This is a genomic window from Kocuria sp. CPCC 205231 (assembly GCF_040980965.1).
Lineage (GTDB): Bacteria > Actinomycetota > Actinomycetes > Actinomycetales > Micrococcaceae > Kocuria > Kocuria rosea.
In genome coordinates this window covers 55,714-101,786 of the sequence record NZ_JAVKPP010000015.1, presented here as the reverse complement: position 1 = coordinate 101,786, position 46,073 = coordinate 55,714, and the positions used below count along the sequence as shown (strand labels likewise).

At 74.9% G+C, this 46,073-nt stretch carries 48 protein-coding genes, 1 pseudogene and 1 riboswitch (1 of these 50 running past the window's edge); of the genes and pseudogenes, 18 read left to right on the top strand and 31 right to left on the bottom strand.

The window, feature by feature from the left end:
* On the top strand, nt 1-361 hold a 361-nt coding region (locus RF640_RS15340; protein ID WP_368828348.1), incomplete at its 5' end, for a hypothetical protein.
* A 205-nt stretch (nt 362-566) separates the two neighbouring features.
* Nucleotides 567-905, top strand: coding sequence for a hypothetical protein (locus tag RF640_RS15335; RefSeq protein WP_109221281.1), 339 nt, complete (start codon nt 567-569; stop codon nt 903-905).
* Between the two features lie 75 nt (nt 906-980).
* Here the strand turns inward: RF640_RS15335 and RF640_RS15330 are convergent, their stop codons facing one another.
* Together RF640_RS15330 and RF640_RS15325 are read right to left on the bottom strand one after the other, a co-directional pair.
* Nucleotides 981-2,219 carry an acyl-CoA dehydrogenase family protein gene (locus RF640_RS15330; protein ID WP_109221282.1) on the bottom strand — a complete coding sequence of 413 codons (1,239 nt, stop codon included), beginning with the start codon at nt 2,217-2,219 and terminating at the stop codon, nt 981-983.
* A gap of 46 nt (nt 2,220-2,265) precedes the next feature.
* Complete coding sequence (locus RF640_RS15325) at nt 2,266-4,392, bottom strand: 3-hydroxyacyl-CoA dehydrogenase NAD-binding domain-containing protein (RefSeq protein ID WP_109221283.1); 2,127 nt, start codon at nt 4,390-4,392, stop codon at nt 2,266-2,268.
* Between the two features lie 131 nt (nt 4,393-4,523).
* Between RF640_RS15325 and RF640_RS15320 the strand changes: the two genes are divergently transcribed.
* Nucleotides 4,524-5,069 carry a GNAT family N-acetyltransferase gene (locus tag RF640_RS15320; RefSeq protein WP_095651855.1) on the top strand — a complete coding sequence of 182 codons (546 nt, stop codon included), beginning with the start codon at nt 4,524-4,526 and terminating at the stop codon, nt 5,067-5,069.
* Between the two features lies 1 nt (nt 5,070).
* On the opposite strand, the gene RF640_RS15315 is transcribed toward RF640_RS15320, so the two are convergent.
* The 7 genes and pseudogenes from RF640_RS15315 to RF640_RS15285 form a co-directional block, all read right to left on the bottom strand.
* On the bottom strand, nt 5,071-5,775 hold the full coding sequence (locus RF640_RS15315; protein ID WP_017834867.1) for a TetR/AcrR family transcriptional regulator: 705 nt from the start codon (nt 5,773-5,775) through the stop codon (nt 5,071-5,073).
* A gap of 60 nt (nt 5,776-5,835) precedes the next feature.
* Nucleotides 5,836-6,009 carry a hypothetical protein gene (locus RF640_RS15310; RefSeq protein ID WP_017834866.1) on the bottom strand — a complete coding sequence of 58 codons (174 nt, stop codon included), beginning with the start codon at nt 6,007-6,009 and terminating at the stop codon, nt 5,836-5,838.
* 5 nt (nt 6,010-6,014) lie between these two features.
* A complete protein-coding gene (locus RF640_RS15305) occupies nt 6,015-6,884 on the bottom strand; it encodes an SMP-30/gluconolactonase/LRE family protein (RefSeq protein ID WP_109221285.1) in 870 nt (289 codons plus the stop codon).
* A gap of 70 nt (nt 6,885-6,954) precedes the next feature.
* A pseudogene (locus RF640_RS15300) lies at nt 6,955-7,131 on the bottom strand (acyl-CoA thioesterase); the annotation flags it as partial.
* Between the two features lie 37 nt (nt 7,132-7,168).
* Nucleotides 7,169-8,002, bottom strand: coding sequence for a PhzF family phenazine biosynthesis protein (locus RF640_RS15295; protein WP_109221286.1), 834 nt, complete (start codon nt 8,000-8,002; stop codon nt 7,169-7,171).
* A gap of 4 nt (nt 8,003-8,006) precedes the next feature.
* Nucleotides 8,007-8,216: a hypothetical protein gene (locus RF640_RS15290; protein WP_017834862.1), complete on the bottom strand. Its 210-nt coding sequence runs from the start codon at nt 8,214-8,216 to the stop codon at nt 8,007-8,009.
* A gap of 58 nt (nt 8,217-8,274) precedes the next feature.
* Nucleotides 8,275-8,913, bottom strand: a complete 639-nt coding sequence (locus RF640_RS15285) for a DNA-3-methyladenine glycosylase I (RefSeq protein ID WP_109221287.1) — start codon at nt 8,911-8,913, stop codon at nt 8,275-8,277.
* Between the two features lie 56 nt (nt 8,914-8,969).
* On the opposite strand from RF640_RS15285, the gene RF640_RS15280 reads away from it, so the two are divergent.
* Nucleotides 8,970-10,256, top strand: a complete 1,287-nt coding sequence (locus tag RF640_RS15280) for an MFS transporter (RefSeq protein WP_109221288.1) — start codon at nt 8,970-8,972, stop codon at nt 10,254-10,256.
* Here the strand turns inward: RF640_RS15280 and RF640_RS15275 are convergent.
* Complete coding sequence (locus tag RF640_RS15275; RefSeq protein ID WP_109221289.1) at nt 10,185-11,402, bottom strand: sensor histidine kinase; 1,218 nt, start codon at nt 11,400-11,402, stop codon at nt 10,185-10,187. The genes RF640_RS15280 and RF640_RS15275 overlap by 72 nt on opposite strands.
* Before the next feature lie 86 nt (nt 11,403-11,488).
* Entirely contained in the window at nt 11,489-11,674 is a 186-nt protein-coding gene (locus RF640_RS15270; RefSeq protein ID WP_035923179.1) for a hypothetical protein, read from the bottom strand.
* Between the two features lie 181 nt (nt 11,675-11,855).
* Between RF640_RS15270 and RF640_RS15265 the strand changes: the two genes are divergently transcribed.
* Nucleotides 11,856-12,551 (top strand): response regulator transcription factor, encoded by a 696-nt coding sequence (locus RF640_RS15265; protein ID WP_035923181.1) that lies wholly within the window; start codon nt 11,856-11,858, stop codon nt 12,549-12,551.
* Here the strand turns inward: RF640_RS15265 and RF640_RS15260 are convergent.
* From RF640_RS15260 to RF640_RS15230, 7 genes are all read right to left on the bottom strand, one after another.
* Complete coding sequence (locus RF640_RS15260) at nt 12,515-13,198, bottom strand: ATP-binding cassette domain-containing protein (RefSeq protein ID WP_052132645.1); 684 nt, start codon at nt 13,196-13,198, stop codon at nt 12,515-12,517. The two genes, RF640_RS15265 and RF640_RS15260, sit on opposite strands and share 37 nt — an antisense overlap.
* Complete coding sequence (locus RF640_RS15255; RefSeq protein WP_146202059.1) at nt 13,168-14,727, bottom strand: hypothetical protein; 1,560 nt, start codon at nt 14,725-14,727, stop codon at nt 13,168-13,170. The genes RF640_RS15260 and RF640_RS15255 overlap by 31 nt, the downstream gene beginning before the upstream one ends.
* On the bottom strand, nt 14,724-15,128 hold the full coding sequence (locus tag RF640_RS15250) for a hypothetical protein (protein ID WP_035923187.1): 405 nt from the start codon (nt 15,126-15,128) through the stop codon (nt 14,724-14,726). Before RF640_RS15250 ends, RF640_RS15255 begins: the two co-directional genes overlap by 4 nt.
* 74 nt (nt 15,129-15,202) lie before the next feature.
* Complete coding sequence (locus RF640_RS15245; RefSeq protein WP_109221291.1) at nt 15,203-15,775, bottom strand: hypothetical protein; 573 nt, start codon at nt 15,773-15,775, stop codon at nt 15,203-15,205.
* A gap of 34 nt (nt 15,776-15,809) precedes the next feature.
* Nucleotides 15,810-16,382 carry a hypothetical protein gene (locus RF640_RS15240; protein WP_017834853.1) on the bottom strand — a complete coding sequence of 191 codons (573 nt, stop codon included), beginning with the start codon at nt 16,380-16,382 and terminating at the stop codon, nt 15,810-15,812.
* 38 nt (nt 16,383-16,420) lie between these two features.
* Entirely contained in the window at nt 16,421-16,705 is a 285-nt protein-coding gene (locus RF640_RS15235) for a hypothetical protein (RefSeq protein WP_017834852.1), read from the bottom strand.
* Nucleotides 16,706-16,866: 161 nt separating this feature from the next.
* Nucleotides 16,867-17,265 (bottom strand): DUF4870 domain-containing protein, encoded by a 399-nt coding sequence (locus tag RF640_RS15230; protein WP_017834851.1) that lies wholly within the window; start codon nt 17,263-17,265, stop codon nt 16,867-16,869.
* A 248-nt stretch (nt 17,266-17,513) separates the two neighbouring features.
* On the opposite strand from RF640_RS15230, the gene RF640_RS15225 reads away from it, so the two are divergent.
* The gene (locus tag RF640_RS15225) at nt 17,514-18,329 is read left to right on the top strand and encodes a 1-acyl-sn-glycerol-3-phosphate acyltransferase (protein ID WP_035923195.1); all 816 of its coding nucleotides are present in this window, start codon (nt 17,514-17,516) and stop codon (nt 18,327-18,329) included.
* Between the two features lie 19 nt (nt 18,330-18,348).
* On the opposite strand, the gene RF640_RS15220 is transcribed toward RF640_RS15225, so the two are convergent.
* Complete coding sequence (locus RF640_RS15220; RefSeq protein WP_309221576.1) at nt 18,349-19,557, bottom strand: CdaR family transcriptional regulator; 1,209 nt, start codon at nt 19,555-19,557, stop codon at nt 18,349-18,351.
* A 103-nt stretch (nt 19,558-19,660) separates the two neighbouring features.
* Here RF640_RS15220 and RF640_RS15215 point away from each other — a divergent pair, with 103 nt between their 5' ends.
* From RF640_RS15215 to RF640_RS15205, 3 genes are all read left to right on the top strand, one after another.
* Complete coding sequence (locus RF640_RS15215) at nt 19,661-20,713, top strand: ferredoxin reductase (RefSeq protein WP_035923198.1); 1,053 nt, start codon at nt 19,661-19,663, stop codon at nt 20,711-20,713.
* Between the two features lie 52 nt (nt 20,714-20,765).
* A complete protein-coding gene (locus RF640_RS15210; RefSeq protein WP_017834847.1) occupies nt 20,766-21,881 on the top strand; it encodes an acyl-CoA desaturase in 1,116 nt (371 codons plus the stop codon).
* A gap of 131 nt (nt 21,882-22,012) precedes the next feature.
* Nucleotides 22,013-23,584, top strand: coding sequence for an SDR family oxidoreductase (locus tag RF640_RS15205; RefSeq protein ID WP_109221293.1), 1,572 nt, complete (start codon nt 22,013-22,015; stop codon nt 23,582-23,584).
* Here the strand turns inward: RF640_RS15205 and RF640_RS15200 are convergent.
* Complete coding sequence (locus tag RF640_RS15200; RefSeq protein WP_368828346.1) at nt 23,550-24,449, bottom strand: sulfurtransferase; 900 nt, start codon at nt 24,447-24,449, stop codon at nt 23,550-23,552. The two genes, RF640_RS15205 and RF640_RS15200, sit on opposite strands and share 35 nt — an antisense overlap.
* 87 nt (nt 24,450-24,536) lie before the next feature.
* On the opposite strand from RF640_RS15200, the gene RF640_RS15195 reads away from it, so the two are divergent.
* Entirely contained in the window at nt 24,537-25,664 is a 1,128-nt protein-coding gene (locus RF640_RS15195) for a tellurite resistance/C4-dicarboxylate transporter family protein (protein WP_237740476.1), read from the top strand.
* Between the two features lie 71 nt (nt 25,665-25,735).
* Here the strand turns inward: RF640_RS15195 and RF640_RS15190 are convergent, their stop codons facing one another.
* The 3 genes from RF640_RS15190 to RF640_RS15180 form a co-directional block, all read right to left on the bottom strand.
* Nucleotides 25,736-26,923: a cystathionine gamma-synthase gene (locus tag RF640_RS15190; RefSeq protein ID WP_109221295.1), complete on the bottom strand. Its 1,188-nt coding sequence runs from the start codon at nt 26,921-26,923 to the stop codon at nt 25,736-25,738.
* Between the two features lie 8 nt (nt 26,924-26,931).
* Entirely contained in the window at nt 26,932-28,260 is a 1,329-nt protein-coding gene (locus tag RF640_RS15185; protein ID WP_109221296.1) for an O-acetylhomoserine aminocarboxypropyltransferase/cysteine synthase family protein, read from the bottom strand.
* A gap of 37 nt (nt 28,261-28,297) precedes the next feature.
* A riboswitch (SAM riboswitch) is annotated at nt 28,298-28,419 on the bottom strand.
* Between the two features lie 113 nt (nt 28,420-28,532).
* Entirely contained in the window at nt 28,533-28,985 is a 453-nt protein-coding gene (locus RF640_RS15180) for an Lrp/AsnC family transcriptional regulator (protein ID WP_109221297.1), read from the bottom strand.
* A gap of 241 nt (nt 28,986-29,226) precedes the next feature.
* Between RF640_RS15180 and RF640_RS15175 the strand changes: the two genes are divergently transcribed.
* The 3 genes from RF640_RS15175 to RF640_RS15165 are packed head-to-tail and all read left to right on the top strand — an operon-like array spanning nt 29,227 to nt 32,968.
* The gene (locus tag RF640_RS15175) at nt 29,227-30,402 is read left to right on the top strand and encodes a thiamine pyrophosphate-dependent enzyme (protein ID WP_109221298.1); all 1,176 of its coding nucleotides are present in this window, start codon (nt 29,227-29,229) and stop codon (nt 30,400-30,402) included.
* Between the two features lie 5 nt (nt 30,403-30,407).
* Nucleotides 30,408-31,448 carry an alpha-ketoacid dehydrogenase subunit beta gene (locus RF640_RS15170; protein WP_217905355.1) on the top strand — a complete coding sequence of 347 codons (1,041 nt, stop codon included), beginning with the start codon at nt 30,408-30,410 and terminating at the stop codon, nt 31,446-31,448.
* A gap of 2 nt (nt 31,449-31,450) precedes the next feature.
* Nucleotides 31,451-32,968 carry a dihydrolipoamide acetyltransferase family protein gene (locus RF640_RS15165; protein WP_109221299.1) on the top strand — a complete coding sequence of 506 codons (1,518 nt, stop codon included), beginning with the start codon at nt 31,451-31,453 and terminating at the stop codon, nt 32,966-32,968.
* A 159-nt stretch (nt 32,969-33,127) separates the two neighbouring features.
* Here the strand turns inward: RF640_RS15165 and RF640_RS15160 are convergent, their stop codons facing one another.
* From RF640_RS15160 to RF640_RS15150, 3 genes are all read right to left on the bottom strand, one after another.
* On the bottom strand, nt 33,128-34,381 hold the full coding sequence (locus RF640_RS15160) for an alpha-hydroxy acid oxidase (RefSeq protein ID WP_109221300.1): 1,254 nt from the start codon (nt 34,379-34,381) through the stop codon (nt 33,128-33,130).
* Nucleotides 34,382-34,459: 78 nt separating this feature from the next.
* Nucleotides 34,460-34,690 (bottom strand): hypothetical protein, encoded by a 231-nt coding sequence (locus tag RF640_RS15155; RefSeq protein ID WP_368828344.1) that lies wholly within the window; start codon nt 34,688-34,690, stop codon nt 34,460-34,462.
* Between the two features lie 117 nt (nt 34,691-34,807).
* The gene (locus RF640_RS15150; protein ID WP_109221301.1) at nt 34,808-36,001 is read right to left on the bottom strand and encodes a glycosyltransferase; all 1,194 of its coding nucleotides are present in this window, start codon (nt 35,999-36,001) and stop codon (nt 34,808-34,810) included.
* 161 nt (nt 36,002-36,162) lie between these two features.
* Here RF640_RS15150 and RF640_RS15145 point away from each other — a divergent pair, with 161 nt between their 5' ends.
* Both RF640_RS15145 and RF640_RS15140 read left to right on the top strand, forming a co-directional pair.
* Nucleotides 36,163-37,029 carry a UbiA family prenyltransferase gene (locus tag RF640_RS15145; protein WP_017834834.1) on the top strand — a complete coding sequence of 289 codons (867 nt, stop codon included), beginning with the start codon at nt 36,163-36,165 and terminating at the stop codon, nt 37,027-37,029.
* Nucleotides 37,026-38,459: an NAD(P)/FAD-dependent oxidoreductase gene (locus RF640_RS15140; RefSeq protein ID WP_109221302.1), complete on the top strand. Its 1,434-nt coding sequence runs from the start codon at nt 37,026-37,028 to the stop codon at nt 38,457-38,459. Before RF640_RS15145 ends, RF640_RS15140 begins: the two co-directional genes overlap by 4 nt.
* Nucleotides 38,460-38,503: 44 nt before the next feature.
* Here RF640_RS15140 and RF640_RS15135 read toward each other — a convergent pair whose 3' ends face one another.
* From RF640_RS15135 to RF640_RS15115, 5 genes are all read right to left on the bottom strand, one after another.
* A complete protein-coding gene (locus tag RF640_RS15135; protein ID WP_109221303.1) occupies nt 38,504-39,685 on the bottom strand; it encodes a prenyltransferase in 1,182 nt (393 codons plus the stop codon).
* Complete coding sequence (locus RF640_RS15130) at nt 39,682-40,038, bottom strand: lycopene cyclase domain-containing protein (RefSeq protein ID WP_017834831.1); 357 nt, start codon at nt 40,036-40,038, stop codon at nt 39,682-39,684. Before RF640_RS15130 ends, RF640_RS15135 begins: the two co-directional genes overlap by 4 nt.
* Nucleotides 40,035-42,521: a phytoene desaturase family protein gene (crtI, locus tag RF640_RS15125; RefSeq protein ID WP_109221304.1), complete on the bottom strand. Its 2,487-nt coding sequence runs from the start codon at nt 42,519-42,521 to the stop codon at nt 40,035-40,037. The genes RF640_RS15130 and crtI overlap by 4 nt, the downstream gene beginning before the upstream one ends.
* On the bottom strand, nt 42,518-43,540 hold the full coding sequence (locus RF640_RS15120) for a polyprenyl synthetase family protein (protein WP_249033699.1): 1,023 nt from the start codon (nt 43,538-43,540) through the stop codon (nt 42,518-42,520). Before RF640_RS15120 ends, crtI begins: the two co-directional genes overlap by 4 nt.
* 143 nt (nt 43,541-43,683) lie before the next feature.
* On the bottom strand, nt 43,684-44,289 hold the full coding sequence (locus tag RF640_RS15115) for a MarR family winged helix-turn-helix transcriptional regulator (RefSeq protein ID WP_109221306.1): 606 nt from the start codon (nt 44,287-44,289) through the stop codon (nt 43,684-43,686).
* A gap of 38 nt (nt 44,290-44,327) precedes the next feature.
* On the opposite strand from RF640_RS15115, the gene RF640_RS15110 reads away from it, so the two are divergent.
* The 3 genes in view from RF640_RS15110 to RF640_RS15100 are tightly spaced (at most 3 nt apart) and all read left to right on the top strand, a layout consistent with a single transcriptional unit that may run on beyond the window.
* On the top strand, nt 44,328-45,131 hold the full coding sequence (locus RF640_RS15110) for a glycosyltransferase family A protein (RefSeq protein ID WP_109221307.1): 804 nt from the start codon (nt 44,328-44,330) through the stop codon (nt 45,129-45,131).
* The gene (locus RF640_RS15105; protein WP_109221308.1) at nt 45,128-45,769 is read left to right on the top strand and encodes a hypothetical protein; all 642 of its coding nucleotides are present in this window, start codon (nt 45,128-45,130) and stop codon (nt 45,767-45,769) included. The genes RF640_RS15110 and RF640_RS15105 overlap by 4 nt, the downstream gene beginning before the upstream one ends.
* 3 nt (nt 45,770-45,772) lie before the next feature.
* Nucleotides 45,773-46,073, top strand: the 5' portion of a protein-coding gene (locus RF640_RS15100; RefSeq protein WP_109221309.1) for a TspO/MBR family protein. 248 nt of this gene lie beyond the right edge of the window; the window shows 301 of its 549 coding nt (coding positions 1-301); its start codon is at nt 45,773-45,775; the stop codon falls past the right edge of the window.

Sequence of the window (46,073 nt, the reverse complement as noted above, 5' to 3'; positions counted from 1 at the left end):
AACCAATCAACCGAATAAAACATCCGGTATCAACAAACATGGCACACTATTGAGTTCTCAAACAACAGACCAGCAACCAGGCACCACACCCGGAAACCGTGTTGGAATTCTTTTTCGCTCGGTTCTCGCGATCTCTCGCTCTCCCCGCGGCGACCTCCTCAGCTTATCCCGATCTTCTCCGCATTCCCAAATCGCTTTTCCGTCGCTCAGCGGCGTAAAAGTCCTTCGGGAGGAGAATTCCTGGATCTGCCGGATTCGACGCCGTGGGCCGCAACGATTTCTCGCTGCTGCCCGAAACAGCTCCACCAGCGTACCCGACCCGGTCCCGGCCCACAAGCTGTCGGCCACCGCGCAGCGGTGATCGGCTTGATGGTTCGAGGGGGTTCGGTCCGCCGGATTCGGCGTTGCCGTCCGGGGCGATCTCTCGCGTCCCTTGCGGCGACTCGGAATACATTACACACGCCCCGCAGGACCGTCAAAACCCCGGAGGACCGGGGGCCGGAGCGGCGGGGACGGCAGTGCGTAGGCTGATGGCACATCGATGCCACGACCCGAAAGGACAGCAGATGAGCACCTCACCGGAAGAGCTGCCGGAGACCCCCGACACCTACGAGGGCGCCGCCGAGGTCGACCCCGAGCACTGGCGCGAGGATCCGCTGATCGAGGGCGCCGAGGCCGGCGCGCAGGACGAGCGCGTGGACCCCGAGCACCCGGAGGTCCCCTCGGAGCAGGAGCTCCGGGACGAGACGGCGGAGGCCCGCTACGAGGCGGGCGAGGAGCAGGTCCCGCCCGAGGAGCCCCGCATGGGCGAGGCGATCGCGGACCTCGACGTCCCCGAGGACCCCGCGTTCGAGGACGAGATCGACCCGAGCAACGACTCGTTCCACGGCGGCGCCGACCTCTGAGCCCGGCCGGACCGAGCACGACGGCGCCCCGGCCTGCATGGCCGGGGCGCCGTCGTCATGTGGACCCGGACGAGCTCAGGCGAACGCGGAGATGCCGGTGATCCCGCGTCCGATGATCAGGGCCTGCACGGTCTCGGTGCCCTCGTAGGTGTGCAGCGCCTCGATGTCCGCGAAGTGGCGGGCCACGCGGTTCTCGATGAGGATGCCGTTGCCGCCCAGGAGGTCCCGGGCGTTGGCCGCGATCGAGCGGGCCGTGCGCGTGGAGGTGTACTTCGCTAGCGACGCCTGCTCGGCGGTGAGCCGGCCGGCCTCCTCCCGCTCGGTCATCCGTGCCACGAGGAGCTGGATCTGGGTGAGCTCGCTCAGCATCCGGGCCAGCCGCTCCTGCACGATCTGCGATGCGGCCAGCGGGCGGCCGAACTGCACGCGCTGGGCCGCGTACTGCACGGCGGTCTCGTAGCAGGCCTGGGCGTGCCCCACCGCGCCCCACGCCACGCTGATGCGGGTGGCGAACAGGACATCGGCGGTGTTCCTGAAGGACCGTGCCGCCGGCAGCGCGTTCTCCTCGGGCACGAAGACGTTCTCGAACCGGAGGTGCGCCTGGTGGATGGCCCGGAGGGCGAGCTTTCCACGGATGGTCGTGCCGGTGTAGCCCTCGCTCTCCTGCGGGACCACGAAACCCCTGACCTGGCAGTCCTCGTCGGCGCGGGCCCACACCACGGTGATCCCGCCCATCGAGCCGTTGCCGATCCACTTCTTCTCCCCGTTGAGCACCCAGCCGCCGTCCACCGGGGTGGCACGGGTCTCGAGGCTGACGGAGTCGGAGCCGTGGGTGGGCTCCGTGAGGGCGAACGCGCCGAGGAGCTCGCCCGTGGCCATCCGCGGCAGCCAGCGCTGCCGCTGCTCCTCGGAGCCGCACATGGCGATCGAGCGCATCGCGAGCCCGCCCTGGACGCCGGAGACGGTCGCGATGGACCCGTCGCCGCGGGAGAGCTCCATGCTGATCAGGCCCGCGGCGGTCTTGGACATCTGCTCGTAGCCGTCGACGGCCACGCCGTCGCGCAGCAGGTCGAGCTCCCCGAGCCGGCGGACGAGGTCGAGGGAGTACTCCGAGCGGTCCCAGTGCTCGCCGATGACGGGCAGCAGGTCCTCCTGGACGAACCGGCGGGCGCGCATCCAGTGCCCCCGGTCGGTGTCGGAGACCGCGTCGAACGCGCCGGCGGCGTCGGTGTCGAGGGCCTTGTCGAGGACGTAGTCGGGCTCCACGGTGCCGGCGGGGAACAGGGTCGCGCCGGTCTCGGGGGTGGCGGTCATGGCTGGGTCCTTCGTTCTGTGGGCTGGTGGGAGGTCGGGGACAAGGTCAGTCCTGGTGGAAGCGGCGGCCGAGGACGCGCTCGGAGGCGCCCGTGCGGTCGAGGTACGGGGTGATCCCGCCCAGGTGGAAGGGGTAGTTGGCGCCGAGGACCATGCACAGGTCCACGTCCTCGGGCCCGGCGACGACGCCCTCGGCCAGCATCGCGCCGATCTCCTCGGCCAGGGCGTCCTGCACCCGCACGAGCAGCTCCTCCGCCGGGACGGGAGCGTCGGCGGGGTGCTCCGCCCGGGTCCGCTCGAGCAGCCGGGCGGCGTCGGCGGCGAGGTAGCCGTCCGCGCCCGTCCCCGGGGCCTGCTCGGTGGGCAGCACGTGGGTGAGGCCCGCCCCGACCACCGCGTCCATCCATGGGGACCGCGCGAAGCGCTCGGGGTAGGCCCGGTGCATGGTCTCGTCCACGTGGTGCAGCACGGCCGGGCCCACGAAGTCGAGCAGCCGCAGCGGGGTCATGGGCAGGCCCATCGGATCGGGGGCGTGGTCGGCGGCCGCCACGTCCGTGCCCGCATCGATCGCCTGGACGATCACGTCGAACAGCCGGGTCAGCACCCGGTTGACCACGAAGCCGGGGGCGTCCTGGACGCGCACCGCCGTGCGGCGCAGCGCCGCGGCGAGCTCGAAGGCGGTCGCGAGGGCCGCGTCGCCGGTCCGCCGCCCGGCGACGATCTCGAGGAGCGGGGTGACCTCCACGGGGTTGAAGACGTGGAAGCCGACCACCCGTTCGGGGTGCCGGAGGCCCTCCGCCATGGCGGTGACGGACAGGGAGCTCGTGTTGGTCGCGAGGATCGCGTCCGGGCGCACGACCTCCTCCCACTGGGCGAACACCTTCTTCTTCACGTCGAGGTCCTCGAAGACGGCCTCGATCACGAAGTCCGCGTCGGCGAGGTCCTCCGGCCCGCTCGCCCCCGTGACGAGGGCGCCGAGCTGCTCGGCCTGCTCCGCGCTGATCCGGCCCCTGGCCGCCTGCGCGGCGAAGCGCTCCCGGGTCCGGGCCACGCCGGCGGCGAGCCGCTCGTCGTCGAGGTCGGTCATGACCACGGGGATCCGGGCGCCGCTCGCGATGAGGGAGGCGAGCTGGCCGGCCATCAGGCCGGCGCCGATCACGGCGGCCTTGCGCAGGGGCACGGGCTCGGCGGCGGGCACGTCCGCGGCCTGCCGGGAGCGGGCCGAGACGAGCTCGAACGCGTAGAGGGAGGCCTTGGCCACGTCCCCGCGGACCAGCTCGGCGAAGGCGGCCACGGCCTTCGTCCCGTTCTCGGTGCGGGACTCCGTCCGGGCGTCGGCCACGAGGTCGATCGCCACGAGCGGTGCCGGCGCGGCGCCGTGCCAGGTGCGCTCGGCGCGGTCCCGGGCCTGGTCCACGGCGTCCTGCCACTCCTGCTCCCCGGTGCCGCCGGGCGTGCCCGCGCGGCGGCGGGTCTCCCCCGCGTCGAGCGCGTCGAGCGTGCCGGCCACCCACCGCTGCCAGGCGGTGTCCCACTCCCCGGTCCCCGGGGCGGCGTCGAGCACCACGTCCACGAGGCCGAGCTCGAGGGCCTCCGCCGCCTTTGTGTTCCGGCCCCGCAGGGAGTCGAACACGATGACGCGCAGCGCCGCGGCCGGGCCGATCAGGTGCGGGAGCAGGTGCACGCCGCCCCAGCCGGGGAAGAAGCCGAGCCTGCACTCCGGCAGTCCGAGCGGGCCGGTGCGCGGGTGGGCCGCACGGTAGTCCGTGTGCAGGGCGAGCTCGAGCCCGCCGCCCAGGGCCTGACCCGTGAGCAGGGAGAAGGTGGGCACGCTCGCGTCGGCCAGGACGCCGAAGGCCTCGTGGCCGAGCCCCACGTACCGGTCGGAGACGCCGCTGAGCTGGGCGTGGCGGATCTCCTTGAGGTTGGCCCCCGCGCCGAAGGACCGGGCGTTGCCGGTGACCACGATGGCCTCGACCGCCGACTGGTCGATCGAGCCCAGGACGTCCCGGAGCTGCTCCAGGGCCGCGGAGCCCCAGATGATCAGCCCGCCCGGCGGGGTGGAGTCCAGCCGCACCAGGGCGACGGGCGCGGAGCGTCCGGGCAGGACCAGCTGCTCGACGTCCACCGCGACGGTGGAGGGGAAGGACGGGGCGGGCGCGGCGGGTGCCATGGGCGGACTCCTGACGAGTGGTGTGATCGTCACCACTCTGACTGATACCGAGTCTCAGGTCAAGGGATTGAGTCTCAGTGTGGTGGTGCGGCGTGCGGTTCCGGGGCGTTCAGGCCGTATTCTGGCTGGTGATGATCGACGTGCTGCCCCCAGAGACCGAGCGCCTCGCGTTCCGCCGCTTCGACGGCGCGGACCTCGAGCCCATGCACTCCTACCAGAGCCGCGAGGACTACGCGCAGTACGCGTGGCGGGGCCCGCGCACGCGCGAGGAGTGCGAGCGCACCCTGGCCGAGAACAGCGGCCTGCGGCCGTGGGGCCGGGACGGCGACTCCGTCCGCTTCGCCGTCTCCCCCCGGGGCTCGCGGGAGCTCGTGGGCGAGATCGTGCTGACCCTCACGGACGCGGCGGCCGCGCAGGTCGAGATCGGCTGGGTGGTCCACCCCGACCACGCGGGCCGGGGCATCGCCTCCGAGGCGGCCCGCGCCGCGATCGAGTTCGCGTTCGCCGAGCTGGGCGCCCACCGGGTCTGCGCGAGCCTGGACGCCCTCAACGTGAGCTCCGCCAAGGTCTGCGAGCGCATCGGCATGCGCCTGGAGGCGACCCTGCGCGAGAGCCACCGCCAGCTGGGCGAGTGGCGCGACGAGCTGATCTACGCGATCCTCGCCGACGAGGCCTGAGTCATCGGCGCAGGGCGTCCCGCACGGACGCCAGGATCTCCTCCGTGTCCGCGCCGGGGTCCAGGACGGTGACGACGACGGCGGGGCGGGCCCCGGGCGCGGCGGCCGGCCGCGCCGCGCCGTCCTCGTAGCCGGAGACGAGCGTGTGCGCGAGGCGCTCGAGCTGCCCGGCCAGCTCGGCCGAGGGGTCGGTGTCGGGTGCGCGCAGCCAGGCCCGCAGGGCGGCGTTGTGCACCGCCACCGCGGCGGCGGACAGCGCCGTGGCCAGCGTGCTCCGCCCCGGTGAGTCGGGCAGCGCGGAGCGCAGGTAGCGCCGCAGGACCCGCTCGTAGCGGTGGGACGTGATGAGCTCCCGGTCCCGCAGCTGCGGGACCTGCCGGAGCAGGGCGTTGCGGGCCAGCGCCCGCTCGCGGTGGTCGAGGTGGTGGCGGAAGACCAGCAGCACGCCGTCCCGCAGGGCGACGGCCGGATCGGTGCCCGGCTCCTCCCCCGCCCGGGCCAGCTGCTGCTCGAGGCGCTCGAGGTTCGCGGCGTGGTCCGCGAAGACGATGTCCTCCTTGGACCCGTACTTGCGGAAGAACGTGGCCCGGCTGATGCCAGCGGCGAGCGCGAGCCGGTCCACGGTCGTGGCGTCCCAGCCCTGCTCCGCGAGCAGGCGGATCGAGCCGGTGACGACGTCCGGGGCCGCCCGGGGGGTCTCGGTCATGGGTGCCTCCTCGCTGACGATGGTAGACCCGGGCCTCCCGCCGTGTGCGGGTCGAGCCCGTCAGCGGCGGGCCCGGGCGCCGAAGAACACCGCCCCGGCGGCGCACAGCACCCCGAGCACGGCGAAGGAGAGCGCCGAGGAGGTGCCCCCGCTGAGCAGGGAGCCCACGAGGGCGACGGCCCACACGAGCACGAGCAGCCACAGCAGTCCGGCGGTGCGCCTGGGGTTCCGCACCGCGCTCAGCCCGCGAAGGGCAGGACGGGCAGGCCGGGAACGTCGACCCGGACCGCGAACAGGGAGCCCGCGACGGGGTCCTCGTCCGGGGCGAGGTTCTCCCGGGACGTGGTGACGTAGAGGGTGCGCAGGTCCTCCCCGCCCAGGCAGCACGCGGTCGTCTGGCGCGCGCCGACCTCCACGACGGTGTCCAGGGCGCCGTCGGCCGTGTAGCGGTGCACCTGCCCGGCGCCGTGCAGCGCCACCCAGACTGCGCCCTCGGCGTCGACGGTCAGCCCGTCGGGATGGACGTCCCCCTCCTCGAGCTCGGGCACCACGAAGGTGCGGCGCCCGTGCAGACCCCCGTCCGGGGACCAGTCGAGGACGTCGACCTTCCCGGTGGGCGTGTCGTTGTAGTAGGCCAGCGCGCCGTCCGGGGACCAGGCGATGCCGTTGGAGACGGTGACGCCCTCCAGGACCGGCTCCCCGCGCAGGTCCGGGTGCACGCGCCAGAGCGTGGCCGCGCCCTCCGTCTGGTCCCAGGCCATGGAGCCGACGTAGAAGGAGCCGTCCGGGCCGGCCCCGCCCTCGTTCATCCGGACCGCCCCGGGCTCCCAGAGCTGCTCGGCCGGATGGACGGTGCCGTCCGGGTCCTCGAGGGCCACGCCGGCCTCCAGGGCCAGCACCGCTCCCCCGGTCGCGCGCGGGCGCACGCAGGCCACGACGTCCCCGACGTGCTTGCGGAGCACCTCGCCGTCCGCGCCGAGGGACAGCACGTCCCCGGCGAGCATGTCGACCCACCGCAGCCCGCCCCAGGACTCCGACCAGCACGGCCCCTCGCCGTGGTAGGTGACGGAGTCGGTGATCCGCTCGGCGCGCAGCCGCCGTGCCGCCATCTCAGAGTCCCTTCTCGTGCACCGCGGGCAGCGCCGTGGTGGGGATCCGGTCCCGGTCGGGGTTCAGGAGGATCTCCGACATGTACTTCGTCACCGCGCGCTGGTTGCCGAGCTGGACGATGGCGTAGATCGCCGCCTCCTCGTCGATCCAGCGGAGCAGGCTGCCGCCGAACAGGGTGCCGTTGGCGTTGAGGTCCTCCGGCTCGACCCACTTGCGGGTGCGGAAGGTGATGTCCTGGGTGGTCATGCCCCCACGATACCGAGGGCGCCCTCCGCACCGTCGGCTACAGCTCCACGGTCCCGCGGACCACCGGGCTGACCTGGCCGCCGACCCAGACGGTGTCCGCGTCCCGCTCCAGCAGCACGCGCCCGGTGCGCCCGAGCACGGTGCCCTGGGCGGCGACGTAGCGCTCCGGGGCCCACCCGTTGTCCGTCAGCCACCGGGCCAGGCCCGCGTTGAGGCTGCCAGTGACCGGGTCCTCCACGACCCAGTCCCCCACGAACGCCCGCACCTCGACCGCGCACTCGGCGCCCTCGGGGTGGGGGCCCACCACGCCGAGCTTGAGCCCGGCCATGGCGGACCAGTCCGCACGCACGCCCAGCACGGTCCCGGCGTCGGCCACGCGCACCCCGATCCAGCCGGGGCCGTTGTCCAGCCAGGACACGTCGAGCAGCGCGGACGGGTCCAGCCGCAGGGACCGCGCCACCCGGTCCAGCAGCGCGGGCTCCGCCACGGGCTCGTAGCGCGTCAGGGGCGGGGCGGCGAACGAGAGCCTGCCCTCGCGGCGCCGGACGGTCACCAGCCCGACCCCGCACTCCTGGACGACGTCCGCTCCCGCGGGCTCCCCGCCGAGGGCGAGCCAGGCGGACGCCGTCCCGAGCGTGGGGTGACCCGCGAAGGGCAGCTCCCCGCCGGGGGTGAAGATCTGCACCCGGTAGTCGGCGCCGGGGACCGTGGGCTCGAGCAGGAACGTGGTCTCGGAGAGGTTGGTCCAGCGGGCGAAGCGCGCCATCGTGTCCTCGTCGAGGGCGTCGGCCCCGTGCACGACGGCGAGCGGGTTGCCGCCCAGCGGCGCCGGCGAGAAGACGTCCACCCAGCTGATCGCGTGGCTCGTCATGGTCTCAGAGCACCGGCCCGCGCGTGTTCCTCCGGGCGGGCCGGGCCCGTCCCTTTCGCCGGGCGTCCCGGCCGGCGGGCCCGGCGGCGGTCCCGCCACGGGCCGCCGCCCGGTCCTCCCGCAGCCTCCGGACCACCAGGCCGACCAGGACGGAGCCCACGGTGCTCAGCACCAGGGGCAGCACCGCGCTGCGCTGCTCGCTGTTGTCGTACATGGCCGGGCCTCCTGCCGGAAGGCGACGCGGGGCGTCGTCGGGTTCGGTGCCAGGAATCCTACGCACCCTCCGGTGCCTCCGGCCACACCCCGGAGCTGCCCCGGCGGTGGCTGCCGAGCAGGTGGGTGTCGACGATCCCGACCGCCTCCATGAGCGCGTGCATCGTGGTCGGCCCCACGAAGCGGAAGCCGTGCGCCCGCAGGGCCCGGGACAGGGCCTCGGACTCCGGCGAGCGGGTCGGGACCTCCTCCGCCGTGCGCGGACGCGGGGTCCGCGCCGGGCGGAACGACCACACGAGCTCGGTCAGCCCGCCCTCGGCGCGCAGGGCCACGGTGGCGCGGGCGTTGCCGACGGCGGCCTCGATCTTGCCCCGGTGGCGCACGATCCCGGCGTCGCCCAGCAGGCGGTCGACGTCGGCCGGGCCGAAGCCGGCGACCGCGTCCGGGTCGAAGTCCGCGAAGGCCGCCCGGAAGGCGGGCCGCTTGCGCAGGATCGTGGCCCAGGACAGCCCGGACTGGAAGCCCTCGAGGCAGATCCGCTCGTAGAGCCCCCGCTCGTCCCGCACGGGGAAGCCCCACTCGGTGTCGTAGTACTCGCGCAGGAGCGGGTCCGTGGCGGCCCAGACGGGGCGGGCGAGCCCGTCCTCGCCGAGGACGAGTCCGGTCGCGGGATCGGGCAGGGAGCTCATGCCGAGCATCGAACCACACCGAGAGGCTCCGACACACCCGGAGCGAGTACCCCCAGGGGTATAGGATGGCGGTCATGCACCCGACGAACCCCGCCGTGGAGCGGCGCGCCCTGCAGCGGAGGGTCGTCCGCGTCCTCGCCCTCGGCCAGATCCTCGGTGGGCTGGGCGTCGGCGCCACCCTGGCCCTCGGCGCCCTCCTCGTCACCGAGGTCTCCGGCTCCTCCGCCTGGTCCGGCATGGCCGCGACCATGAACACCCTCGGCGCGGCCCTGCTCGCCGTCCCCCTCGCGCGGCTCGCCCAGGCCCGCGGCCGGCGGATCTCGCTCAGCACCGGGGCGTTCACCGCCATGGCGGGCGCGTCGATCACGATCGGCGCCGCCGTCCTCTCGAGCTTCCCCGTCCTGCTGCTGGGCCTGGCCCTGCTCGGCGCCGGCTCGGCGCTCAACCTCCAGTCCCGGTTCGCGGCGACCGACCTGGCCGCGGACGACACCCGCGCCCGGGACCTCTCCCTGGTGGTCTGGTCCACGACGATCGGCGCGGTGCTCGGCCCCAACCTCTTCGAGCCGGGCGAGCTGCTCGGGCGGGCCCTGGGCCTGCCGGCGCTGACGGGCGGATTCGTCATCGCCCTCGTGGCGCAGGCCTTCGGGGCCCTGGTCTACCTCACGGCGCTGCGGCCGGACCCCCTGCTGCTGGCCGTGGCCGACGGCGAGGCCGCGGGCAGGGGCAAGCCCTCCCCCGCGGGCGGGCTGGCGGTGCTGCGGGCCTCGTCGCCGGCCCGCCGGGCCGTGCTCACCGTGGCGCTGAGCCACGCCGTCATGGTGGCGCTCATGTCCATGACGCCCGTGCACCTGACCCTCCACGGGGCATCGCTGAGCGTCGTGGGCCTGACCATCAGCCTGCACGTGGCCGGGATGTACGCCCTCGCCCCCGTGTTCGGCTGGCTCGCGGACCGGGCCGGGCGCCGCCCCACCGTCCTGCTCGGCCAGGCCCTGTTCGTGGCGTCCCTCGTGCTGTCCTGGTTCGGCTCGACGTCCCCCGTGCTGGTGACGGTCAGCCTGGTCCTGCTCGGGCTCGGCTGGTCCGCCTCCACGGTCGCGGGCTCCACGCTCGTGGCCGAGGCCGTCCCGCCGGCCGAGCGGCCGAAGCTGCAGGGCGTCTCGGACCTGTTCATGAACCTCGCCGGGGCGACCGGCGGGGCGCTCGCCGGACCGGTGCTGGCGCTGATCGGCTTCGACGGGCTCAGCGCGGCCCTGCTCGTCCTCGTGGCGGTCGTGGTGGTCTCACACGGCGGCCGGACCCAGCGGGATGCGGGCGCCGACGCGCCAGCCGCCGTCCGCCGGTCCCGCCGCTAGCTCCCCGCCGAGCAGCTGGACGCGCTCGCGCAGCCCGAGCAGCCCGTACCCCGAGGCCGGGAGGCCGGGCCCGGAGCCCGGCCCCGCGGCGTTGTGCACCTCGACCACGACGTCGGCCTCGTCGACCTGCACGGCCAGCACGCAGCTCGTCCGGGCGGGCGCGTGCTTCATGATGTTCGTCGCCCCCTCCTGGAGGACCCGCTGGACCGTGGGCCGCACCCCTTCCGGGATCCGCGCGAGGTCGCCCCGCACCCGGGTGTCGGTGCGGAACCCGACCTCCCGCAGCGCGGCCGCGACCTCCTCAAGGCCCCGGCCCGTGTCGACGGCCGCGGCGGCGCTGGAGTCCTGCGCGAGCCCGGCGCCCGGCTCCACGCGCATGATCCCCAGCAGCCGGCGCAGGTCCTTGAGTGCCGCGCGGGAGGAGTCGCCCACCACGTCCAGGGCCTCCTTCATGGTCTCCGGGTCCCGGGAGTAGGCCCCCGAGCGCGCCTGCATGGCGATGAGCGTGAGGTCGTGGGCGACGATGTCGTGCAGCTCCCGGGCCAGCTCGAGGCGCTGCTGCTCGAGGGCGTGGGCCGTGCGCTCCTGGCCCGCGGCGATCTCGACGCGGTCCAGCTCCTGCTGCGCACTCAGGGCCCGCAGGACGAGACCGGGCAGGAGGAGGACCAGGGTCAGCGGCACGTAGCTCCAGAGGAACTGCGGGCCCACGACCGAGACGTTGACGGCCCACGAGGTCTGCCACACGAGGAAGGCCCCGACGGCCGCGGCGAGTCCGGGCAGGGCCGCCCCGTAGGCGGTGAAGGCCAGGACCAGCGGGATCACGACCATGTAGCTGCCCGGGTTGGTCTGGGGGTGGAGCAGGACCAGCAGCGCGGCGAGCGGCAGCCACGTCCAGCTGGAGCGCAGCGCCAGGACGGCGACCGTGGCGGCTTCGAGGACCACGAGCAGCAGCTCGTAGTCCCGGTCCCCGAACCCCAGGCCCGGGCCGGTCAGCACGAGCCGGACGGCGTCCAGGGCGCTCACCGTGATGAACAGCAGCAGGGCCACCCGCACCCACCGGTGCAGGGGGCGGGCCCGGGCGATCCCCTGCGGCAGGAGCGTGCCCAGGCCGGGCCGGCGGTCCTGCTGCGCTGCGCGGCGTGCCATGCGGTCCTTCCGGTGCGGTGGCCCGGTGCTCCGGTCCACCTCGGAGGATAGCCGCGGGCGCCGGGCCCGTCCGGGAGCGCGCCGGATCAGCACCAGCGCAGGAAGAGGAACGAGCACCCGCGGCTCGTGTGCCCGTCCGGGCTGTCGGTGCCGGGGTCGACCTTCAGGACCGGCGCCAGGGCGACCGGCGATTCCTGGGCCGCGGCGGTGGGAACACCACCGGCGGTCAGCAGCAGTGCGGCGAGCAGCGAGGCGGCGGAGAGCGTGTTCACGGGGGTCCTTCCGGCAGGGCGCCGCACCCGATCGGTGTGCGGTCGCGAACCATGGTCGCCGAGGGGTGGGGTCCGCGGGGTCATCCGGGAGGATGGCCGGGGGTCATCCCTTGGGCGGACCCGTGCGCCGGGCGGCCCCGTCCTGCCGACGCCGTGGCCCCTCTCCGCTACGGTGAGAGCCATGAACGAGCACGCGCCGGCGGCGAGCCCCGTCAAGGTCCTGATCGTCGACGACCAGCAGCTCATGCTCCGCGCCCTGCGCGTGTTCATCGACGCCGAGGAGGACCTCGTGGTCGTGGGCGAGGCCCGCAACGGCCGGGCGGCGGTGGAGCAGTGCCGCGCCCTGCGTCCGGACGTGGTGGTCATGGACCTGCAGATGCCGGTCCTGGACGGCATCGAGGCCACCCGTGCGATCACGCACGAGCACCCGGAGGTGAAGGTGCTGGCCGTGACCACGTTCCACTCGGAGGACTGGGTGATCCCAGCGCTCCGGGCCGGGGCGAGCGGCTACGTGGTCAAGGACTCCGAGCCCCACGAGATCGTGGGCGCCGTGCGCAGCGTGCTGGCCGGGGAGGCCGCGATCTCCCGGCGGGTGGCCGCCACCCTCGTCCGCAGCGTCGTCGCGGACCCGGAGCCGGCGGCGCCGCGCCCGGAGGACGTCGCCGCGGTGGAGGGGCTCTCGGCGCGGGAGCGCGAGGTCGTGGCCCTGCTCTGCGAGGGCCTCAGCAACCGCGAGATCGCCGCCGCGCTCTTCGTGTCCGAGCCGACCGTCAAGTCCCACCTCAGCCACATCCTCACGAAGATGGAGGTGCGGGACCGGGTGCAGGTGGTGATCAAGGCCTACCGCACCGGGCTGGTGACGATCCCCTCGTCCTGAGCCGCCCGCGGGTCCGCGCCGCCGGGAAGGGTCAGCACCGCGTCCGGCGCCAGCTGCGCCGGCGGGCGGTGGGACACCACCAGGACCGCGCGCCGCGCCGCCCACTCCGTGAGCTCCTCGCAGAGCACCGTCGTGGACGCGCCGTCCAGTCCGTTGAACGGCTCGTCCAGGACGACGACGTCGAAGTCGCCGCTGGTGCACACGATCGTCCACAGCTTGCGCCGGTTGCCCGTGGACAGGTGCTCGGCGGCCTCGTCCAGCCACGGACCGAGCCCGTGGCGCTCCGCCCGGCGCAGCCCCTCCTGCGGGTCGGCGCCGCACCAGCCGCTCGCGAACACCACGTGGTCCCGTGCGGTCATCGTGGGGTAGAGCGCCGGTTCGGTGCGGCAGATCCGGCGCACCCGGGAGGCCTCCGGCGAGCGTGCGTCCACGCCGGCGAGCGTGACCGTGCCCGCGGTCTGCGGCAGGTGCCCGCTGAGGACCTCGACGAGCGTCGACTTGCCGGAGCCGTTGGGGCCCTGCAGCAGCGTCAGCCCGGGGGCGTCGATCCGCAGCGTGAGCCCCCGGTGGACGGGGCGCCCGGCGTCGAAGCCGGCGCTCACCGCCTCGACGTGGATCAGCGGCGGGTGAGGGAGCGGTGCAGGCATGCGAGGGCACCTCCGGCGAGGGTCAGGGCGAGCAGGGGGACGATCCAGGGGTCGGTGGCGGGGAAGGTCAGCGGGACGGCCACGGGCGCGGCGGCGAGGACGACGGTGAGGACCCCCGTGAGCGGGCTGTCCGCGCCCGTCCCCTCGACCGTGCGCGGCGGGGGCAGCAGGTGCTCCGCGACGGTCGCGGCCCACACCGCGCCCAGCACCACGGCCGCGGGCGCCGCGGACAGGGTCCCCGTCAGTACCCGGGCCGCGACGACGAGCAGCAGGCCCGGCAGCAGCAGCGGCAGGGTGAGCGCGGTGAGGTGCCCCAGCGCCACGGAGGAGCGGGACGCCCCGGACTCCACGGCGGTGCGCAGGTGGCGGCCGTAGCGGAAGGCACCGATGTCCGAGCTCACGAGCTCCGCGAGAGCGAGACCCGTCATGAGGGCGGCGAAGCCCAGGGTGGGCCGCAGCGCCGCCTCCCACGCCACGTCCGGCACGGCGGGCAGCGGCGGCATCCGGAGACCGGCGGAGGTCGCCCCGAGCAGCGCCGCGGTCGCGGCGGCGACCGCGGCGGTGATCCGCTGCTGGGCCCGCAGGCGCCACCCGTGCGCCCGCTGGACGCCCAGCACCCGGGCGAACTGCAGGACCGCGGGACCGCTCAGGCGCGGCCGGCGCACCGGGGGCGCGGCGCGCCGGGCCGGGAAGGACACCGCCGCGAGGGCGCGGCGGCCGGCGACGGCACCGGCCGCGCCGACGGCCGCGACCGCCGTGAGACCGGCGAGGAGGACGGGCTCCGGCAGCCCCGGCGCGGGACCGGGTGCCGCACCGGCCGCCGGGACGAGGGCGCCGGGGACGAGGGGGGCCAGCAGCAGCAGCGCCCCGTGCGCCCCGGCCCCGGCCAGGACGGACGCCGCCGCGAGCACCGCGGGGAAGTGCCGGCGCCCGTTCTCGGGGCGGGCGGCGGAGCGCAGCGCCCCGGCGGCCGTCAGCGCGCCGAAGGCCACGGGCGTCCCCAGCAGCAGTGCCGTCCCCGCGGCCCCGGGCCCGTGCCCGGCCAGGACGGACCCGGCGAGCACCCCCAGGCCCGCGGCGCCCCACACGGCGCTCGCCACGGCCACGCGCGGGAGGGCGTGGACGACGAACACGTCCGCGGCCCGGACGTCGAGGCCCACGAAGAAGTCCCGCTGCGGGTGGTCGCTGACGCAGCTGCGGAACCGGCCGAGGGTCTCGCCCGCGAGGGCGCCGAGCCCGGCGTAGGCGCAGAGCAGCACGAAGAGCCCGACCACGTCCGCGCCCGGCGCCAGCACCGCGGCCGCGCGCGCCGCGAGGATCCCGGCCGCGAGCGCCAGAAGCACGGCTCCGGCGGCGGCCCCGACCACGATGCGGCGGGCCGTGTCCACCGGCACGGACGTGCCCAGCGCCTGCAGCAGGTCCGCGATCCGCAGGTCCGCCAGGAGCCGGAGACGGCGGCGGGCCGGCGGGGCGGGCGGCCGCCGCCGCACCGACCCGCTCGTGGGGCTCGCGGTCGCGCTGGTCGTCACGAGAGCCTGCTGCGCGTCCCGGACCGCTCCCGGCGCAGCCCGAGCGCGTTGAACAGGAGCACGACCGTGCCCGCGAGGGCGACGACCACGCCCATGGTGCACAGCCAGCCCACGGGGAACCCGCTCAGCTGCTCGTCGAGGAAGGTCGCGTGGGCCGTCATGGCCAGGAACAGCAGCACGGCCGGTGCCACGGAGCGCGGGCGGGACAGCGGGGTCGCGGCGGCCACGAGCGGCAGGAGCACCCCGGCGACCGCCAGCCCGCCCACGAGGAGGGACCACAGCCCGACCGGGACGGTGCTGGTGCCCCGGCCCTCGAGGAGGATCGCGGTCAGGGCTGCGGCGCTCAGGACGGCCACGGTGACGAGGACCAGTCGGACGTGGTTCTGGGTGAGGGTCGGCACGGTGGGCACTCCTGGTGGTCGAGGATCTGATGAGTGGTGGGGGGGCGGGGCCGGCGGCGGGAACGGTGGCCGGGTCACACCATGGCGACGAGCGCGGCGGTCGCGACGGCGACGACGACCACGAGCACCTGGCGGCCGGCGCCGCAGGACCTCCACCGGCCGCGGTAGAGCAGCGCCGCGGCGAGGGCGAGGACCAGCACCGCGGCGGCCTCCACGGGTCCCTCCGCCATCCGCCCGGTGGCCAGGGCCAAGCCCTGGGACAGCACCGTGAGGCCGCCGACCACCAGCGTGTAGAGCCCGATCCGCTGCCCGCCGCCGAGCGGCAGGCCCTGCGGGAGGAGTCTGCTCTCGAGGAGCCCGGCGAACCAGAGGTACAGGGCGAGGACCACGGCGAAGACCAGGACGCCGACGAGCACGGCGACGTTGACCGAGAGCCCGATCAGGGACGGGTCGACCCCCTCCAGCTCGCCGGTCACGGCCGCCGCGGCCTGGTCCTGCATCTGGTCGGTGGTCGCCGGCAGCCGCAGCAGCAGCAGCCCGAGCCCCACCGCCCAGAGGACGGTCCGGACGGGCCGGGTGGTCGCCGGCAGCGGACGGGTGGCAGGGGTCCCGGCGCCGGGGTGGGCGGAGACGTGGAGGCTGGACATCGGGGGCCTTCCGATAGCGGGGGAACGGCGGCGCTCACCGCCGGGCGATGAGCGCCGCCTCGATGCCCGCGGCGGCGAGCAGGAGGGCGACGGCGAGGGCGAGGACGCCGAGGGAGGCCGGCAGCGCCGTGAGGTAGCCGCGCACCAGGCCGTGCCGGCGGGCGGTGAGGGCGGCGGTGAGGGGGAGCAGGCCCGCGGCCGCGGCCACGAGGCAGCCGAGGAACTCGAGCCCCGCGTACCACCCGGCCGCACCGACGAGCGCGGCGGCGCCGACGTTGAGCACGCCGATCTTCGCCGTGGCCCCCACGTAGACCGACAGCAGCGCCAGGGACGTGCCGGTCAGCAGGCCGCCGGTGAGTACGCCGCTGTAGAGCAGGGCGGCGGCGCCGAGGTTGCGGACCACGATGGCGCCGAAGGACCCGTCGTGGTCCTGACCGGCGCCGGCCGTGTCCTGCAGGGTCGCGGGGACGCGGGAGATGCTCTCGTAGCCCACCAGGAACCCCGCCACGAAGAGCGCCGTGGCGGCCGCCGCCGCCCACCCGAGGGTGCGGCGCGCGGCCCGGGCGTCGCGGGGAGCAGTGCGGAGGTCCGTGGGCACGGTCTTCATGGCGGGGTCCCGGCAGGGTCGGCGGAGCGGGCGGCGGCTCAGGCGATGGCCAGGTTGCGGGCCTTCTTGGACAGGTACCAGCGGATGGTGCCGACGACCGCGCCGCCGATGCCGAAGCCGAACATCGCGGCCACGAGGGTCAGCGCCCAGCCGCCTGCCTCGACCGCGGCCACGATCTGGCTCGCGGACGCGGCGGAGATGCCGAGGGAGCCGGCGACCCAGGCGATGCCGACACCGCCGAGGACGAGGCCGAGGACGGCGACGGAGGCGGCGGCCGAGACGGGCAGGACCGTGCGGACGGAGGGGGTGCGGGGGGTGGTCATGAAGAGCTCCTGTGTTCCCGAGGTTTCTGTGGGGGGTGCATCATCCGGCGGGTTCCCCGGGTGATGGCTCAGAATCTACGAGAGCCGGGAAGCCTCGGCCATCGGCCGAAGGAATGGTTCCGGACCGTCCGGAGGATGCCGCCGGCCGGTCCGGAAGGACGTCACTGCAGCACCGGCAGCTGGAGCGGGTAGCGGTACACCTCGCCCTTGTTGGCCTTGAGCACGGCCAGGACGTGGCACACCACGAGCAGGACCGCGGCGAGGATCCACAGCACGATCGCCACGGGGATCAGGATCACGGTGAACAGGCACACCCACGCCACCACGTTGAGCAGCCACATGGACAGGTTGAAGTTGAACGACCCGGCGGAGGTGGCGCGCAGGAACGCGTTCTTGTCGCGGTGGACGAGCCAGACGACGAGGGGACCCACGAATCCGAGCCACCCGACGGAGACCAGCGCGCCGATCAGTCCGGACAGGTGGGTGAGGACCGCGATGGTGCGGTCGTCCCCCTGCGCCCGGTACTGCGGACGGGGTGCTGACGGTGGAAGGTAGGACATGGGGTTCTCCTGGTGGGCAGTGGCGGAACCGGTCGCGGCACCGGGTGCAGCGGACGCCGGACCGGCGCGGTGCAGCCAGCGTATCGGGGCGGGGCCCGCGCCCGGTATGGGGGAAGACCGCACTCGACGGCGGCGGATCCCCGCCGTCACGCACGGCACCGACGACGGCGCCGCGCCGCGCGCTGGTCTACGATTCTCGGCAGACCGTTCCCGGCCCGCCCCCGCGGGTCTCTTCCCGAGGGAGGCCCGTGGCTCCGCAGCTGCGCCCCAACAAGTACGCCTACCGGGCCATCGTGCTCGCCGGCCTCGCCGCGGTGAAGCTCTTCCGCGTGCCCCTGCTGGCCTCGGGCGAGGAGCACCTGCCCACCGACCAGGTGGTGCGCGGCCTGCACCGGGAGGTCCGCCCGGGCCGGGGCGCCGTCGTCGCGGTGACCCACTTCGGCTACCTCGACTTCGTCTTCGCGCAGCTGGTGGTCTGGCGCCGGCTGCGGGCCCACTCCCGCTTCCTCATCACCCGCAAGCACACCGGCAGCGCCTTCGTCACGGCGGTGTGCCGGCTGTGCGACCACGTCGTCGTCGACCGCGCCGACGGCGCCCCGGCCTACGCCGAGGCCGTGGCGAAGCTGGCGCGCGGCGAGTTCCTCGCGGTGTTCCCGGAGGGCGGGGTCAGCCGCAGCTGGACCGTGCGCCCGCTGCGCACCGGCGCCGTGCGCATGGCCGCCGAGACCGGCGCCCCCGTCATCCCGGTGTCCGTGTGGGGCGGCCACCGGATGCTCACCCGCGGGCGCGGCCGGATCCGGCTGCGCGACGTGTGGCGCACACCGGTGCGCGTGCACGTCGGCCCGGTGCTGCGGGTGGACCCCGACGAGGACGTCCGCGCCGCGAGCGCCCGGCTGCGCGCGGTGCTGCAGGAGGGGATCGACCGGTGCATCGACAGCTACCCCGTGACCCCGGAGCCGGGTGCGTGGTGGATGCCGGCGCACCGGGGTGGGAGCGCGATCACGGTCCAGGAGCAGATCGACGCCGACGCCCGGGAGCGGGAGGCCTACAAGCGCACCGGCTGAGCCCGGCCGGGGCACCGTCTCAGCGGAAGCCGGCGCGCAGCACCAGCTCGAGCTGGAACCGGCTCCTGGGGTCGTTGAGGCGGTCCCCGAAGACCTCCCGGAGCTGGTTCACCCGGTAGCCCACCGTCTGCTCGTGGATGTTCAGCTCGGCGGCCATCGCCGCGCGCTGCCCGTGGTGCTCGAGCCAGCACAGCAGGGTCGCGACCAGCCGCTCCCGTTGCCCGGCCTTGAGCTCGTCCAGCGGGGCCAGGCACTGCGCGGCGAGGTCCGCGACCACGCTGCGCTCGCTGTGCAGGACGAGCTCCATGAGGTGCTCCGAGACCCACAGCGGCCCGGCGTCGGCCGGCTCCTCCCGCTGCAGCAGGTCCCGGGTCAGCACGGCCAGGCGCAGGGACTCGGGGGCGGCGTACCAGGGCCGGCCCGGGCCGATCACCGCGCCCCGCCCGGTGAGCGCGCGCTCCAGCTCCCGGCGGCCGGTCGGCGAGGAGGGCTCGGGGACCACCGCCACCACGTCGCCGGGGCGGGACGTGAGCAGCGCCCGCTCCCCGAGGCGCGAGCGCAGCCCCACCCGCCGGTCGGCGGCCAGCGTCACCACGACCACCCGGTCGGGCACCGGCCACCCCGCGGCGGCGGCGGCCGTGCGCACCGCGTCCTCCACCACGTGGCCGCGGACGAGCATGTCCGCGAGCGCGTCCAGCAGACGGTCCCGCTCCCCGGCACGCTCGGACTGCTCCATGGCATAGCCCTCGGCGCTGGCCGCGGAGAGCTCCTCGATGTAGGCGAACACGGACTCCGCGAGGCCGATCAGCACGGACGCCTCGAACCCCGCGTCCATGGCCACGCGGGAGAGCGAGCGCAGCGTGGTGCGCGCCCCGGAGCGGTAGGCCGCGAAGAGGGCGTCCATCGGCCGGCCCTCGCGCACCTCGCCGCGGCCGAGCCCCTCGTAGACCCGCCGGTCGTCGCCCATCAGCGCGGGCTGCTGGGTGCCGGGCAGCTGCAGGAACCGGGTCAGGGCCACCTCGACCCCGCGCCGGATGCTGTCGCCGAACAGGCCCTCCAGCGGTCGGGCGTAGACCGGGACGTCGAGCCGCACGGCGTCCAGCAGCTCCTCCGTCACCGCGGGCAGGTGCGGGACCAGGAGGGGGGTCAGCGCCGGCGGGAGGGAGGTCCACGGCAGCTCCCGGTCCGCCCGCCCCGCCGGTCCCGCGTGCTCCGTCGTGTGGTCCACCCGCTCCACGATCCCCCGCTTTCATGTCGACACCACAATTTCTCTGCTGAAAGAGTACGCGACGGGACGAGAACTGCCGTCGGATTTGGGGCACAGTTATTACGTGCCCCAACTGCGACTGTTCACCCGCCTGGCCTCGGCCTTCACCACGCCCCGCTCCCCCGAGGACTTCCTGCGGCTCATCGACCCCCTGGCCAGCGCCCGCCAGCTGCGCGGCCTGGTGACCGCCGTGGTGCCCGAGACCGCGGACTCGGTGACGATCCGCTTCCGCCCCGGCCGCGGCTGGAACGCGCACGAGGCCGGCCAGTGGGCCCGCATCGGCGTGGAGATCGACGGCGTGCGGCACTGGCGCTCCTACTCCCTCAGCACGGGCGCCGGCCAGGACCCGGCGATCACGGTGACGGCGATGGGCAAGGTCTCCACCGCCCTCGTCCGGGGGACCCGGCCCGGTGACGTGCTGTTCCTCGCCCCGCCCGAGGGCGACTTCGTCCTCCCCGAGAGCCCGCGCCCGCTGCTGATGCTCACCGCCGGCAGCGGCCTGACGCCGGTCATGTCCATGATCCGCACCCTCGTGCCCCGCCGCCCGGACGCCGACCTGGTGCTCGTGCACTCCTCGCGCTCCCCGGAGGAGTCCCTGTTCCGCGAGGAGCTGCTGGAGCTCACCGACCAGTTCCCCGGCTTCCGCCTGGTCCAGTGGTTCACCGGCGAGCGCGGCCGCCGCCTCGACCTCGCGGCCACCGCCGACCTCGACGCCGCGTGCCCCGACTGGCGCGACCGCGCCGCCTACGCGTGCGGCCCCGCCGACTTCCTCGACGCCGCCGAGGCGCTCTGGCAGCGGGAGGAGGGCGAGCTGCGGGTCGAGCGCTTCGCCGCCGTGGTCGCCCCCGGCTCCGGCGGGGAGGGCGGGCGCGTGACCTTCGAGAAGTCCGACAAGGAGGTCGAGGCCGACAGCGCCACGACGCTCCTGGCCGCCGGCGAGGACGCCGGCCTGATGATGCGCAGCGGCTGCCGCATGGGCATCTGCCACGCGTGCGTGACCCCGCTGCTCTCCGGGCAGGTCCGTGACACCCGCACCGGCGAGGTCCACGGCGAGCCCGGCCACCTCGTCCAGACCTGCGTGTCCACGGCCGCCGGTCCCGTCAGCCTCGACGCCTGACCCCGAAGCTTCCACACTCGTTCCCCGACCCCGTTCCGAAAGGACCGACACCATGACGATCGTCACCCCCTTCCTGCTCGACTCGGGCCGCCCCACCGAGTCGGCCAAGCCCTCCGCCGCCGCCCACCTCTCCGACGAGCAGGTCGAGGAGCTGGGCCGCGAGCTCGACGCCCTCCGCGAGTCCGTGATCGCCACCCGCGGGGCGAAGGACGCGGCCTACATCCGCCGCGTCATCGCCACGCAGCGCTCCCTCGAGCTGGCCGGGCGCGCCACGCTGCTGTTCGCCAAGCACAAGCCCGCCTGGTTCGCCGGCACCGGCATGCTGACCGTCGCCAAGATCCTGGAGAACATGGAGATCGGGCACAACGTGCTGCACGGGCAGTGGGACTGGATGCGCGATCCCGACATCCACTCCACCACCTGGGAGTGGGACTTCGTGACCCCGTCCCGGGCGTGGCAGCACACCCACAACGACCTGCACCACACCTGGACCAACGTGGTCGGCAAGGACCGGGACGTCGGGTACACCATCCTGCGCATGGACGAGGACCAGGAGTGGAAGCCCTGGAACCTCGGCAACCCGGTGTACAACGCGCTGCTCGCCCCGGTCTTCGAGTGGGGGATCGCGATCTACGACCTCGAGCTCGACGAGTACCGCGAGGGCCGCAAGCCGAAGTCGGAGCTCCGGCGCAGCCTGAAGGCCCTCGGGGCGAAGTTCCTGAAGCAGGCCGCGAAGGACTACGTGGCCACCCCCGCCGCCGCGGCCCTGGCCGGCTCCGGGAAGCAGGCCCTGACCGCGACCCTGACCGCCAACGCCGTCCGCAATGTCTGGGCGCACGCCGTGATCTTCTGCGGCCACTTCCCCGCCGGGGCGGACACGTTCACCGAGGAGCAGATCGAGGGCGAGACCCGCGGCGACTGGTACGTGCGGCAGATGATCGGCTCGGCCAACATCTCCGGGTCGAGGCTGATGCACCTCATGACCGGCAACCTGTCCTTCCAGATCGAGCACCACCTGTTCCCGGACCTGCCCTCGAACCGCTACGCCGAGGTCGCCGTCAAGGTGCGCGAGATCTGCGAGCGCTACGAGCTGCCCTACACCACCGGGCCCCTGCCGAAGCAGGTCGCCTCCGCGTGGGCGAAGGTGTTCCGCCTGGCCCTGCCCTGATCCGTCCCCGCACGACGACGGGCCGAACGGCCGCGATGCTCCGGCACGCGGCCGTTCCGCGTGCCGGGACCGGGCCGGGCTCCTGTCGGGCGGCGTTGGTAGGCTCGCGGGACCCGCACGAAAGGCAGGCCATGAGCTCTCCCCAGCGCGTCCTCATCACCGGTGCCACCGGTTACATCGGAGGGCGCCTGGCGCCCAGGATGCTGGAGGCCGGGCACACCGTGCGCGTCGCCGTCCGGTCCCCCGGCAAGCTGCGCGCCGTGCCGTGGCGGGACCGGGTGGAGGTCGCCGAGACGGACCTCAACGACCTCGACGGGATGACCGCCGCGTGCCAGGACGTGCACACCCTCTACTACCTGGTGCACTCCATGGGCGGTTCCCGGGAGTTCGAGGAGGAGGAGGCCGAGATGGCCCGGACCGTGGCCCGGGCCGCGGAGCGGGCCGGGGTGCGGCGCATCGTCTACCTCTCGGGGCTGCACCCCCAGGGCGTGGAGCTGTCCCAGCACATGCGCTCCCGGGTCCGGGTGGGCGAGATCCTGCTCGCGAGCTCGGTCCCGGCGGTGGTCTTCCAGGCCGGCGTGGTCATCGGCTCCGGCTCGGCGTCCTTCGAGATGATCCGCCACCTCGGCGACACCCTCCCGATCATGCCGGCGCCGTCCTGGGTGACCAACAGCATCGAGCCCATCGCCGTCCGTGACGTGCTGTACTACCTGATCCACGCCATGGACCTGCCGGAGGGCCTCAACCGCACCTTCGACATCGGCTCCCGCGACGTCATGACCTACGCGGACGCCATGCGCCGCTACGCCCGGGTGGCCGGGCTGCGCCGGCGGGTGGTCTTCCACTTCCCCCTCCCCGCGCCCCGGCTGTCCGGGTTCTGGGTGGGCATGGTCACCCCGATCCCCCTGGGCCTGGCCGTGCCGCTCGTGCAGTCGCTGCAGCACGACGCCGTGTCGGGCGAGCACGACATCGACGACCACATCCCGCCGCCCCCCGAGGGGCTGGCCGGCTACCGCCGCGCCGTGGCGCTCGCGCTGAAGAAGATCGAGGACAACTCCGTGGAGACCACGTGGGACGTCCACTACAGCTCCTCCGAGGCGGCCGCGGACCCGCTGCCCTCGGACCCGGACTGGGCGGGGCGCACCGTGTTCGTGGACGAGCGCAGCCGCACGGGACCGGCGCGGCCCGAGCAGGTGTGGCGGGTCGTCGAGTCCATCGGCGGGCGCAACGGCTGGTACTCGCTGCCCCTGGCGTGGCAGGTGCGCGGCGTCATGGACAAGCTCGTGGGCGGGGCCGGCCTGAACCGCGGCCGCCGCGACGCCACGGACCTGCAGGTGGGCGAGTACGTGGACTGGTGGCGCGTCGAGGCCATGGAGGAGGGGCACAAGCTGCTCCTGCACGCCGAGATGCGCGCCCCCGGCCGGGCGTGGCTCGAGCTGTCCGTGGAGCCCGAGGGCGAGGGCAGCCGGTACAGGCAGCGGGCCATCTTCTTCCCCCGGGGCCTGCCGGGCCGGCTCTACTGGTGGGGCGTGTGGCCCTTCCACGGCTTCATCTTCCCGTCCATGGCCCGCAACATCCTCGCCACCGCCGCCGCGCTGGACGACCCCGCCCCCGGCGCCCCGGGACAGTCGGACCAGGCAGACCAGGCCGACGGGGCCGCGGCGCGGATCAGTCCTGCCGGGGAGACACCGGCCCGCGGCTGAGCCCCTCGGGGCCCGCCACGGGCCGGGGACCGGGGCGGCCCCACTCGCTCCAGGAGCCGTCGTAGACCGCGACGTCCTCGCGGCCGGCGAGGTGGGCGCCGAGCGCCAGGACGCACGCCGTGAGGCCCGAGCCGCAGCTGGTGACGATCCGCCGCCCCTCGGGCGCGGCCGCCGCGATCCGCTCCCGCAGCTGCGGCAGCGGCAGCAGCCGCCCCTGTCCGTCCTGCAGGTCGGTGTAGGGCAGGCTGACCGCCCCCGGCATGTGCCCGGGGCGCAGACCCGGCCGCGGCTCGGGCTCGGTGCCCGCGAACCGGCCGGCGGAGCGGGCGTCCAGGACGGTGGCGCCCGGGTCGGCCAGGGCGCGGGCGACGTCCTCCGCCCCGACGAAGCCGCCCGGACGGGGCACGAGCTCCACGTCGCCGGGCTCGGCCGGCGGCGCGGCGTGCGCCCCCGTGGGCCGGCCCTCCGCGGCCCACGCCGGGAGACCGCCGTCGAGGACGGCGACCCGGTCGAAGCCCGCGGTCCGGAGCAGCCACCAGACGCGGGCGGACGCGAAGACGCCCTTGGCGTCGTAGGCCACCACCGTGCTCGTGCGCGAGATGCCGAGCGCCCGGGCCGCCGCGCTCAGCTGCTCCGCCGGGGGCGCCGTGTGCGGCAGGTCCGAGGACGGGTCCGAGAAGGGCCCGTCCAGGTCCAGGAGCACCGCCCCGGGGAGGGCCTCCTCGGTCCGGTTGAGCGTGGAGCTCGCGTCCACGAGCACCAGCCGGGGGTCCTGGAGGTGCTCGGCCAGCCAGTGGGTGCTCACCACGGGCCCGGGGAGCTCGAGCGATGCGCTGATGTCGTCGTTCCGGGTGCCGGTGCTCATGCGTCCAAGGCTAGTTCCGCCGGGGCAGTACCGTCCCGGCAGCCGCACGGAGCGGGGCCGCGGGCGGGGCCCCGGTAGCCTGGGCAGGTGGCCGAATCGCTCCGACAACGTGTCCTCGGCGGCGTCCGCGGCCTGGCGCCCGGTTACTTCGCCCTCGTCATGGCCAGCGGCATCCTCTCGGTGGGCCTGCAGATGCAGGGCTTCGCCGCGCTGTCCACGGCCCTGCTCGCGGTGTGCGCGGGCAGCTGGGCGGCGCTGTGCCTGCTCACCGTCTGGCGGTTCGCCGTCTTCCGGCGAGAGTTCGTCGTGGAGTTCCTCGACCCTCGCCGCGCGTTCGGCTTCTTCACCTTCGTGGCCGGCACGAACGTGCTGGCGTCCCGGCTCGCGACGACGGGCTGGCACGGGGCCACGGCCGCGCTCCTAGGACTCGCCGGGGCGGTGTGGCTGGGCCTCGGCTACGTGGTCCCGTGGAGCGCGGTGCTCTCCCGGCGCACCCGCCCCGTGGTCAGCACCGCCAACGGGACCTGGTTCATCTGGGTGGTGGCCAGCCAGTCCGTGGCCGTGGCCGCCGCGGCCCTGGACCCGGTGGTGGGCAGCGACGCCTGGCGGCACGTGCTCTCCGTCGTCGCGGTCGCCTGCTGGTCCGTGGGGCTGTTCCTCTACGCCGCGGCGGGCGTGCTCGTGACGCTGCGCATGATGCTCTATCCGCTGCGGCCGGTCGACCTGACCCCGCCGTACTGGGTGGCGATGGGCGCGTGCGCCATCACCGTGCTGGCGGCCTCCCGGATCGTGGAGATGTCCGACACCCCGATGGTCGCTGTGGTCCGCGGGCTCGTGGCGGGTCTGGGCCTGGTCTTCTGGGCGTTCGCCACCTGGTTGATCCCGGCCCTGGTGGCGGCCGGGTGGTGGCGCCACCGCCTGCACCGGGTGCCGCTGCGCTACGAGTCCTCGCTGTGGAGTGTGGTCTTCCCGCTGGGGATGTACGCCGTGGCCAGCATCTATCTGGGCCGCGCGGACGACCTGCCGATCGTGGGTCTGGTCGGGGCCGTCTGGCTGTGGGTGGCCCTGAGCGCCTGGGCGATGGTGTTCACTGCCATGCTCGTGCACCTGGTCCGCCGGCTGCTCCTCGGCCGGGAGGATCCGGCTCCGGCCTGGCCGGAGCCGGACGCGGCCGTCAGGCCGGACCCAGGGGGCGGACCGGGCGCCGCCCGCTGACCCGGCGGAACCGGCGCCGCCGGCGCCGCCGGCGGCGCCGGCGGCGCAGCCGACCGGGCGGAAAGGACCGGTCAGGCGGTGAGCGCGCGCTCGAGGTCCTCCAACTGGTCCTCGACGTCCTCGATGCCCACCGAGAGCCGCACCAGGTCCACGGGCACGGCCAGCGCAGTGCCCTTCACGGAGGCGTGCGTCATCTCCGAGGGGTAGCAGATCAGGGACTCCACCCCGCCCAGGCTCACCGACAGCGAGTACAGCCGGGTGCCCTCCGCCACCGCCCGGGCCGCGGCCTCCCCGCCGGTCAGCCGGAAGGAGACCATGCCGCCGAACCCGCGCATCTGCGCGGCGGCGAGCGCGTGGCCGGGGTGCCCGGGCAGCCCGGGGTAGAGCACCTGCGCGACCTCGGGGCGCTCCAGGAGCCACTCGGCGATCCGCTGCGCGTTGTCCTGGTGGCGCTCCATCCGCAGGCTCAGGGTCTTGAGCCCGCGGGCGGCCAGGTAGCTGTCCTGGGGGCCCGCCACGGCGCCGGCGGCGAACTGCTGGAAGCCGACCGCCTCGGCGAGCGGGGCCCCGCGCCACTGGGCCGTGCCCACGACCACGGCGCCGCCGAGCACGTCCGAGTGCCCCCCGATGTACTTCGTGGTGGAGTGCACCACGGCGTGCGCGCCGAGCTCGAGGGGGGTCTGCAGGTACGGGGACGCGAAGGTGTTGTCGACGACGAGCAGCGCCCCGGCGTCCCGGGCCAGCTGCGCCCACGCCGCGACGTCGGCGATGCCGAGCAGCGGGTTGGACGGCGTCTCGAGCCACAGCACCTTCGTGGCGCCGGGGCGCACGGCCGCCCGGACGGCGTCGAGGTCCGTGATCTCCACGGGCGTGTGCCCGATGTCCCACGGGGCGAGGACCCGGGTGATCAGCCGGTTGGTGCCGCCGTAGCCGTCGGCGCCGAGCACGATGTGGTCGCCCGGGCGCAGCACGGCGCGCAGCAGGGCGTCCTCTGCCGCGATCCCCGAGGCGAACGCGAACCCCCGCTCGCCGCGCTCCAGGGCCGCGAGCTGCTCCTCGAAGCCGCTGCGGGTGGGGTTGGAGCCGCGGCTGTACTCGTGCCCGGCGCGCAGCACGTTGATCCCGTCCTGGGCGAACGTGGAGGTCTGGTAGATCGGCGGGATGACCGCCCCGGTCAGCGGGTCGGGCTCCTGGCCGGCGTGGACGGCGGTGGTCGTGAAGCCCCGGTGGCGGGTGCGGGTCTCGGTGGGGGACGTCATGGCGGGGCTCACTTCCGGGTGGTCTGGACGGCGGTGACGACGGTGTCGAGGGCCTGGCCGAGGTCGGCCACGAGGTCCTGGGGGGACTCGAGGCCGATCGAGAGCCGGATCGTGGTCTCGGCGATCCCGCCGGCCCGGCGCTGCTCGGGGGTCAGGCGGCAGTGGGTCATGGCCGCCGGGTGGGCCACGAGGCTGCGGGTGTCCCCGATGTTGGCGACCAGCTTGAACAGCCGGAGCGCGTCGATGAACGGGCCCACGGCGCCGTCCGGGGCGGCGAGGTCGAAGGAGAACACGGAGCCGGTCCCGCGCGGGAAGTCCCGGGCCGCGATCCCGGCGCCGGGGTCCCCGGGCACGCCGGGGTGGTGGACGCGGGCGACGGCGGGGTGCCCGGCCAGGAACTCGGCCACCGCCAGCGCCGAGGCCGTGTGGCGGGCCACGCGCAGGTCGAGGGTCTCGGTGCCCTGCAGGATCTGGCTGGCGTTGAACGGGGAGAGCGTGGTGCCGAGGTCGTGCACGTACTTCGCCCGGACCAGGTGCAGGTAGGGGCTGGCGGCGGCGCACTTGTCGACGAGGCTGAGTCCGCCCCAGCGGGCGCGGGCCTGGGTGAACTGCGGCCACTTGTCCGGCCGGGCGGACCAGTCGAAGGTCCCGCCGTCCACGACCGCCCCGGCGAGCGCGTTGCCGTGCCCGCCCAGGAACTTGGTGGCCGAGTGCACCACGATGTCCGCGCCCTTCTCCAGCGGCCGGTACAGGGCCGGGGACGCGAGGGTGTTGTCGACGACGACGGGCACGCCGGCGGTCCGGGCGACGTCGGCGATCCCGGGCAGGTCCGGGAGGGTGGCCAGCGGGTTGCCGATGGACTCGAGCAGGAACGCGCGGGTGTCGGGGCGCACGGCCGCGGCCCACGCCCCCGGGGCGGTGGGGTCCACGAAGGAGACCTCGATGCCGTAGTCAGCGAAGGAGTCGGTGAGCAGGTCCACCGTGCCCCCGTAGAGCTTCTCGGAGGCCACGAGATGCTTCCCGGCGCCCTGGCCGAGCAGGGCCAGCAGCGCCACGGCCACGGCGGACTGGCCCGAGCCGGTCGCCACGGCGCCCGCGCCGCCCTCGAGGTCGCTGATCCGCTGCTCGAGCACGGCCACCGTGGGGTTGCCGGTGCGCGTGTAGGTGAAGCCTGCCCGGGTCTGGGCGAACATCTGCCGGGCCGCCTCGTAGTCCGGGAACTCGAAGGCCGCGGTCTGGTAGATCGGCACCGTCAGGGTGCGCTGGACGACCTGGTCGTGGGTGCCGGCGTGGATCTGCCGGGTCGCGAGGTCGTGGTCGGTCACGGGGATGGACATGGCGCTGCTCCTGTGCCTTGCTCTTACCCGCACCGGTCATCCGCGCGGGCCCGGTGGGCACGCCGCGGAAGATGCAGGCCGCTTCCTCATCCGAACCACCCAATGAGCATGGGGTTGGTGCGTGACCAAGTCGGAGCTTGGCGGTCACGTCTCGTGAAGCTGGAACAACACTATGCGCAGAGGTAGTGGGTGTCCCTCCGCGTCGGAAGATGACGACCGTGACGGTTCGTGACGCCGGCCGTGCGCGCCGGGCCCGGCGCGGGGCCGGCGCGTCAGGCCCGGGTGTCGATGTCCTCGAAGATCAGGAACGTCTGGGTGTCCACCACGCCGGGCAGCTGCTGGACGTGCTCGAAGATCACCTGCCGCAGGTGCACGGTGTCCACGGCCCGCACGAGGAGCATGACGTCGAAGTTCCCGCCCACCAGGGCGATGTGGTGCACGGCGGGGATCGCCTGGAGCTGGGCGCACAGCTCCCGCCAGGTGTTCTGCTGGAGCTTGAGCGTCACGTACGCGGAGGCCTGCAGGCCCGCCCGGACCGGGTCGATCACGGTGCTGAAGCGCAGGATCACCCCCTCGTCCCGGAGCCGGTTGATCCGGGCGTAGGCGTGGGCGCGGGAGACGTGCACGGCCGCGGCGATCGCCGTCACGGACTGCCTCGCTTCCCGGGACAGCTCCGCGAGGATCTTCCGGTCGGTCTCGTCCAGCGGCACGGGGGTCGAGGGCACGGCGGGCTCCTTCGGGGCGGGTCGGGCGCGGGGCCCGGAACGTGTCGGACGAATGCGTGTGCTCCACGCCACACTAGAACATTTCGTCCACGCGCGGTGCACTGTCCGTCTCAGACTTCTGCATTTTCCCCGCTCTGTGGATACGAACCATGCCCGGTTCCCATACTGGGGAGACAGAGCCGCACCACCTTCCTGCCCTCCCCGGACCGCGGCCGCACCGGGGACCGACCGAGGGGACACCATGAGCCAGACCGTCGAGACCCCCGAGGACCCGATCCTCCGGGCCTCCCAGAGCTTCGGCATCACACCGGAGCAGTACATGCTCCCGGCCCGCGGCGAGATCCGCATGGTCGACCCGAGCGGGCGGCTGCTCGCCCCCGAGGAGCAGGGCACCGGCCCCGGCCACGAGTACCCGCTGCCGGCCCCGGACGTCCTGCTGGGCGCCTACGAGAAGCTGGTGGTCGGGCGGCGGGTCAACGACCAGAACTCCGCGCTGGTCCGCCAGGGCCGGATGGCCGTCTACCCGTCCAGCCACGGCCAGGAGGCCTGCCAGGTGGCGGCCGCCCTGTGCCTCGAGGAGGGCGACTGGCTGTTCCCCACCTACCGGGACACCGTGGCGGTCATGACCAAGGGCGTGGACCCGATGCAGGTCATGGCGATCTTCCGCGGCGAGTGGCACAGCGGCTACGACCCGCACGAGCACCACGTGGGCATCCAGTCGACCCCGCTCACCACCCAGCTGCTGCACGCGGTGGGCGTGGCCCACGCCGCCAAGCTGCGCGGCGAGGACACCGTGGTCCTGGCGATGTGCGGGGACGGCGCCACCAGCGAGGGCGACTTCCACGAGGCCCTGAACTTCGCGGCCGTGTTCAAGCTGCCGGTCGTGTTCTTCGTGCAGAACAACGGCTACGCGATCTCCGTGCCCCTGTCCCAGCAGTCCGCGGCCCCGAGCCTCGCCCACAAGGCGGTCGGCTACGGCATGGCCGGCGAGCGCGTGGACGGCAACGACCTTGTGGCGCTGCTCGCCACCCTGCGGCGCGCCGTGGACCTGGCCCGCTCCGAGTCCGAGCCCCTCCTCGTGGAGGCGCACACCTACCGCATGCAGGCGCACACCAACGCCGACGACGCCACCCGCTACCGGGACGACGCCGAGGTGCAGGAGTGGATCGCCAAGGACCCGGTGACCCGGATGCGCGCCTACCTCGGCGCCGAGGGCGTGCTCGACGACGCGGCGGAGCAGCGCATCGCCGCCGCCGCCGAGGACGTCGCCTCGGCCCTGCGCGACGGCATGAACGCCGACGTGGAGATCGACCCGCTCGAGCTGTTCCGCCACGTCTACACCGAGCAGACCCCGCAGCTCGCCGAGCAGGAGCAGTTCCTGACCGCCGAGCTCGCCCGAGAGGAGACCGGACAGTGAGCACCCTGCACGCCCCCGCCCCGGCCGGCGAGGCCCCGGCGGTCAAGCCCGCCACCTTCGCCCAGGCGCTCAACACCGCCCTGGCCGACGCGCTGGCCGCCGACCCCGCCGTCGTCGTCTTCGGCGAGGACGTCGGCACCCTCGGCGGCGTCTTCCGCATCACCGACGGGCTGACGAAGCGCTTCGGCCGCACCCGGTGCTTCGACACCCCGCTGGCCGAGTCCGGGATCGCCGGCATGGCCGTGGGCATGGCGATGAACCGGATGCGCCCCGTCATCGAGATGCAGTTCGACGCCTTCGCCTACCCTGCCTTCGAGCAGGTCGCCTCGCACATCGCGAAGATGCACAACCGCACCCGCGGCGCCGTGCGCCTGCCGATCGTCATCCGGATCCCCTACGCCGGCGGCATCGGCGGCGTGGAGCACCACTGCGACTCCTCCGAGGCCTACTACGCCCACACCCCCGGGCTGAAGGTGTTCACCCCCGCCACGGTCGAGGACGCCTACCTCATGCTGCGCGAGGCGATCGACTCGGACGACCCCGTCGTGTTCTTCGAGCCCAAGAAGCTCTACTGGTCCAAGGCCCCCGTGGACCTGGCCGAACTGAGGGACCGCTACGAGAACGGGGCGCCCGAGCGCCGGGAGGGCCGCGCCGTCGTCGCCCGCGCCGGCGAGGACGCCACGCTGCTGGCCTACGGGCCGTCCGTGCCGACCGCCGTGGCGGCCGCCGCGGCCGCCGCCGCCGAGGGGCGCTCGCTCGAGGTCGTGGACCTGCGCAGCATCGTCCCGTTCGACGACGAGACGGTCGCCGCGTCGGTGCGGAAGACCGGGCGCGTGGTGGTCGTGGCCGAGGCGCCGGGCTTCGCGTCCGTGGCCGCCGAGATCGTGGCCCGCGTCCAGGAGCGCTGCTTCCACTCCCTGGCCGCGCCCGTGCGCCGCGTGACCGGGTTCGACATCCCGTACCCGGCGCCCAAGCTCGAGGAGCACTACCTGCCGAGCGTCGACCGCATCCTCGACGCCGTGGACGACCTGCAGTGGGAGGACTGACCATGACCGTGAAGACGTTCACCCTGCCGGATCTCGGCGAGGGACTGACCGAGGCCGAGCTGGTGAGCTGGCTCGTCCAGGTGGGCGACACCGTCGCCGTGGACCAGCCGATCGCCGAGGTGGAGACCGCCAAGTCCGCCGTGGAGGTGCCCTGCCCCTTCGCCGGGACCGTGCACCAGCTGCACGGCGCCTCGGGGCAGACCCTCGACGTCGGCGCGCCGCTGATCTCCGTCGACACCGGGGACCGGGCCGGGACGCCCGCCCCGCAGGGCGGCGGCCCGAAGGGCGGGCAGTCCTACCGGGAGGAGGAGCGCGCCGGGGCGGACCCCGCGGCGGCCGCCGAGGCCTCCGACGACGACGCAGGATCGGGCAGCGTGCTCATCGGCTACGGCACGCCCGCCGGCGGCACGGCCGGACGCCGGCGCCGGCCGAAGCGGGCCGGTGCCACCGGCCCGGCCGCCTCCGCCGCCCGGCCGGTCCCCGAGCCTGCCCCCGCGCGGGCCGCGGAGCAGGCCGCGGCCCGGGCGGCGCAGGCCGCGGGTGCCGCCCACGACGCGATGGCCTCGGCCCCGCGCCTGGCGCCCACGGTCGTCTCGCCGATCGTGCGCAAGCTCGCCAAGGACCGCGGGGTCGACATCTCCACCGTGCGCGGCTCGGGCCCCGGCGGGCTCATCCTGCGCCGGGACGTGGTGACCGCGGCGGCCGCCCCCGCCGCACCGGCCGCGCGGGAGAGCACGGCCCCGACGTCGTCGGCCCCCGCCCCGGTGCCGTCCACCACCGCGGCGCCGTCCGCCGTGGACGCCCGCACGGGGCTCGGGGTCGCGGAGCGGGTCCCGGTCTCCGGGATCCGCAAGGCCATCGGGCAGGCCATGACCCGTTCCCGCGCCGAGATCCCCGAGGCCACCGTCTGGGTGGACGTGGACGCCACGAGGCTGGTGGAGCTGCGCGCCGGGCTCAAGGCCCAGGACCCCGCGACCGCCCCGGGGCTCATGGCGCTGATCGCGCGGTTCGTGCTCGCCGGCCTGGCCCGCCACCCCGAGCTCGCCACGCGGATCGAGACCCTCGAGGACGGCAGCCAGGAGATCGTGCGCTTCGACGGCGTGAACCTCGGCTTCGCGGCGCAGACCGACCGCGGGCTCGTGGTGCCGAACATCCGCGGCGCGCACACCCTGAGCGCCCGCGGGCTCGACGCCGAGCTCCGGCGGCTCACCGAGCTCGCCCGCTCCGGGAAGGCCGGGCCCGCCGAGCTGTCCGGCTCCACGTTCACCCTCAACAACTACGGGGTGTTCGGCACGGACGGGGCCGCGGCGATCATCAACCACCCGGAGGTCGCGATCCTCGGGATCGGCCGGATCATCGACCGCCCGTGGGTGGTCGACGGGCAGCTGGCCGTCCGCAAGGTCACCCAGCTCTCCCTCGCGTTCGACCACCGGGTGTGCGACGGCGGGGCCGCCGGCGGCTTCCTGCGCATGGTGGCCGACGCGGTGGAGAACCCGGTGTCGGTGCTCGCGGACCTGTAGCGGCCCCCGGTCCCGCCGCCGCCCGCGAGGGGTCGCGTCCGGCGCACCCCCATCGCGAGGGGTCGCGTTCGGCTGGTATCGCGGTCACTTGTCGACAGAACGCGACCCCTCGGCAGCGGCGGAGGCGGAACGCGACCCCTCGGTGCGGGGGCCGGTGGTTCAGCGCCGGTCGGCCGGGGTGTCCCGGCGGGAGGCGGCGGGGTGGTGGCGGGCGCCGAGCAGGTGCGGGCCCAGGTCGGCGACCGTCTCGGCGCCCATCAGCTGCATGCTGATCCGCACCTCCTCGGCCAGCAGCTCGATCGCCCGCTCCACGCCCTGCTGCCCGCCGGCCATCAGCCCGTAGAGGTAGGCCCGGCCGATGAGGACGAAGTCCGCTCCGGCGCACAGGGCGGTGATCACGTCGGCGCCGCTCATCACCCCGGAGTCGAGGATCAGCTCGACGCCCTCCCCCACCTCGTCCCGCACCTCGGGCAGCGCGTGCAGCGAGGCGGGGGCGCGGTCCAGCTGGCGGCCGCCGTGGTTGGAGACCACCAGCCCGTCGGCCCCCGCGGCCAGGGACTGCCGGGCGTCGTCCCGGGTCAGCACGCCCTTCACGAAGAGCTTCCCCGGCCACACGGAGCGGATCCACTCGAGGTCCGCGTAGGACAAGGTCGGGTCGAACATCGAGTTCGTGATGGTGGGCAGGTCGGCGCTCGTGCTCGAGAGGGACGCGAACTTCAGGGAGTCCGTGGTGAGGAAGTTGAACCACCACTCGGGCCGGTAGGAGGCGTCGGCCACCGTCCGCAGCGTGATCCTGGGCGGGATGACCATGCCGTTGCGCACGTCCCGCAGCCGCTGGCCCGCCACCGGGGTGTCCACGGTGACGAGCAGGGTGCCGTAGCCGTGGGCCGCGGCGCGCTCCAGCAGGTCCCGGGACCGGGCCCGGTCCTTCCACAGGTACAGCTGGAACCAGCGGGTGGCGTCCGGTCCGGCCGCGGCGACCTCCTCCAGCGAGCGGGTGCCCATGGTGGACAGCGTGAAGGGGATGCCGGCCTGCTCCGCCGCACGGACTCCCCCGATCTCGCCCTCGGCGTGCATGAAGCGGGTGAAGCCGGTCGGGGCGATCCCGAACGGCAGCGCGGACCGCGCCCCGGCGATCGGCGTGGACAGGTCGGGAGCGGCGATGCCGTGCAGGATCCGGGGCAGCAGCTCGACCGCGTCGAACGCCTCCCGCGAGCGCCGGCGGGTCAGTTCGCGCTGGGCGGCGCCGTCCGCGTAGTCGAAGGCCGGGCGCGGGGTGCGGCGGCGGGCGATCCGGCGCAGGTCCCAGAGGTCCGCGGCCCGGGCGAGCCGGGCCGCGCGGCGGTCGAGGGCGGGGGTCTCGAACTGCAGGAGCGGGCGCAGCTCGGACCACTGGGGCAGACGCCGTTCCACGGCGGACCTCCTGACGGTCGGGGTGTTCCCGACCACACTACGTCGGAGGCCCCGACGACGCCGGGGGCGGTGCGCCGTTCAGTCGGTCTCGGGGCCCGCGCAGTACGGGCAGTCCTGCTCGACGTCGGCCCAGCTGTGCCGCCCGCCCCGGAGGAGCGGTGCCGCCGGTCCGCGGCCGGCGGCGCCGTCCGGGCGCGAGGAGGTCCGGGGGGAACGGGGCGGGAGCAGGTCGACGGTCATGGTGCAGTCCTCCGGGAGGGTGGTGGCGGGCGGGGCGTCGCCCAGTCCCTCCAGTATCGGGGGCGTCATCCGTGCGGAACAGCGATGTTTTCCCATGCTGATCCGTCAGCCCCGCTGATGATTTCTGCCGGGGTCGCCAGCCCGGTCACGAGATCCCGGGGACGTGCCCCGGGAGGCGGCCCGCGCTCAGAGGCCGGTGAGGACGTCGAGGGCGGTGTCCAGGCCCTGCTCCGCCCGGACCGCGCGCCCCACGCGCTGCGCCCGCTCCCGGCGGGCGAGGGCGTCGCCCACGGCGGGGACCAGGGCCTCCGCCGTCAGCGACCGGCGCGGGATGGGGGCCGCGGCGATGCCGAGCCGGTGCAGCTGCCGGCCCCAGAAGGGCTGGTCGACGAGGAAGGGCACCACCACGGACGGGACGCCCGCACGGGCCACCGCGTGCACCGTCCCGGCTCCGCCGTGGTGGACCGCCACCGCGGCGTCCGGGAGCAGGGTGCCCAGCGGGGCGGCCGGCACCACCAGCACGTCCTCGCCGCGGCGGTCCGGCGGCAGGGACAGACCGCCCCAGCCCGTGACCAGGAGGGTCCGCAGCCCGTGGGCGCGCGCGCTGTCCACGACCGTCCTCCCCCGCGCGGACGGGTCCCCGGCCGCCATGGACCCGAAGGTCGCCACCAGGCACGGCCCGCCCCGGACGAACTCGGCCACCGCCGGGTCCGGGGCGGGGGCGGCCGCGCCGGGGTGCCAGGCACCGGTCAGGTGCACCCGGGCCGGCCAGTCGGCGGGCCGGGGCAGCAGCTGCGGGCTGATCCCCATCAGCGTGGCGCGGGAGGGTGCGGGGTGCCGGGGCGCCCGGCCGCCGGGCAGCTGCCGGCACGCGTGCTCGACGTCCCGGCGGAACAGCCGGGCGCCGCCGCGGGGCACCGCGTAGGTCGCCCGGTTGAACCGCCCGAGGTCCTTCGAGACCGTGGGCCCGCCCGGTGCGGAGAACTCCCGGGTGGGCGTCGCCACGGGCACGAACTCGGCGAGCGCGCGGGGGACGCCGAGGGCGTCGGCCACGGCCGGCGCGCTGAGGATCAGCGGGTGGTGCAGGACCAGGTCCGGGTCGAACGCCAGGGTCTCGCGCACCGCCGCGGAGAACATCCGCCGCATCCCGGGGCGGACCTCCGCGCGGACGTGGTGCACCGCCGCCCGCGGGGAGGCCCCGGGGGCGTCCATCAGCCGGTGGAAGTCCACGTCCAGGCCGACGGTGTCGATCCCGGCCAGGTCCACCCCGGAGTTCTCCGGCACCCCCAGCCGGACCCGGTGGCCCTGTGCGGCGGCGTGCCGGGCCAGGGCCGCGAAGGGCTCCACGTCGCCGCGGGTTCCGGAGGTCAGCAGCATCATGCGCACCCCCACAGTCTGCCCCGCGGCGGGACGGCGCACGAACGGACCGGCGGAGCACCCCGGGACCGCCGGGGCCCGCCGCCGCACCGGCCCCGGAACCGACGTAGTGTGGGGTGCACCCGGACCCCCGGGTCACCTGACGTCCGAGGAGGTCCGCCGCCGTGCCCCAGGCCGGATTCGCCCCCGCGCTCCAGCGGATCGTGCACATCTCGCGACCGGTGCTCTGGATCAACGCCCTGGGCACCGGCGTGGTGGGCATGTGGCTGGCGGGCTCGCTCTGGCAGTGGGAGGCGCTGCCGCTGCTGCTGTGGCTCACCCTCCCCTTCAACCTGCTGATCTACGGCGTCAACGACGTCTTCGACCAGGACACCGACGCCCTCAACCCCCGCAAGGGCTCGCTCGAGGGAGCCCTCATCCGGTCCGAGGAGGTGCGCACGATCCTGACCGCGGTGCTCGTCACCAATGTGCCGTTCGTCGTCTGGTTCGCCGTGACCCTGCCCCCGGCCGCGCTGGGCTGGATCGCGCTGTACGTCCTGGTCTTCGTGTTCTACTCGGCCCCTCCCCTGCGCTTCAAGGCCCGGGCATACCTCGACTCCCTGAGCAACGCCGCCTACGCGCTGCCGCTGGTCTTCGTCGCCCACGCGCTCGGGGCGGCCCCCGTGTGGCCCGCGGCCCTCGGCCTGATGGCCTGGAGCGTGGCCAAGCACGCGTTCGACGCCGTCCAGGACATCGAGGAGGACCGCGCGGTGGCCATCACGACGACGGCGGTCCGGCTGGGCGCGCGCGGGACGGCCCTGTGGAGCGGCGGCTGGTGGGCCGTGTCTACGCTGGGCTTCGCGCTGGTCAGCCTCCCGGTGGCCGCGGTCAACGCGCTCATCGCCGGGTGGCTCGTGGTCTCCCTCCTGCGGGACCCGAGGCCGGGGACCGGGCACCGGCTGTACCGGTACTCGATCGCGTTCCCCTACGTCGCCGGCGCCGTGGCCGGCGTGCAGCTGACGGTGGCGCTGTTCTTCGGGCTGTACCCGTGAGCCGCGTCGTCGTCGTCGGCGGGGGGATCGGGGGGCTGACCTCGGCCGTGCTGCTCGGCCACGCCGGTCACCGCGTCACCCTCCTCGAGGCCGCCGACCACCTCGGCGGCAAGAGCCGCCGGCTCGAGGCCGAGGGGCAGCGCCTGGACACCGGACCGTCCCTCTTCACCTTCCCGGGGGTGTGGGAGGAGCTCCTCCGCCGCCTGGACCGACTGCGGGACGCCGGCACCGCGGGAGCCGGAGCGCCGAGGGCCGAGGAGACCGCCGGGCTGGAGCTGGAGCGCCTGCCCGCGGTCGGCACGTACTACTACCGCGGCACCCGGTGCGAGCTGCCCGTCCCGCCCGGGCACCCCTGGCACGCGGCCTGGACCCGATTCGAGGCCGAGCACGGCGTGCTCGGCCCGGACATCACCCGGCTGCTGACCACCGACGTGCTGGACCGGGCGGCCTATCCCGCGCTGGGCCGGCTCGGGACGCTGTACGGGCGCCGGCTCACGACCCGCGACTACCTCGACAGCCTCACCTGGATGCCGGAGGGCCTGCGCGAGGTCATCGCCATCCACACCCTCAACGCCGGTGTCGGCCCGGCACGGACCCCGGCCCTGTACGCGAGCATGCCCGCCGTCATGGCGCGCGACGGCGTCTGGATCCCCCGGGGCGGGGTCTACGAGCTCGTCGAGGCGCTCCGGCGCCTCGCCGTGGACGCCGGGGTCGAGCTCCGCACCGGGGAGCCGGTGACCTCCGTCGCCCGCCGGCGCGTCCTGACCGCCCGGGGCGCGTACCCGGCCGACGCCGTCGTCAGCGGGCTCGACGCCCACCGGCTGGACGGGCTGCTCGCCGGGCGCGCGCCCCGGGCACCGCGCCGGCTCAGCTGCTCGGCGATCGCGGTCTACGCCGTGCTCGACCACGAGCTGCCCGAGGGGACGCCCCGGCACGGGGTGATCATGCCCGACCGGCCCGCCGACCTCTACGCCGACCTGGAGGCCGGGACCGAGCCCGAGCAGACCATGGCCTTCGCCAACCACTACCCGGCGCACGCGGGCCACCCCAACAGCGCGGCCACGCTCGCCCTGCTGCTGACCGCGCCGGCCAACGGGAAGTCCTACACCCTCGAGGACCCGTTCGTCGCCCGCGAGCTCGAGCGCACGGCGCGGGTGCTCGGGCTGCCCGGACCGCTCACGGACCGCTTCCGGAGCGCGGAGATCCTGGACCCCGCGTACTTCGCCGCGCACGGCTCGGCAGGAGGGGCGCTCTACGGCGCCGTGCGTCCCGCGTGGCGCAGCGGCCCGTTCCACGCCCCGGCCCACACGAGTCCGCTGCGGCCGTGGCTGTGGCGGGTGGGCGCCTCCGTGCACCCGGGCGGCGGGCTGCCCGCGGTGCTGGGCGGCGCCATGATCTCGACCGACAAGCTGCTGAAGCGCCTCGGGTAGGGCCGGAGCCCCCGGCAGGTCCCCGCCCCGGGCCGGGCGGCCGATCAGCGGGCGAGCTCCCACGCCCAGAGCAGCAGCAGCGTCGCGAGGAACCCGGTGAGGTAGTTCAGCCACAGGAACCGCCGCCAGCCCCGGTTGGCGCGCTCGCAGCCGGCGTCCGTGATGGTCAGGAACGGCACGAGGTTGGCGAGGTAGGGCAGCACCAGGAGGGACCCGACCGGCCCGGGCCAGGGGGCGAGCAGCAGGAGCACCCCGGCGGCGAGGTAGAGGGCCGCGGCGGCCCACACCGTGGGGCGGGCGCCCAGGACGGTGGCGATCGAGCGCAGCCCGCCCTCCCGGTCCGCCTGGACGTCCTGCACGGCCCCGAACGCCTGCGAGGCCATCGACCACAGGAAGAACCCGGCGCACAGGGCCACGAGTCCCCCCGACCAGGCCGCGCCGGCGAGCACGAGGCCGTAGACCGCCGGGGACACGAAGTGGGTGGCGGAGGTCGCCGAGTCCAGGAACGGGACCTCCTTGAAGCGCAGCCCCTTCAGGCTGTAGGCCGCCACCGCGAACAGGCTGATCCCGAGCACCGCCGCCGCGGCGGCCCCGCCCGCCAGGAACAGGTACGCCAGGAACGGCAGCGCCGTCAGCACCGAGCCCACGAGGACCGACCGGTGCTCGGAGCGGTCCACGAGCGCGCCCTCGACACCGCCCTTGCGGGGGTTGCGGAGGTCGGACTCGTAGTCGAAGACGTCGTTGATCCCGTACATCAGGAGGTTGTACGGGAAGAGGAAGAACAGCGTCCCCACCACCAGGGGCAGGTCCACCCGGCCCGTGGTCAGGACATAGGCCGCCGCGAAGGGGTAGGCGGTGTTGACCCAGGAGACCGGCCGGGAGGTGGCCACCAGGGTGCGCACGGTGGCGGTGAGCCGGCCGCGCTCGGCCAGCCCCCACCACAGCGAGGGCAGCAGCAGCAGCGCGGCGAGCGGGTACGCGAAGTCCTCGACCGGCACGAGGCCGATCCGCAGCTCCGTGATGTGCCCGGCCCCGTAGTCGAAGAACCCGGCGGCGATCATGAGGTTGTCGAACACGACCGTCAGCAGCGCGAGCACGGCGAAGGAGATCCCGAGCACGGCCAGGGCCCGGCGCCGCGGCGGCGCCGGGGAGGGCCTGCGGACCAGCAGGGTGGCCGGGGTCAGGGCGAGCGCGAGGAAGACGGGGATGACGAGGGCGTAGGTCACGGGGCGTCCGCTCCTCCGCGGGCCGGACCGGCCGCGGCGGAGCGGCGCGCCAGCGCCTTCTCCGTGAGCCGGACGAGGTTCATCGTCAGGTAGCAGAGGAACACGAGGAACACGACCTCCTCGACGGGGATCTGCGGGGCGACCATCCAGCCGGTCGCCCACGCGCTGCGGCTGTGCAGGAAGATCCCGAGGCTGATCCCGGCGACGTCCCAGGCGAGGAAGAACACCAGGCCAGCGAGCAGCACGAGGGCCGCCCGGCGGGGGTCCTGGGCGAAGAACAGCCGCTCCCGCACGTCGAGGAGCACCATCCCGGCCAGGCTGAGGAGCAGGAAGCCGAGGTACACGAAGCTCATCCGCGCGGCACCAGGGGTTCTTCCAGCGGTCCGGTGGAGGTGTCCCCGCGCAGGTCCTTGAGCAGGATCTCCGCGCTGATCAGGCACATCGGCAGGCCGATGCCGGGGATCGTCGAGGCCCCGCAGTAGTGCAGGCCGGCGACCTTCCGGCTGCGGTTGGCGCCCCGGAAGAACGCGGACTGCTTGAGCACGTGGGCGGGACCGAGCACGTTGCCGCGCCAGGAGTTGAAGTCCCGCCGGAAGTCCTCGGGGCCCACGGTGTGGCGCACCACCACGCGCTCCCGCAGGTCCGGCACACCGGCCCACGCCGCGACCTGGTCGATCACCCGGTCCGCGACGGCCTCGACCCGCAGGGAGCCGGTGCCGTCCGGTCCGCCCGCGCCCAGCGCGGGGTCGGCGGGGACCGGGATCAGCACGAAGAGGTTCTCGTGCCCGTCCGGGGCCACGCCGGGGTCGGTCGCCGAGGGCTTGCAGACGTAGACGGACGCGGGGTCCGGGACGCTCGTGGGCTCCTCGAAGATCGCCCGGAAGTTCGTGTCCCAGTCCTCGCTGAAGAACAGGCTGTGGTGCGGGAGCTCGGGCAGCTCCCCGCGGACCCCGAGCATCACGAGCACCGCGCCGGGGCCGGTCTGGCGCCGGTCCCAGTACCGCTGCGGGTAGCTCTGCAGCTCGCGCGGGAGCAGCGCGGTCTCGGTGTGGTGCAGGTCCGCGGCCGAGACGACGACGTCCGCCGCCAGCTCGTGCTCCGCCCCGTCCGCGTCCCGCCACACGACGCCGGTGGCCCGGACGGGCCCGTCGGCGGCCGGGGAGGTGCTGATCCGCACCACGTCCGCGCCCGTCCGGATCCGTGCCCCGTGGGCGACGGCGAGCCGCTCGACGGCCTCGACGACCCGGCGGAACCCGCCCTGCGGGTACTGGACGGAGTCCGTGAGGTCCATGTGGCTCATGAGGTGGTAGAGCGACGGCGTCATCCGGGGCGCGCTGGCCAGGAAGACGGCCGGGTAGCCGAGCACCTGACGCAGCCGCGTGTCCTGCACGGTGCCGGCGGCGAAGTCGTGCAGCGAGCCGGTGAGGTGCCGGGCGAGCTCGGGCAGGCCCCGCACGACCGTCCGGGTGAGCAGCGGCGTGAACGAGGCGTAGGAGGTGTAGAGGAAGTGGTCGACGGCCAGCTGGTAGGTCCGCTTCGCGGAGGCCAGGTACGCCCGGATCCGCTCGCCCGCCCCGGGCTCCACCGACTCGAACAGCGCCACGGTGTCCTCGAGGTCCGAGCGGATGTCGATGGGCCGCTCGTAGCGCTCGCCCCAGACCCGGTAGGCGGGGTCCAGGCGGAGCAGCTCGAGCTCCTGGGCGGCGCTGGAGCCCATGAGCCGGAAGAAGTGGTCGAAGACCTCCGGCATGAGGTACCAGGAGGGCCCGGTGTCGAAGCGGAAGCCGTCCCGCTCGAGCCTCCCGGCGCGCCCGCCCGTCGTGCTCCCGCGCTCCAGGACGGTCACGTCCCAGCCGTCCTTCGCGAGCAGGCCCGCGGCGGCGAGCCCGGCGATCCCGGCCCCCACCACCACGGCGTGCCGCCCCCGGGGCCCGGTGGGGCGGCGGCGGGTGCGCGCCCTGACCACGGCGGCCGCGGCGAGCGCGGCCTTGCGGGGGTTCGGCACGCGGATGCGGGAGCTCAGCAGCTCCCGGGCAGGGGTGGCGCGGATCCGCACGGACAGCTCCCGGAACAGGTCGTGGGCGGCGAGGACGGCGGCGCGGGAGGACGCGGGGAGGTCGTCGACGACCGCACGGGCGGCCGCGAGGTCGGCGTCGATGTCGTCGAGGAGGCGGTTCTTCTCGGTCTCGGAGAACTCCCCGGGCTCCACGCCGGGGAAGTACACGCGGCCGAGCTCCCCGTAGTCCTCGGCCAGGTCGCGCAGGAAGTTGACCTTCTGGAACGCCGCGCCCAGGCGGCGGGCCCCCGCCACGAGCTGCGTGCGGCGCCGGTCGGGCACGGTGCGGCCGGCCAGGAAGACCTGCAGGCACATCAGCCCCACGACCTCGGCCGAGCCGTACACGTACTCGTCGAGGGAGGCGGCGCTGTGCCGGTCCTCGCTGAGGTCGGCGCGCATGGACGCGAAGAACGGGCGCACGAGGTCGGGGCCGATCCCCGCGTGGCGCGCGGTGCGGGCGAAGGCGTGCACCACGAGGTTGCTGCTGAAGCCGCGCTCGATCGCCCCGTACGTCTCGTCCTCGAGGCCGTCCAGCAGCTCCCGTGAGCCCCGGGGCGGGACACCGGCGCCGGCGCTGGCGCCGTCGACGATCTCGTCGGCGATCCGCACCAGGGCGTAGACGGCGTAGACGTGCGGGCGGATCTCCGGGCCCAGCAGCCGGCAGGCGAGGCCGAAGGACGTGGAGTAGCGGCGGATGACGGTCGCGGCGGCCTGCTGGGCGGTGTCGTCGTACCGGGCGGCGGCCTCGGCCGGTGACCCGGTGTGCTGGGCGGCGGTCACCGGATGCGCTCCGTGGCCCCGGCCACGATGCGGCGCAGGTCCTCCTCGAGGGCGGCGGGCAGCCCCGCGGCGTCGAGCAGGGCGCGGGCCTCGGCCGCGCACCCGGCGACCATGTCCTCGACCTCCTGCCGCGCCCCGCACTGCTCGAGCAGGTCGCGGGCGCGCAGGGCGTGCTCGCTGCTGATCTCGTGGCGACCCAGGATCGCGTCGAGCTCCTCGCCGGCGGGCGTGCGCTGGGCGGCGGCCACGAGCATGGTCCGCTTGCCCTCCCGCAGGTCGCTGACGGCGGACTTGCCCGTGGCCTCCGGGTCGCCGAAGACGCCGAGCAGGTCGTCGACGAGCTGGTAGGCGGTGCCCACGGTCCGGCCGAGGCGCCCGAGCACCTCCACGTCCCCGTCGGGGGCCCCGCCGAGCACGCCCCCGGCCTGCAGGGGGGTCTCGAAGGAGTAGACCGCGGTCTTCAGGCACGTGGCCGCGAGGATCTGCTCGCGGCCGGGGCGGGCCCCGGGCAGGGTGTGGTCGACGTCGAGCAGCTCGCCCGCGGCCGAGGAGAACAGGGCGGCGTCGAGCAGGTCGAGGACCCGGGGCAGCCGCTCGGGCGAGAGCCCGGAGCGGGCCACGAGCCGGTACGCGCCGGCCAGGGCGAGGTCCCCGGCGATGACGCCCACGCTCGCGCCGTACTGGCGCGCCTGGTCCGGCCCCGAGCCGGACGCGAACGCCCGGGAGGCCGCGGCGGCGTTGATGGTGGGCTGGTGCCGGCGCAGCTCGTCCTGGTCGATGACGTCGTCGTGCACGATGAGGGCGGTGTGCAGCAGCTCGAACGCCGCCCCGACCGACTCGACCACGGGGTCCGGCTCGGGGGCGGGATAGGCGCCGGCCGTGAGCCGCACGAGGTGCGGACGGATCTGCTTGCCGCCGGAGCTGAGCCGGGCGACCTCGCCCCACAGCCGGGCGAAGCCGGGGTCCACGGCCTCGGCGCGGCCGGTGGCCTCGGCGAGGAACTCCTCCAGGACGGGCACCCGGGCAGGCTCCCGCCCCCCACCGTGCCCGGTCCGCGTCCCGGTGCCCGGACGAGCGCTCGAGAAGGCCGATTCGCGCGAGAAGACCGTCACCATTCCCCCATTCCACCACAGTCCTTCGAAAATCGAATCAATTGTCCGTGTCACGCCGGGCGCGGAGCCCTCCCGGGGCCCTCCGGAGCCGCCGCGGGCGGGGTCCCCCCGGTGGCCGCCCCGACCTCGGGCGCGCCCTCCCCTGCCCGGTGACCGGCCCGGCGGACCGCCTCGGTGAGCTGGGGCAGGCGCCGCCGCAGGACGTCGATCTCCTCGTCGGTGCAGTCGTCGAGCACCGCCAGGACCTCCTCGCCCATGGCCGCGAACATCCGGCGGCCGGAGCGGTAGGCGTGCTCGGTGGCCTGCAGGCTGACCTCCCGGCGGTCACGGGGGTCGACCGCGCGCACCAGGTGCCCCGCGGCGACCAGGCGCTTGATCACCGTGGTGGTCGCCGAGCCGCTGAGCACGAGCCGGCGGGCGATGTCCCCGGCGCGGATCGGGCGGCCGGCGCGGTTGGCCTGCATGACCTCGTTGAGGGCGTGGACGTCCTTGTGCGCCAGCCCGAAGCGGCGGCGGACCTGGTCCGCGTACCGCTCGGCCTCGGTGCTGAACTGCTGCAGCAGGAAGAGCACGTCGAATCCGCGCCGCCCCCGGTGCGCGCTGCCGCCCGGCGCCGCGGCGCCGGACGTGCTGATCGTGCCCTCGTCGGACTGCATGTGCCGATTCTAGGGCGCGGGCGCGAGAGAATGGGGCCATGACGGAGAGCAGAGACCCGACCGGACCGGACCTCCCGCCCCCGGGGGCGCCCGGTGCCCCCACGGTGTCCGTGGTCGTGCCGGCCCGGGACGACGCCGTGCACCTCGCGCGCTGCCTGCGGCTGCTCGCCGCGCAGACCCGGCCGCCGGACGAGGTCGTGGTGGTGGACAACGCCTCGAGCGACGGCACCGCGGACGTGGCCCGCGCCGCCGGGGCCCGCGTGGTGTACGAGCCCGCGCCGGGCATCCCGCCCGCCGCGGCCGCCGGCTACGACGCCGCCCGGGGGGAGGTGGTGGTGCGCTGCGACGCGGACACCGTCCCCGGCCCGGAGTGGATCGCCGGGCTGCTCGCGGCCCTTGCGTCCCGCCCCGACGTGGTCGCCGTGGCCGGCCCGGGCCGCTTCCACGGCCTGCCGCCCGGCCTCGACCGGCTGCTCTCCGCCCTCTACATCGGCCTGTACGTGCTCAGCACGGCCGCCGCGCTGGCCCACCCTCCCCTGTTCGGCACCAACATGGCGATGCGCCGCTCCTGGTGGCTCGAGGTCCGGGACGGCGTCCACCGGCACGACCCGGAGCTGCACGACGACTTCGACCTCAGCTTCCGGCTGGACCCGGCGCACCGGATCCTCTTCCGGCCCGGCCTGTCCGTGGGCATGTCCCCGCGGGCGCTGCGGGGCGGGCGCCCCGCCGTCCGCCGGCTGGCGCGCGCCTTCCGGACGATCCGGCTCAACTGGGCCGACGAGCGCCCGTGGGAGCGGTGGCAGGCGCGCCTGGGGCACCGGCTGCCGGGGGGCCGCGCATGAGCCGGCTCGCCCTGGCGGTGCGGTGGCTCGGCCCGCTCTCCGTGCTGCTCACCGCCCTGTTCTTCGACGCCGTGGGCGCCTCCGTGATGATGCTCGTGTGCCTGGCCATCACCATCACGTGGCGGGCCCGGCTGCCCGCGGCCCTGGAGATCACCACGGACCTGACGCTGCTGGTCGCGGCCTGGAGCTCCGTGTTCCTGCTCTACGAGAGGTACGACCACTGGGACCTGGTCGTCCACTTCGCGGCCACCGCGGTGCTGGCCGAGCTGACGTTCCGCGCCCTCGAGCGGTGGTCCCGGCTCTCGTCCCCCGGCCCGGTCTCCCACGTGGTCCTGGTCAGCTCCCTGGGCGCGGCACTGGCCCTCGTGTGGGAGTACCTCGAGTTCGCCGGCTACTACCTGGTGGACCCCCAGGTGAACGTGGGCTACCTGGACACCATGGGCGACATGGCCGCCGGCCACGCCGGGGCGGTGGTCGCCGGGATCCTGGGCACCTGGGCCCGGCAGCGGGCGGACGCCTCCGGCGGCACCCGTCCGGACGGGGACGCCGCCGGCCCACCGGACCGCACCGGCCCCCGGGACGCCGTCGGGAGGCGGCACGCCGTCGAGGACCCGGACACCACCGAGACGAAGGACTGACCCATGTTCTGGACGAACCTGCTCAAGACCAGCGCGCAGACGGGGGCGGCCGCCGCGGCCGGCACCGCGGCCTCCGCCGGGGTGGACAGCCCCTGGTACCGGGACCTGCGGAAGCCGGGGCTGCAGCCGCCGGCCGCCGTGTTCCCGGTCGTGTGGACCGTGCTCTACGCGGATCTCGCGGTGACCTCCGCGGCCGTGCTCACCGAGCTGCAGCGGCAGACCCGCCCGGGCGCGCGCCGCCGCGGCCCGCGGGTGCGGACGATCCGGCGCCCGGGGTGCGCCCCGTCCGAGGCGGCACGGCGCG

Excerpts from the sequence above, each read along its gene's own strand:
- RF640_RS15335 (WP_109221281.1), top strand. The coding sequence starts at position 567 with ATGAGCACCTCACCGGAAGAGCTGCCGGAGACCCCCGACACCTACGAG.
- RF640_RS15330 (WP_109221282.1), bottom strand. The coding sequence starts at position 2,219 with ATGACCGCCACCCCCGAGACCGGCGCGACCCTGTTCCCCGCCGGCACC.
- RF640_RS15325 (WP_109221283.1), bottom strand. The coding sequence starts at position 4,392 with ATGGCACCCGCCGCGCCCGCCCCGTCCTTCCCCTCCACCGTCGCGGTG.
- RF640_RS15320 (WP_095651855.1), top strand. The coding sequence starts at position 4,524 with ATGATCGACGTGCTGCCCCCAGAGACCGAGCGCCTCGCGTTCCGCCGC.
- RF640_RS15315 (WP_017834867.1), bottom strand. The coding sequence starts at position 5,775 with ATGACCGAGACCCCCCGGGCGGCCCCGGACGTCGTCACCGGCTCGATC.
- RF640_RS15305 (WP_109221285.1), bottom strand. The coding sequence starts at position 6,884 with ATGGCGGCACGGCGGCTGCGCGCCGAGCGGATCACCGACTCCGTCACC.
- RF640_RS15295 (WP_109221286.1), bottom strand. The coding sequence starts at position 8,002 with ATGACGAGCCACGCGATCAGCTGGGTGGACGTCTTCTCGCCGGCGCCG.
- RF640_RS15290 (WP_017834862.1), bottom strand. The coding sequence starts at position 8,216 with ATGTACGACAACAGCGAGCAGCGCAGCGCGGTGCTGCCCCTGGTGCTG.
- RF640_RS15285 (WP_109221287.1), bottom strand. The coding sequence starts at position 8,913 with ATGCTCGGCATGAGCTCCCTGCCCGATCCCGCGACCGGACTCGTCCTC.
- RF640_RS15280 (WP_109221288.1), top strand. The coding sequence starts at position 8,970 with ATGGCGGTCATGCACCCGACGAACCCCGCCGTGGAGCGGCGCGCCCTG.
- RF640_RS15275 (WP_109221289.1), bottom strand. The coding sequence starts at position 11,402 with ATGGCACGCCGCGCAGCGCAGCAGGACCGCCGGCCCGGCCTGGGCACG.
- RF640_RS15265 (WP_035923181.1), top strand. The coding sequence starts at position 11,856 with ATGAACGAGCACGCGCCGGCGGCGAGCCCCGTCAAGGTCCTGATCGTC.
- RF640_RS15260 (WP_052132645.1), bottom strand. The coding sequence starts at position 13,198 with ATGCCTGCACCGCTCCCTCACCCGCCGCTGATCCACGTCGAGGCGGTG.
- RF640_RS15245 (WP_109221291.1), bottom strand. The coding sequence starts at position 15,775 with ATGTCCAGCCTCCACGTCTCCGCCCACCCCGGCGCCGGGACCCCTGCC.
- RF640_RS15240 (WP_017834853.1), bottom strand. The coding sequence starts at position 16,382 with ATGAAGACCGTGCCCACGGACCTCCGCACTGCTCCCCGCGACGCCCGG.
- RF640_RS15235 (WP_017834852.1), bottom strand. The coding sequence starts at position 16,705 with ATGACCACCCCCCGCACCCCCTCCGTCCGCACGGTCCTGCCCGTCTCG.
- RF640_RS15230 (WP_017834851.1), bottom strand. The coding sequence starts at position 17,265 with ATGTCCTACCTTCCACCGTCAGCACCCCGTCCGCAGTACCGGGCGCAG.
- RF640_RS15210 (WP_017834847.1), top strand. The coding sequence starts at position 20,766 with ATGACGATCGTCACCCCCTTCCTGCTCGACTCGGGCCGCCCCACCGAG.
- RF640_RS15205 (WP_109221293.1), top strand. The coding sequence starts at position 22,013 with ATGAGCTCTCCCCAGCGCGTCCTCATCACCGGTGCCACCGGTTACATC.
- RF640_RS15200 (WP_368828346.1), bottom strand. The coding sequence starts at position 24,449 with ATGAGCACCGGCACCCGGAACGACGACATCAGCGCATCGCTCGAGCTC.
- RF640_RS15190 (WP_109221295.1), bottom strand. The coding sequence starts at position 26,923 with ATGACGTCCCCCACCGAGACCCGCACCCGCCACCGGGGCTTCACGACC.
- RF640_RS15185 (WP_109221296.1), bottom strand. The coding sequence starts at position 28,260 with ATGTCCATCCCCGTGACCGACCACGACCTCGCGACCCGGCAGATCCAC.
- RF640_RS15175 (WP_109221298.1), top strand. The coding sequence starts at position 29,227 with ATGAGCCAGACCGTCGAGACCCCCGAGGACCCGATCCTCCGGGCCTCC.
- RF640_RS15165 (WP_109221299.1), top strand. The coding sequence starts at position 31,451 with ATGACCGTGAAGACGTTCACCCTGCCGGATCTCGGCGAGGGACTGACC.
- RF640_RS15155 (WP_368828344.1), bottom strand. The coding sequence starts at position 34,690 with ATGACGCCCCCGATACTGGAGGGACTGGGCGACGCCCCGCCCGCCACC.
- RF640_RS15150 (WP_109221301.1), bottom strand. The coding sequence starts at position 36,001 with ATGATGCTGCTGACCTCCGGAACCCGCGGCGACGTGGAGCCCTTCGCG.
- RF640_RS15130 (WP_017834831.1), bottom strand. The coding sequence starts at position 40,038 with ATGAGCTTCGTGTACCTCGGCTTCCTGCTCCTCAGCCTGGCCGGGATG.
- RF640_RS15115 (WP_109221306.1), bottom strand. The coding sequence starts at position 44,289 with ATGCAGTCCGACGAGGGCACGATCAGCACGTCCGGCGCCGCGGCGCCG.
- RF640_RS15110 (WP_109221307.1), top strand. The coding sequence starts at position 44,328 with ATGACGGAGAGCAGAGACCCGACCGGACCGGACCTCCCGCCCCCGGGG.
- RF640_RS15105 (WP_109221308.1), top strand. The coding sequence starts at position 45,128 with ATGAGCCGGCTCGCCCTGGCGGTGCGGTGGCTCGGCCCGCTCTCCGTG.